The organism is Burkholderia sp. MR1-5-21 (genome assembly GCF_053427715.1).
Genome location: NZ_JBSAXD010000011.1, coordinates 1 through 57,671 on the forward strand (window position 1 = coordinate 1; position 57,671 = coordinate 57,671).

Here is a 57,671-nt window from a genome sequence, read left to right on the forward strand (position 1 = left end):
TGTGACGACGATGCGGCGGGCAGAAGCGGGCCAACGCCCCTGACCCTCGGCCCACGTGCCGGGTCGCCTGTCCTGACCCTCGATGGACAAGCGACCCCGTTTTCACGCCGTGCGGCGGCATTCATGCATCAGCGGCCAATGTACAAGCCGCATGGCGATCCGGTCTTGCAAATCCGGGCGCGTGAGCCGCTTGACGTGTTCCCCGTATCGGGAGATCCGCCATATGACATGTCCGTTTCGGCTTGGGCGGATGCGTTGGCGTTGTCCATCATCTTGAGACCGCTATCCTGCACCGTCTGGTGCGAGTACGACGGAACCGCCCGCACGTCCTTTGCGCTTGCGATGCCCGGCACGAGAAGCAAAGCGCTGACTGCCATCAACATCAAACCTGATTTCATATCGAGACTCCTTCAACGTTGGGCCAGTTGTCTGAGTCTTTTTCTCCGACAGTTCGCCTATCCGGACGCCCGCTTGGAACGCTGCTCCCAGCACCAAAGGCAGATCGGTTCACGTCATCGGGACGAACGGGAGCAATCGGCTGCCACCCGCTGTCGGGCGGGCTGTCCGAACTTGTTCTTCAACTGCTGACGAATAGTGCGCCCGTGATAGGGGCGCCACAGGGCGGGTGCGCTCATGGGCTGAAAGCCCGCGCGCAGAGAAGGCACACACTGCAATTGTGTTATATGCCGCCGGCTCAGGAGTTCAACGGTGTCGTTCGGTGACGATCTCGGCATACGGGGTCGGTGTGGAACGTGGGATCAATGGAGGGAGACTCGGCCGGCTCCAAGAACGGGCGCACTTCCTCGACTTTCTCGAACACGCAGTCTCGCCGCGCGGATGAAATGTCCGTTGATCAGCCGACTGCACCCGCAGTCGGCCGATCGCCACCTGCCGTTCCTGGACCTATCGACGCTCGACCTCAATTCGTTCGTTTTCGTCCGGGTCGAAAACCAGCCGTGCGATCGTCAGACCTTTGACGAAAACGCGCCCACGCAGCGCCATCAGTTCACGCCGACGGCGCTCCACGCACGTGCGACCGTCGCGCTCTCGACCGAATTCGCGCCATACAGGTCATTCGCCGCCTGGATCGACGCGCGCCGCGCGCTCGGGTAGCTGGAATTGGCAGTCAGGTATATGGTCAGCGTCCGGTACCAGATCTTGCCGGCCTTGTCGCGGCCGAGGCCGCCGAAGCTGGCGTCGCCGTTGCAGACGAGCTGACTCTTCGACAGGCCGGTGTCGGTCGCCGGCACCACCGGGCCCTCCGACAGCAGGTAGAAGAAGCGGTTGCCGACGCCCGACGTGAAGTGCGGATCGTGGCGCGGATTCGACCACGAGAAGCCGCCGGACGGATAGCAGCTGTACGACCGGCCGTCGAGATCCTGCTTGTACATCTTGCGCAGGCCGCCGCTCACCACGCGCGCGCCGATCACGTAGTTGCCGGGATCGTTCGGGTTGTTCGCGTAGAACTTCACGAGCGTGCCGAAGATGTCGGACGTCGACTCGTTCAGGCCGCCCGCGTCGCCCGAATAGTTCAGGTTCGCGGTGGCCTCGGTCACGCCGTGGCTCATCTCGTGCCCGGCCACGTCGACCGATACGACGGGCTTCGGCAGGCTCGTGCCCGGATCGCCGTCGCCGTACGCCATCACGTGCGACGGCAGCCATGCCGCGTTCGCGCCGGTCGTGCCGCTGCCGGTGTCGAACACCACGTGGGCGTAACTCTTCACGCCGCGGCCGTCGTTGAAGATGCCCGTGCGGTTGTGCGCAGTCTTGTAGTAGTCCCAAGTCAGCGCGAGGCCGTAGTCGATGTCGGCAGCGACGGTCTGCCGGTCGCTGGTCGTGTTGTTCCCCCAAACGTTCGTGCTGCTCGTGAAAACCGACAGGTCGGTCGCCCGCTCGACGTCGTCCGAGGTCAGGCCGCGGCCGTCGTAGACGGAGCCGCCGCCGCGATTCGGATCGAGCATCCGGTACGCGTTCGTGCCGGTCTGGTCGGTTGTCAGCGGCAGGTTGCCATAGTAGAGCGAACGTCCGGTGCCGGTCGCGGCGGCAGTCTTGATCAGATCCTGCGCGTCGAGCACGTTGCCCGTGCGCGCGTCGACGTAGTAAAGCACGGCTTCGCCGTGCGCGTCGGTCGCCTTGCCATACACGCGCACCGCGTAGGCCAGCGTCGGTGCGGTGTCGCGCGCGAATACGACGAGATCCGGGCCCTCGACGCGGCGCACGTCCGCGCCGAAGCGCGCGGACGCGACGCGGCGGGCCGCGACCGTGCCCACGTCGGGCGCGTTTCGTACCACGAAGCGGTCGCCGACCTTGCCGATCTTGCCGGCGAGATTGATCGGCGCGGGTTGGCTCACGCTCGCCTGCTTCAGCTGCCCCTGGCTCGAGTGGACGACGACGTCGCCGCCGACCACGGGCAGGCCCGCGTAGAAGCGGTCGAAGCGCACGTGCTCAGTGCCATTGGGATCGACGATCACGTCGCGTACCTGGAACTGGTCACCCTCCGCCGGCGCGCTCGCTTGCGCGGCCGCGAACTTCAGTGTGCGGACAGCACTGCCGGTAGCCAGGCTGAAGGCGGCCGGGTTCTGCTGGATCAGTTGCAACGCCCGGTCGACCGCGGCCTGCTGGTCGCCGGCTTGGGCAAATGCGCCGAGACTGGCAACGGAAATCGCAGTGATGGACAGCAGGCGAGACAGTTTCTTCATGTAATCCCCCAGATAATGAACGAATATGTAATTCGCGGAAAATGCATTAGGTAAAGACATTAATCATCAGAGGTGCCGCGAACTGCAGAGCCATGCTAGGAGGTAATTTTGATATTTACAATATATTTACCGAAAAATTAATATTTGTTTGTGGAGATGTTAATCGAGTCAGGCTTTGGTGAGGAATCTGAAACGATCTTGTGTGGCCTGTTGGGGTGCCGGCGACATTGGGCCGGTGGAGCGTGTGGGGGAGATATGCGACAGGTGCGGTGACGCTGCGTCCGGGGCAGTGCGGCAAAAGCGGAGTGCACGACGCACTCGCGAATCGATAGCGGCGGACGTATTTTTTGTTTATTGAATATTCATTTTGATTGTTGGTGGTGTTTATTGAATATCCAGTTAATCCACCATGCGATGTTTTCCAATTCAGACGACCTGCATTTCCGAATGGGCAGCGGATGTCTGGAAAGATGAAAGGGCACAGCGTCCGACAACGCGCTACACGAGGTGGCGCGTTGGTTGTCAATGGTGGATGCCGAGGCTATCCGCAGACACGCGGATTGCGCGCCGGTCTAGCGTGCGGGGGGAAAGGCAGCCGCTGCAGCTGAAGAAGTGTTTATTGCTCGCGCCCGTGCACCGCCATCAACGACGGCGACCCGGGTTCCCGATCGTCACGTTGCCGGTGGGCCGCCACGCGCCGCGTCGGTCGGTCAGGCCTTCGCCCCTTCGAGCACCGCGAGATGCATTTCGCGCCGTTCGACAAAGCCCAGCGTCCGGTAGAGTGCGATGGCGCCGTGGTTCGACGTGAGAACGTGCAGGAATGGTGTCTCGGCGCGCGCGCGGATGCCCGCGATCAGCAGCCGCATCAGCCCGGCCGCGTGACCTTGCCCCCGAAACGCGGCATCCACGCAGACCGCGCTGATTTCGGTATATCCGTCGAGCCGCATGCGCTCGCCCGCCATTGCGGCCAGCCTGCCCTGGCTGCGCACGCCGAGATAGTCGCCGAGTTCGATGGTGCGCGGGCCAAAGGGGCCCGGCTGCGCCGCGGCGGTCAGGGCGACCATCTCCGGCACGTCACCCTCGGCGAGCCTGACGTGTTCCCATGCGCTTGCGGGGTCGAGCGTGCCTTGCCAGGTCATCTGAAGCAGCGTCGCACGCCTGGTGACGGAGAACCCGGCCGGGGGCACGAGCTCGGCCGGCGTGACCAAAGCAACCGGGCCCTGCGCGTCGATCAATCCGCGCAGCGCTTCGAAGGATGCGGGACTGGCATCGGCCATCGCCGCAAAGGGCGCGATGGCCGCCGGAAACCGCAGCGCGCGCTCATCCCCGAGTGCAAACCGGCGCTGCTTGCTGGTGAGCGCGTTCCATACGACTTTGTCGAGGGGATGGTCGGTGCTCGTATCGTTCATTGCTGCTGCTTCAGACATCGATTGCTCCTGCATCGAAGGTTTTCCGTCACGCGCCGTCGGCGTCGCGGCGTTGCACGTCAGCGAATCCGCCTGCGCCGCGCGTTCACTCGCCGATCAGATGCAGCACGATATCGCGTCGATGCGCAGCGCGGCGATGCTCGAACAGATAAATGCCTTGCCAGGTACCGAGCACCATGCGCCCGTGCTCGACGGGAATCGACAACTGCACCTGCGTGAGCGCCGTGCGCAGATGCGCGGGCATGTCGTCGGGGCCCTCGGTGTCGTGCTCGTAGCGCGATGCGTCCTCGGGCGCGAGTTCCGCAAAGTAGCGCTCGAGGTCGCGCTGCACCGACGGATCCGCGTTCTCCTGGATCAGCAGCGAAGCGGATGTGTGCCGGCAGAACACGGTGAGCACGCCGGTGCGGATTGCTTGCTGTTCGACGAACGCGCGCACTTGCGACGTGAACTCGACGAGGCCGCAACCGCGCGTTTCGATGGCGATGTGTTGAATAGCCTGTTTCATGATCATTGCGGGTCGCCGCGCTCATGCGAGCGCAGCGAAGCCTTCGGTTTCGATCTGCGTGGCGTTGGCGGGGCGGACGACGCGCGCGACTTCGACGCCGTCGCGCAGGAACACCAGCGTCGGCCAGAGCTTGATCCGGAACGAGCGACCGAGCGGACGGCCGGGACCGTCTTCGACTTTCAGGTGGCGAACGGCCGGGTGGGCCGAGAATGCGTCCCGAATCGCGGGCTGCGCGCCTGAGCAGATACCGCACCAGTTGGTGCCGAACTCGATGACGGTCGCACCGGCGAGTGCGTCGACTTCCGCTCGGGTGGGCGCGTCGGCGGTGTAGGCTTGCGGAGGTTTCATTGTGACCATATGAGCTTTGAAAAGCAGACTGCGTAGCCGGCTGTGTATTGTGGCCGTATCGAGGCCTGCAGTTTTACTTTAGCGGAAAAGGGCATGCGGCGTCGGATGCCGCCCGGTTCACGCTGCTGCAATACATCAGCCTCGCATGCATCACGAAAACCGTCGAGTAAGCGAATGCGTACTTCACGACTTCGGCCGCCAGATCGAAGCGCAGAGCCGGGTCGTCGACAGCGCCCAACGCCGTACCAATCTTTAGAATCTGCGCTACCGCGCGGGCGTCGAAGGCCGGCTGGAATCGCTGGATTCGCAGCGGCAGCTGTATGCCGCGCGACAGGCGCTGCTGGACCTGCGGCGTGCCGAATTCGGCAACGCCGTCGCGCTCTACAAGGCGCTGGACGGCGGGCTGACGGAGACGGACGTTGCGCCGACGGCAGCGGCGACGCCGCCAAGCGCGCGCGCGACCGGAAAGAGTGCGAACGCGGCTTCGCAGGAGCCGCCCGCAACCTAGTGCGTGCCGGCAGCCGCTCGCGCTGAAAGGCAATCGTCAGGCATCTGAAGACAGGGGAATACCCTGTCTTTTTTTTCGTCCCTCGAGTTGGGTATCGTGACCTATGTTTTGTATCATGTGCTAGTTTAGATCGGCGAGAAAGCCAGCGTGACGACCCGACCCTGAGCAACCGTCCGTCGCGTGCCGCCTCAATCGGTCGCTGACAGCGATTTCTTTCACAGTCCTAACGAAGAAGCTATGGCAAAGAAGTCTTCCCCAGACAGCACGGCCGACATGCAGCGCAGGCAGTGGCTCAAGTACGCCGGTGCGTCGGCTGCCGTGGGCGGTCTTGCGCTGGCCGCCCGGCCGGCAAACGCGAGCGTCGCTGGTGCGGCGGGCATCCCGGGCGATGTGCTCGACGTGGTGATCATCGGAGCGGGGCTGGCCGGATTGACCGCCGCGCGAGACCTGCGCCTGGCCGGCTGCGAATCCTTTCTCGTCCTCGAAGCGCGAGACCGTGTCGGCGGCCGCACGCTCAATTACAACGTGGAGGGCGGGCATGTCACGGAAGTCGGCGGGCAGTGGATCGGCCCCGGGCAGACGGCAGTGGCGGATCTCGCCCGCGAACTCGATGTCGGCACGTTCCCGAGCTACTACGACGGGAAGACGGTTATCCTCGGCGGCGATGGCCGAACGGAGATCGACCTGAAGGGGACCTTTGGCACTGACGAGGTGATCGGGACGAAGCTCAGCGCGCTGTCGCGGAACGTGCCGTCCGGTGCGCCGTGGACCTCGCCACAGGTCGGCGAGCTCGACAGGCTCTCGATGGGCGACTGGTTCGCGAAACAGGACATCAAGCCCGGGGACCGGATGGGCTGGAATACGTCGAGCCTGCTGTCCGGCGGCACGATGCCGGCCAGGATGGGGCTCCTGCATTTCCTGTCGATGGTCAATTCCGCCGATTGCGACTACGCGCAGCTCGATTCCATCAAGCACAGTGCGCAGGAAACACGGTTCATCGGCGGCTCGCAAATTCTCAGCATCAAGATGGCGCTGCAGCTCGGCGACAAGGTGCGTCTGTCGACCCCGGTCCGCAGGATCGCCGACTGGGATCGCGAGATCGTCACGCTGCATACCGACCATGCGGAGATCCGTGCGCGGAAGGTCATCGTGGCCATCCACCCGTCCTTGTGTCATCAGGTGCAGTTCAGCCCGTCGCTGCCGGAGAAACGTGCGGCACTGCAGCGCGCATGGCCCGCGCATTCGCCGGCGCGCAAGACGGCGATGGTTTACCGCCGTCCGTTCTGGCGTGACAAGGGGCTGAACGGGCACATCTTCCAGTTCAGCGGACCGATTCTCTGGGCCTACGACAATTCTCCGCCGGGTGGTGAAATCGGGATCATCAACGCGTTCATTGAGAACGCGATGGTCCCGTCGGAGCCGGATGCGGCGAAGCGCATGCTGACGGAGTTCTACGCGCAGGCGTGGGGCCGCGACGCATTGTCCCCGGTGTCTTACCACGATCACGACTGGGGCCGTGTCGACCCGTGGACGATCACGTGCGTGTCGGCCATCCCGCCGGGCTTCTGGAGCGCGCATGGCGACGCGCTGCACCCGCCGTGCGGCAACCTGATCTGGTCGGGTACCGAGACCGCGACCATCTGGGCCGGCTACATGGATGGCGCCGTACGCTCGGGCCATCAGGGCGCGCTTCAGGCGCTCAACGCACTGCGTCGCGCCTAGGAGAGCAATGATGAAGAAACTCGCAGTGCTCTCCGTCACGGGGATTGCCGTTGTGCTGCTCGTCGTCTTCGGCCCGAGCCTCGTCGATCTCTATCGCCTTCAGCGGTACGTGACGACGTCGGCCGAGGCCTACGAGACCGACGGCGGCGCGTGGCCGCACCTGACCGACGTGTGCATGGGCTGTCATGGCGTCAAGGGCACGTCGCTCCATCAAGGCTATCCGAGCCTGGCCGGGCAGCCGGCCCAATACGTGGCGGCTCAGCTCCACAACTTTGCGACCGGACAACGGGCCAATCCGAACATGGGCCCGCTCGCGATGACGCTGAGCGACGCCGACATCAAGGCCCTGTCCGATTACTACGCGCGGCAGCCGGCCGCCGGGAACCGTTTCTTCAAGCCGGATCCCCGATTGCAGGCACGCGGTGAGGGACTGGTGAAGGGCGGTACCTGCGCCGCGTGTCACGGCGCGCGGCTGATGGGCCAGGGCCAGTTTCCGCGACTCGCCGGGCAGGGGTACGACTACCTCGTGAAGCAGCTTGACGCGTTTGCCGGCGGCACGCGCAGCGAGGCCACCGGCGCAATGAAGAACCTCGCTTCAGCGATGTCGCCGGAAGACCGCAAGGCGATCGCCAGCTATCTGGCGAGTGTCAATCCGGCGAAAGAGTGACGAATCGTATGCAACCAGTTTCAGGAGTCTAGTCATGGATCTCAGATCAGCCAGTCTTTGTTGTTCCGCCGCCTTGTTGGCATTGACCACGGGCATCTATGGTTTGAAGTTCGTCAGGAAGCGAAACTACCTGCTTGGGTTCGAGTGGTGGGTCGTGACGTTTTCGGCCTCGAATGCGTTGGTATTCTTCGTGACCGGCTCGCCGTTTGCCTACGGTATCTCGCATTTCCTGGACGCATTTTCCAGAGGGTTCGGCATGCCGGTTGTCGCTGTTGCCGGCCTGATGGCCGTGACGCACCAATACAAGCCCTCGGTTCGCCAGGACGTGATCCTGTTCGGGATCGCCACCGTCGGCACGATCGTCCTCGTGACCGCCGATTTCCTGGACGGGATCCTGCCGTACTTCTACGTGGCAATGTGGACGGCGTTGGCGATCTATCTCGCCTACTTTGTCAGACGGCTGCTTCGCGCGCGAGAGACATTCCATGCACTGGCCACGATCGTCGCTCTGGCGGGTTCACTGGCCATTGCCTGCATCTACGACTTCTACAAGATACCGGGCGAGGCGACCAACATCGTGTTCAACTTCTACGTGCTTGCGCTGGTCACGTGGTCGTACTTCTGCGCGTCGATCTACTACGCCTATTGCGCGTTGGAGCGCGCGTAATTCGGATCGAGCGTGTCGAAGAGGGGCGAACGTTGCGAAAGCTGAAACCGTCGTATCCTGAAAGAATAGATATCCTAATCATGACGGAAACCGATCGATGCACGGTGGATCGCCGCTGGCGGCAGCGGGGTTCGCGCCCATGAGACCGGCGATCCCGACGAGGGCGCAGCGCAGGAACCAGACGCGCGAGCGTCTGCTGAGTGCCGCGCGCACGATCTTCTCGAAGAACGGATACGTCGCGGCGAGCGTCGAGGATATCGCTGCGGCGGCCGGCTATACGCGCGGCGCGTTCTACTCGAATTTCCGCAGCAAGACGGAACTGTTGCTCGAGCTGCTCAAGCGCGATCACGACGAGGTCGAGACGGCGCTGCGGCGGATCGCCGACGCGGGCGGCACGCGCGACGAGATGGAGAGGGCGTTGCTCGCGTACTACCGGCAGCGCTATCGCCGCCACGAGCCGTTCCTGCTGTGGATGGACGCGAAGCTGCAGGCGGCGCGCGATTCGCAGTTTCGCGCCCATTTCGACGCGTTCCTGCGGGAAAGGCGCGACCCGATGACAGCCGGTGGCCGCGCGTTCGCGGGACGCGCCGGCGTGTCGCTGTCGCTGTTGCTGCCCGCCGAGGTGCTGGCGCTCGGCCTGATGGGACTGTGCGACGGTGCGCAGTCCCGTCGTGCAGACGAACGTGCGTCGGATTCGGGGCGTGTGGCCGACGAACTGATCGACGCGGTGCTGGCCGGCTTCCTCGCGAATGCGGTGTTCAATCGCGCGCCCGATTGTGACGGGCGTGCGGTGTCGTGAAATCGGCTCGCTGGATGGCCGGAGCGTTGGGACGCAAGTAAGCGGCTGAAGCCGTGTCCCGTGTGTCAATCGTCCGACTTGAACGGATGCTTCCGGTCGCCTGCGTGAGCCGGCGTCGATGGTGCCCCCTCCTGTGCAGAGATCCGGGGCGGGACAGGGAAGGGAATACCCTGTCCACATTTCTGTTTTTGCTTTTGTCATCATGACCTAACATTTGCAACATGTTCTACTAATGATCCAGCCGGAAGCGTTCTCGACCCGGTTGCCATTTGACGAATCAGGAGATCTGCAATGGATGAATCCAAACGCAAGGCTTTTGCCGAGGATGGTGCTGTTCTCATCGAAGGCCTTCTCAACGAGGACCAACTGGCGCAGTGCCGGGCGGCATTCGACTGGGGCATCGAAAATCCCGGACCGATGGCCGCCAGTCTCCTCGACGGCACCGAGTACAAATCGCACAACGACAACGCGAACCCGTACGCGAAGGAACGGCTCGACGCGCTGGTCGGAACGCTGCCGTTCGGCGAGTTGTTCGCCGACCTGTGGGGATCGCAGCACATCTGGTATTTCGCCGAGGAACTGTTCCTGAAGAACGGCGGCAAGAGCGCGCGTTCGCCGTGGCACCAGGACACGTCGTACCTGCCGTGGGACGGAATGCACTTCGGCAACGCGTGGATCAGCTTCGAGGCTGTCCCGAAGCGCAATGCGCTGGAGATCGTCCGCGGCTCGCACCGCGGCATCCGCCACGACGGCACGACGTTCCAGAACGCCGAGGACCCCACCGATCCGCTGCACGGCGGCGATGTCTGGCCGCGGCTGCCGAACATCGAAGCCGAGCGTCGCGCCGATCCGGACGCTTACGACATCATTTCGTGGGCGACGAAGCCGGGCGACGTGCTGCTGCTGCACCCGGGCGTGCTGCATGGCGGCGGCGCGGTCGATGCCGAATTCCCTGATCGCCACACGCTCGTGTTGCGCTTCTTCGGCGACGACGCGGTTTTCAGCCCGCTGCCCGAGCAGAGCATGTCGGGCTTCACGCCGGCGGGCATCCTGTTCGTTGAGGAACTGGCGTCGCTGAAGGCCGGCGATCCGTTCCGCGCCCCCTGTTTCCGTCAACTCGTCTGATCAAAGAGGTTCCTGACATGGCATCGACCAACAAACGGCAATCGATCGTTCCGCCCCCGTTCCAGGCGTGGTACGACGCTTACCACTTCTCGCCGGCGACCCGCGTAGGCGACACGATCTGGGTATCCGGCCAGGTCGGCATCGGCGCGGACATGCAGCCCGCCAATGGCGTACAGGCGCAGGCGCGGATCGCGTTCGAGTGCCTGAAGGGCATTCTCGAAGCGGCGGGGGCGAGCCTTGCCGACGTCGTTGAACTGACGACTTTTCACACCAACCTGCAGGGCGAAACCGAGGCGTTCTCGGCAGTCAAGGACGCGTACTTTCCGGACCGCTATCCGTCGTGGACCGCGGTCGGTGTGACGCAGCTGGCGCTGCCCGGCCTGTGCGTCGAGGTTCGGGCTGTGGCCGTGGCCGGGTCCGGCAGCGCCTGAGCCTGCCGCGCACTGCCGCTTTTCGGGCAGCGCGGCCGGCGCGGCATCCGGGGAGGAGACACATCGAGGATGCCGCCGCCAGTCGGTCATTACCCATTGCGCGAACGCCGTTGCATACCGTTGCAATCTCGTGCGGACAGACGGAGCGCCTATGAAGTGAAACACATGTTCGACCAGGGCGCGGTACCCGCCGATAAAAATCGCAGTCCTGAGCATATGGCTTGAAGCGAAGCGAGGGACTCGGTCATTTGCTTCGCGATCCGCCGGGATACGGCAACGGGCAGTCGTCAAGTGGCGTAGTCGGGTAGCCGGCAATCGAAATGAAATGAACGCGTTTCGTCCGTGACCGGCGATTGAACGCGGAATCGGAAGGAGAACCATGATGAGGAAGCACACAATCGGAGCCATGTCCGCGATCGCAGCGGCCTTGTTGGTCGCGGCTGGAGGCGCTGTCGCAGACGACCTCACGCCGGCAGGCGCGGAACGCGGCGCGAGCAAGGACGGCGCCGTGCCGGCTTTTGCCGGGCGGCAGGCGTCGCAGTCCGGCTGGGAGTACGGCAAGTTTCGCGGCGACTTCTGGAAGCACAAGAACGAGAAGCCGCTGTACTCGATCGATGCCGCCAATGTCGACAAGTACGCGAACATGCTGTCGCCGGGGCAGATCGCGCTGATCAAGCAGCAGAAGGGCTACCGGATGGACGTGTACCCGTCGCACCGCGAATGCCAGTTGCCGGACGCCGTCGAACAGAACTCGAAGGCGAACCTGACGGCGGCGAAGCTTGCGTCGAACGGTGAAACGGTGCAGTCGGCGGTTCTGCCGGGCGTGGCGTTTCCGCAGCCGAAGAACGGTGCCGAAGCGATCCTGAACTACGAAAACCGGTATCGGGGCGAAGGCATCGAATGGCCGCTGGATGTCACGACCATCTCGCCGCGCCCGGGCAGCAGCGAGTGGATCGACGCGATCGGTCCGCAGGTCTTCTATTTCCCGTCGGGCAAGCAGGGCAAGAGCTCGCCGCAGGATGTCGACCAGCTCAGCCTCGCCGCGTACTTCACGGCCAATTCGCCGGCCGCATTGGCGGGCCAGGCGTTCGTGCAGCGCCAGTATTTCGACAAGGTATCGGAAACGTACTACTACTTTCCGGGGCAGCGGCGCGTAAGACGCATGCCGGCCTACACGCATGACGCACCGCTGATCGGCTTCGAGAACCAGTACCTGATCGACGAAGCGAACATGTTCAACGGCTCGATCGACCGGTTCAACTGGAAGCTCGCGGGCAAGAAGGACATGATCGTGCCGTACAACGCGTTCGGCATGTACGACTTCGATGCGAAGCTGCACGACGTGGCGACACCGAACGGCATCGCCGCCAAGCATCGCCGCTACGAAGTGCATCGCGTCTGGGTTGTCGAGGCGACGATCAAGCCGTCTGCACGCCACGTCGCGTCGAAGAAGGTGTTCTATCTGGACGAGGACAGCTGGCTCGCGCTCGTCGGCGAGGACTACGACGCGCAGGGCAAGCTGTGGAAGGTGCGCGAGAGCTATCCGATCCCCGTGTATGAACTGGGCGGCACCTGCGACAACGAGCCGTTCGTGCAGTACGACCTGCTCAACGGACGTTACGTGCTCGATTCGTCGCCGATCGGTCAAGACAAGGACATTCGCTGGTACGAGAAGGTCGACGATCCGCGGTTCAAGTCCGACTTCTTCACCGCCGAATCGCTGAGATCGGTCAGCGAACGCTGAATGTCGGTGGACAAATAAAAAATAGAGCCGACGCGCGCGGACGCGCCGTCGGCATCCGGGTCTGGATGAGGTGGGGCGATGAAGGCGAAGACGATAGTTAGATATACTACAGTTTCGATTGCCGTGCTGGGTGCGGCAACCTCGACCGCATATGGGTACGAGTTCACGATGGGAGACGGCGCCGTCCAGGCCTCGTGGGTGACCAACCTGACGGCCGGCGCCGGGATTCGGACCAAGAGCCCGAGCTGCTCGCTCACCGGCGACCCGAACGCGTACGGCTGCGGCGCGGCGGCCAACACGAACCAATGGGGCTTCGCCGACAACGGCGACCTGAACTACCGCAAGGGGCAAGCGTTCAGCACGTACATCAGCGCGACCAGCGAGCTGCTGCTGAAGATGCCGGGCGAAGGGCTCAAGTTCATGGTCCGCGGCACGGGGATGTACGACTTCCTCGCGAAGGACACGGCGAGAACGCCGCTGTCGAGCACCGCGGCCGCGCAGGTCGTCTATAACGCGCAACTGCTCGACCTGTGGGGCGAGAAGGATTTCACGATCGGCGGACGCAACGCGCATGTGCGGCTCGGCAACCAGGTGATCAACTGGGGCGAGAGCATGTTCGCGCAGGGCGGCATCAACGCAACCAACTCGCTCGACGTCCAGAAGCTGCTGATTCCGGGTTCGCAGCTCAAGCAGGCGCTGCTGCCGGCGCCGATGCTGAGCTTTGCCGCGGACCTGTCGCACGGGTTCAGCACCGAGGCCTATTACCAGTTCCAGTGGAACGGCAACCGCTACCCGCCGGTCGGCTCGTTCTGGTCGACGACGAACAGCCTCGGCCGCGGCGCGGAGCCGCTGACGATCAACACGAACAACCTCAACGTGGCCGGCCCGAGCGCGGGCACGATTGCGAACGCGATCGGGCCCGGCGCAGCCGGCAATCAGGATACGCTCAACGCGATCAGGAATGGGCTCGTGAACGGCGCATTCGCGGGGCCGCCGTTCAACGACATCGGTCTGCCGGTCACGACGACCCTGCCCGCGAAGTACCGGCCGCAGTTCGGCGTGAAGTTCAACTACTCGCCGCGTTCATTCGATGCGAACTTCGCGTTCTACTACGAGAACTACACGGACAAGTCTCCGGTGCTGTCGTCGCTGGCCAACGGCACCGAGCAGTGGTCGTATCTCGGCAGCCGCCAGCTGTTCGGCGTCAGCGCGAACTTCGGGCTTGGGCCCTGGGCGATCGGCACCGAGCTGTCGTACCGGCCGCGCGACGCGGTCGCGCTGTCGAGCTGCTACGGCGCGGGCGGGCCGCTGGACCTGAACACGAACGGCGTAGCGGGAATCAACTGCCAGCAATGGGTCGACAAGAAGAAATTCCAGTACGACATCAACGGGCTGCTGGCGCTGACGCGCAGCGAATATCCGTTCCTGAAGCTGCTCGGCGCGGATTCGGCGGCGCTCACGTGGGAGCTGACGTGGATCTACTACCCGGGCCTGAGTTCGAGCGGCGTCACGCGCACGATCAACGGGCAGACGGTCACGCAGGTGCCGCAAGCCGGCTACTTCCCGTGGCTGAACAACAACTCGGGACTCGGCTATCCGATCGCGATGGCGCAGGGCACGTCGAGTTCGGTGGGCGCGACGATCGACTTCAACTGGACCTATGACGGCACGCTGATTCACGGCTGGCAGGTGACGCCCGGCATCACGTTCTCCGACGGGCTCTATGGCTACACGCCGACGCTGACGGCGAATTACCTGCAGGGCGCGAAGTCGGTGAACCTCTACGTGCTGTTCAACCAGAATCCGCCCAAGTGGCAGGCGGGCATCAACTTCACGACGTTCTTCGGCGGGCACAACTCGGTCGGGCAGCCGTACGCCGATCGCAATTTCGTCGGGGTGTTCGTCACCCGGAATTTCTGACGGGTGACCCGGGGATAGACGGCGCACACCGTGCGCCACTGAAAACTTGAAGAGGTAGTGTCGTGCTCAATCGTCTAGTCAGCCGTCTGGAAAGACTCTTCTTCGGTCATCGCGCGATCGTGCTCGCGGTGATCGGCCTGTTCACCGCCGCGATGGCCGTGTTCGCGGTGCAGTTGCGCATGGATGCCGGCTTCGAGAAGCAGATGCCGATCGGTCACGAATACATCCGGACGTTCCAGAAATACCGGAACGACCTGCTCGGTGCGAACCGGATCACGGTTGTCGTGCGGGCGAAGAAGGGTTCCATCTGGACCAAGGAAGGCTTGACGCGCCTGTACAACGTGACCCAGGCCGTCACGTACCTGCCGAACGTCGACCGGATCGGTGTGCGGTCGCTGTGGACGCCGAACGCATTCGTCAACGAAATCACGGACGAGGGGTTCCGCGCGGAGCCGATCATCGCGGGCACGATCACGCCCGACCAGTTGACGCGTCAGAGCGTCGAGCAGATTCGCCGGTCGACGACGCTCGGCGGTTATGTCGGCACGCTCGTGTCGCACAACGAAGACAGCGCGATGATCACGGCCGAGCTGAACGAGCGCGACCGCGCGGGCAAGGTGCTCGACTATGTCGCGTTCAACCATCTGCTCGAACAACAGATCCGCAAGCCGTTCGAAGACGCCGGCTACGACATCCAGATCATCGGCTTCGCTAAGCAGATCGGCGACATCGCCGATGGCGCGACCGCCGTGCTCGGTTTCTGCGGAGTGGCGCTGCTGCTCACCGCGCTCGCCGTCTACTGGTACTGCCATTCGTTGCGCTTCACGGTGCTGCTGATTTTCTGCTCGCTGACGTCGCTGGTGTGGCAGTTCGGCACGCTGAAGCTGCTGGGCTTCGGTCTCGATCCGCTCGCCGTGCTGGTGCCGTTCCTGGTGTTCGCGATCGGCGTGTCGCACGGCGTGCAGCAGGTCAACTTCATCGTGCGCGAGATTGCGCACGGGCATAGCTCGTACGACGCGGCGCGCCACAGTTTCAGCGGCCTGCTGATTCCGGGCGTGCTGGCGCTCATCACCGCATTCGTGTCGTTCATCACGCTGCTGCTGATTCCGATTCCGATGGTGCGGGAGCTTGCGATCACGGCGTCGCTGGGCGTCGCGTACAAGATCGTGACGAACCTCGTGCTGCTGCCGGTTGCAGCGTCCTGCTTCAACTTCAAGAAGGCCTATGCGGACAGCGCGCTGAAGCGCGGCGAACGGCGCGCGGCGTGGCTGCGCGGCCTGGCGCGGGTCGCGCAGCCGAAGTATGCGGGCGTCACCGTCGCGTTGACCCTCGTGGTGTTCGCGCTCGCAGCATGGCAAAGCCGCGACCGCGTGATCGGCACGCTGCAGCCGGGCGCGCCGGAACTGCGTGCGGATGCGCGCTTCAACCGTGACGCGACGTCGATCGCGGGCAACTACGACATGGGCCTCGACTGGCTGACGGTCGCGATCGAGTCGAGCGGCCAGGCGTGCGACAACCCGGCGGTCGGCCTCTATGAAGACGACTTCGCGGCCGCGATGCGGACCGAGCCCGGCGTGGTATCGGTGCAGTCGTATTCGGGGATGCTGCGCACCTACAACCAGGGGTACAACGAGGACTACCCGAAGATGAACGTCGTGCCGATCGACCCCGAGAACTACGGGGCGGTGTCGGTGGACGTCGGTCGCGTGAAGGGCTTCATGAACCGCGATTGCGGGATGACGGCCGTTCATCTGTTCCTGACCGATCACAAGGCCACGACGATCAACCGGATTCTCGATGACGTGAAGCAGTACCGCGCGTCGCACGTGTTCCCCGGCATCAACGTCCGGCTCGCGGCGGGCAACGCGGGCGTGCTCGCGGCGACCAACGAGGAAGTGGCGCGCAGCGAATTGCCGATGATGCTGTACGTGTACGCGGCGATCCTGATTCTCGTGTTCCTCGCGTACCGCGACTGGCGCGCGATGCTCGCGTGCTGCGTGCCGTTGTCGGTGGCGACATTCATCGGCTACTGGTTCATGAAGGAACTGCAGATCGGGCTGACGGTTGCCACGCTGCCGGTGATGGTGCTGGCCGTGGGCATCGGGGTCGATTACGCGTTCTACATCTACAACCGGCTGCAAGTGCATCTCGCGGGCGGCCAGCACATCGTGAAGGCCGTGCAGCACGCGATGCTCGAGGTGGGCGTGGCGACGATCTTCACGGCAATCACGCTGGCGATCGGTGTAGCGACATGGAGCTTTTCTGCGCTGAAGTTCCAGGCCGACATGGGCAAGCTGCTGGCGTTCATGTTCCTCGTCAACCTGCTGATGGCGATGACGGCGTTGCCCGCGCTGGCATCCGTGCTGGAGCGCTGGTTTCCCCGCCGCACGCCGGCACGTGCGCCGGGCCTGTTCAGCCACTGATGCTCACGCACATCCTGAAAGAGACTCCGCCATGATCAAGACGCTTGTCGCCTGTATTGCGCTCTGCGCTGCCGCAACCGTTGCTGCGCAATCCCACGGAACCGTCGCGAACTGGGCCGCGATGCCGGCCCACGCGTGGCCTGCACCGACGCGCATGATGCTGACGGACGCGACGCGCGCCGGCACGCGCATTGTCGCCGTCGGCGAGCACGGCGTCGTGCTGCTGTCGGACGACGACGGGCACACGTACCGGCAAGCCCGTCGGGTGCCGGTCTCGGCGACGCTGTCGGCGGTCGCGTTCGCCGACGCGCAGCACGGCTGGGCGGTCGGCCAGTGGGGCGCGATTCTCGCGACCCGCGACGGCGGCGAAACATGGGAGAAGCAGCGGATCGACACCTCGGCCGATCAGCCATTGTTCTCCGTGAATTTCACGAACGACCGGGACGGGGTCGCGGTGGGCCTGTGGTCGCTGATGTTGCAGACCCATGACGGCGGCAACACGTGGACGCGCACGACGTTGCCGAAGCCGCCGGGCGGCGGGAAGGCGGACCGCAACCTGTACCACGTGTTCGACGATCGTCATGGCGCGATCTACATCGCCGCGGAGCAGGGCACCGTGCTCAGGTCGACCGACGGCGGCGCGAACTGGCGCTATCTGCAGACGGGCGGCAAAGGCTCGCTGTGGGCGGGCGTGGCGATGCCCGACGGCCGGATCGTGGTCGGCGGTCTGCTTGGCAGCCTGTTCCAGAGCAGCGACGGCGGCGCGAACTGGTCGCCGCTAAGCACCGAAACGAAGAGTTCGATCACCGGGCTCGTCGCGACCGGGCGCGGATTGCTTGCAGTCGGGCTTGACGGGCTGGTGCTGAAGCAGCGCGCGGGTGACGCGTCATTCGACATTTCCCAGCGTCCTGACCGCGCAACGCTGACCGCTGCGCTGGCCGATGCGGCCGGCAAGCCGCTGCTGTTTTCACAGGACGGCGTGCTGGATGCGCACTGATCGCGCTCGTCTTCCCGACGCCGATCACTCAGTCATCCTGAAGAGTGAAGAGAAAGTGAAGAACCGATGAAAATTGTTGGAGTAGCAAAGATGGATCGGAAACGCAAACCGGATGCACCGACCCGGCGTCAGCTCCTGCGCCTGGCGGCAGTGGGCGCCGTGTCGCTGGCGGCGGGCGAGGTCCCGCTGGCGGAGGGGGCCGTCACGGCAAACGCGGACCGCGACGTGCTGGACGTCGCGATCATCGGTGCCGGCCTGGCGGGACTGACCGCCGCGCGCGACCTGAGCCGCGCCGGCTGCGATTCGTTCGTCGTGCTGGAGGCGCGCAACCGCGTCGGCGGGCGCACGTACAACCACGATCTCGGGCATGGCGTCGTGTCGGAAGCCGGCGGCCAGTGGATCGGCCCCGGCCAGACGGCCATCGCCGACCTGGCGCGCGAACTCGAGGTCGATACGTTCCCGACCTGGTACGCCGGGAAGACCGTCATTCTGGCGGGGGACACCCGGGTTGCCCAGGATCTTCACGGCGGCACCGGTGGCGACGAAGCAATCGGCGCGAAGCTCGGCGAACTGGCGCGCGGCGTGCCGTCCGCAGCACCGTGGAAAGCGCAACGGGCGGCGGAACTCGACAAGCTCACGTACGGCGAATGGCTCGCACAGCAAGGTGTGAAGTACGAGGACGGGTATTTTCTCGGCCTGGCCGCGAAGCTGTCGCTCGGCGGGGCGCCGGCACAGCTCGGTCTACTTCATTACCTGTCGGTGATCAACAGCGCCGGCTGCCGATACGAACAGCTCGAGTCGATCAAGGGCGGCGCGCAGGAAACGCGCTTCGTCGGCGGCTCGCAAATCCTGTCGATCAGGATGGCAAAGCAGCTCGGCGACAAGGTGCGCCAGTCCTGCCCGGTGCGCAAGATTTCCGGCTGGGATCGCGACATCGTCGAGCTGCAGACCGATCTTGGCGTCGTGCGTGCGCGCCGCGTGATCCTCGCGCTGAATCCGGCCCTGTGCAACCAGATCGTGTTCGATCCGCCGCTGCCCGAAGGGCGCGCGCAGCTGCAGCGGCGCTGGCCCGCGAATGCGCCGATGCGCAAGACGGTGCACGTCTACGGGCGGCCGTTCTGGCGCGATGACGGCTACTGCGGCCAGGTCTTCCAGGTCGGCGGCCCCGTGTTCCTCGCGTACGACAACTCGCCGCCGGACGGTTCGGTCGGCGTGCTGAGTGCGTTCGTCGCGCCGGGCGCGCTGCCCGCCGAGCCCGAGGCCGCCGAGCGGACGTTGTCGGCCATCTACGCGAAGGCGTTCGGCGACAAGGCGCTGCATCCGACGCAGTTCCACGACTTCGACTGGGGCCGCGTCGATCCGTGGACGCTGCAGTGCATCCATCCGTTGCCGCCCGGCTTCTGGACGAAATGGGGCAGGTTCCTGCAGCCCGAGGTGGGCCGGCTGATCTGGTCGGGAACCGAGACTGCCGACATCTGGGCCGGCTCGATGGACGGCGCCGTGCGCTCGGGGCACCGGGCCGCGTTGCAGGCGCTGGGCAATCTGGCGCAACGCCGCGTGGGGGGGTGAATGAAGCGCGCAATGATCATCGGCGCTGTCGTGGCGATCGCGGGATTGGCCGGCGCGGGCGTGCTCTACGGGCAGGACATCCTGGACGGCATGCGTTTCGAGAAGGCGATGGGCCAGATCGGCGCGGCAGACAACGCGAATGCCGGCCCGTGGCCGCAGCCGCAGGAGACCTGCTTCTTCTGTCACGGTGCGCGCGGCCAGTCGCTCAATTCATGGTATCCGGCGCTTTCCGGCCAGCCTGAACCCTATATCGCGGCGCAATTGCGCGCGTTCGCGTCGGAGCGGCGCCGCAACCCGTACATGGGGCCGCTTGCCCGGGACCTCGACGACGGGCAGATCAAGGTGCTGGCTGCCTATTTCGCGCGGCAGACGCCGACCCGGAACGAGGACGTCGCCGTCGACGCTGCGCTCGCGAAACGCGGAATGGCGGTGATCCAGACGCGCAGCTGCCAGGCCTGCCACGGCGAGACGCTGTTGGGCAAGGATCAGGTGCCGCGTCTCGCGGGCCAGGGCGAGGCCTATCTGGCGAGCCAGCTTGCTGCGTTCAAGACCGGCGAGCGCCATGATCCGACCGGCGCGATGAATGGCGTGGCCGCCACGCTGTCGGACGACGATGTCCGGGCAGTGGCCCGCTACCTCGCCAGCGTTTCGCCCGGGCGCACGGATAGCGGCGGTTAGAGGACAACTGGAAGGCGGTCGCGGAGACCTGGCAGAGCAGGGAATACCCCGCCTTTTTCTTCGCTTCCATTATTGTCACTATGACCTATGTTTAGTAATGTGTTCTAAGAGGTGACGTGAGCCGGAAGGCGCACACATCGCAAGTGAAATTGACGACGTTGTTCAGGTTCGCGAAGCGCGTCCGGTCGGCACGGGCCGACCGGCGCGCGACGCGATGCCGACATCGACTGATGTTTGATCGACCCGATTTACAACCACTCGAGTTTCAGGAGACACACCATGGCTAAGCACCCCGTCGTCGTTTATGGCGCAAGCGGCTACACCGGCATGTTGATCATGGACTGGCTGATCGACCAGAACATTCCGTTCACGGCCGTCGCGCGCAACGCTGGCCGCGCGAAGGACATGATGGCGCAGCGCGTCGTGCGCCTCGAATCGGCGGACTACGAAATCATCGAAGCGGAACACGACGTCGATGCGCTCGTCGAGGCATTCCGCGGCGCGAAGGTGGTGTGCAACACCGTCGGGCCGTTCTCCAATTTTGGGCTCGTCGCCGTCGAAGCGGCGCTGAAGGCCGGCTGCCATTATCTCGACACCACCGGCGAGCAGTCCTACATCCGCAACGTGCGCGACCAGTTCGGCGAACTGTATCGGCAGGCCGGTTTGCTGGTGTCGTCGTCGAATGCGTATATGTACACGTTCGCCGAAATCGCCGCCGAGCTGGCGCTCGAGACGCCCGGCGTCGATGCGCTGGAAACGGCGACGCTGACGCGCGGCCCGCGCGGCGCGGCGGGGGTGAGCGTGGGCTCGACGGCGACGATCTTCGACGGCTCGCGCCACGAATCCTGCTACCTGTGGGAGAAGAAGCTCACGCCGCACGCGCCGGATGCGTCGTTCACCGTCGCCGCGCCCGAGTTCATGCAGCCGGTGTTCTGCCTGCCGTGGGGCGGCACGTCGCTGCCCGTCTACTTCGAGCGCGATCCGCGCGTGCGCAGCTGCATCTCGTGCGTGGGCTTCTACGACAACAACGTGATGCAGCTCGTGCACCAGTTCGGGCAGAAATGGGAAGCCGAATACAAGCACCTGCCGCGCGAGCACCAGGACGCGATCCTGAAGCAGGTCGTCGATTCGACCACGCCGACGATGCCGCCGCGCGAACGCACGACGATCCAGCGCAGCGTCGATTTCGCGATCGGCCGCGGCCAGCTTGCATCGGTGCGCGCGACCGTGCACGGGATCACGCCGTACATCTCGACCGGCGCCATTCATGCGGCCGGCGCGATCAAGCTCCTCGACGGCGAAACCGCGAAGGTCGGCTTCGCATCCGGCTCGAAGGCGTTCGGGCATCGCTACCTGCTCGGGTTCCTCGAGCAGCGCGGGCTCGCGCGCGCGACCGTGACGCAACTGTGATGCACGTCGCCGATCCGGCACAGACTCAAAGGACAACGACACATGGCAATCATTGATTTCTTCGACCGCGGGTGGCGCATCAACCCACATGGCGCTGCCTATATCCAGGACGAGCGCAGCTTCTCGTTCCAGGAGATCGGCGAGCTGTCCTGCCGCGTCGCCAACGCGTTGCTGGCCGCCGGATTCGCGAAGGAAGCGAAGGCCGCCGTCTGGTCGGACAACGACGTCACGGGCTGGGGTTGCGCGCTGGGGCTGTGGCGTGCCGGGCTGGCATACATCCCGATCAACGGGCGCAGCACACCCGCCGAGAACCAGTACGTTCTCGATGCGTTCGACTGCGAAGCGCTGTTCTTCCAGCAAGCGTTCGCGCCGGCGATCGACGCGCTGCGTGCCAGTTTGCCGAAAGTGAAGCTGTGGGTGTGCATCGATGCCGACCTGCCGTGGGCGCCGTCGCTGGCCACCTGGAGCGCGGGCCAGCCGTCGACGATGCCGCGTGTCGCTTACGACATGGACGACGTGGTGACACTGTCGGCAACGGGCGGGACGACGGGGTTGCCGAAGGGCGTGATGAACACGCACCGCTCGTTCCAGGCGTACTTCGCGCAATTCATGATGGCGTGCACGTACGGCGCGCAGCGCCCGGTGAACCTCGCCGCTGCGCCGATGACGCATACCGCGGGGATGATGTCGCTGCCGTGCACCGCGCGCGGCGGCACGGTGGTCGTGCTGCCGAAGCCCGATCCCGCGCTGCTGCTCCGCGCGATCGCGACGCACCGCGTGACCGAGTTCTTCCTGCCGCCGACGGTCATCTACCGGCTGCTCGACATCCCCGGCATCGACACGCTGGATTTCTCGTCGCTCAAGTATTTCCTGTACGGCGCCGCGCCGATGTCGGTGGAGAAGCTCAAGCGCGCAATCGAGGTGTTCGGCCCGGTGATGGCCGGCGGCTACGGGCAGACCGAAGCGCCGGCGTCGATCGCCAACCTGACGCCGGCCGAGCATTTCGTCGACGGCAAGCTGGCGTCCGACGAGCGGCTGTCGTCGGTCGGCCGTCCGAATCCGCTGATTCGTGTCGAGATCCTGAACGATCTCGGCGACGTACTGCCGCAGGGCGAGACCGGTGAAATCTGCGTGCGTGGCGACCTCGTGATGAGGGGGTACTACAACGCGCCGGACAAGACTGCAGACACGATCGTCGACGGCTGGCTGCATACCGGCGACATCGGCCATCTCGATGCCGAGGGCTATCTGCACATCACCGACCGCAAGAAGGACATGATCATCAGCGGCGGCTTCAACGTCTACCCGAGCGAAGTCGAGCAGGTGATCTGGGCGCACCCGGCAGTGCAGGACTGCGCGGTGATCGGCGTGCCCGACGACAAGTGGGGCGAGGCGGTGAAGGCGGTCGTCGAGCTCAACGCCGGCCAGAGTGTGAGCGCCGACGAACTCGTCGCGCTGTGCAAGGAGAAGCTCGGCGCCGTCAAGGCGCCGAAGAGCGTGGACTTCGTCGCCGCGCTGCCGCGCAGCACGGTCGGCAAGGTGTTGAAGAAGGACCTGCGCGAGCAGTACTGGCAGGGTCAGCAACGCAGGATCTGAGTCCGCTACCTACGAACGACACACCATGAGCAACATCTATATCGCCGGCATCGCCATGACGGTGTTCGGCCGGCACTTCGAGCGCAGCCTCGACGATCTCGCGGGCGAGGCGCTGCGCGGCGCGCTGCAGGATGCCGGCTGCGGCGCCGACGCGATCGGCGCGGCGTTCTACGCCGGCATCACCAACGGGCAGCTGCAGGGCCAGCTGTCGATTCCGGGCCAGGTCGTGTTCAGCAAGATCGGGATCGAAGGCATTCCGGTGTTCAACGTCGAGAATGCGTGCGCGTCCGGCAGCACGGCCGTGCATCTGGCGGTGCAGCATCTCCGGGCGGGTGCCAGCGACGTCGCGCTGGCGCTCGGCGCGGAAAAGATGAATGTCGAGAACAAGGCGAGATCGCTCGCGTTGTTCGAGTCGGGGTGGGACGTGTCCCGCGTCGACGAGAACTTCGCGATGCTCGCGAAGATGGGCGAAGGCATCGAGCCGCCGCCCGGATCGGAATCCGACAGGCCGTACAGCCGGTTCATGGCGATCTATGCGGCGATGTGCCGATATCACATGAAGACCTACGGCACCACGCAGCGCCAGATCGCCGCCGTATCGTCGAAGAACCATCTGCATTCGGTGTACAACCCGCATTCGCAGTTCCGCAAGCCTTTTACGATCGACGAAGTGCTCGCGGCGCCGCCGATCACCTATCCGATCACGCTGCCGATGTGTGCGCCCGTGACGGACGGGGCGGCCGCCGCGATCCTTTGCACCGACGAAGGACTGCGGCGCATCGGCGCCGATCGCAGCCGCTGCATCCGGATCGCGGCGAGCGTGATCCGCAGCTTCACGCATCGGCGCATCGACGAGCCGGAGAACAACATCGGCCGCCTGGCGGCGCGGCAGGCTTACGAGCAGGCTTCACTTGGGCCGAACGACATGGACGTCGCCGAGGTGCACGATGCGTCGGCGATGGGCGAGATCATCCAGGCCGAAAACCTCGGGCTGGTGCCGCTCGGCCAGGGCGGCCCGGCTGCGGAGCGCGGCGAGTTCACGCTGGGCGGCCGCATCCCGATCAACACGTCGGGCGGCCTCGAATCCAAGGGCCATCCGCTTGGTGCGACGGGCATCGGTCAGCTGTACGAACTGGTGACGCAGCTGCGCGGGGAGGCCGGTGCGCGGCAGGTGCCCGGCGCACGTCATGCGATCCAGGAGAACGGCGGCGGATTGCAGGGCGTCGAAGAGGCGGCGCTTGCGATCCATATCTTGAGCAAGGACTGACGGAGCCAAGCATGGTCGAGGGGTTGGACGAGCAGCGAGGCGGGTCGGCAGATCGTGCCGCGGTGGCGGGATCGACGATCGTCGCGGATGCGGATACGGCCGGTCCCCTTGCCCGCTGGGCAGAGGAGTTCAAAATGAATGCAGCGCTGGAGAAATACCGCCCGCTCGGCGGCTGGATCGAAATGCCGGATGATCCGCAACCACCGCTCGACGGCGACATCGACGCGGACGTGGTGGTCGTCGGCGCGGGCTTCGCGGGCCTGTCCACCGCGCTCGAACTCGCGGCGCACGGCGCGAACGTGGTGGTCCTCGAACGCGAATTCGCGGGCTTCGGCGCGAGCGGGCGCAATGCGGGCTATCTCGCCGGCGGCCAGGGGCTCGAATTCGACCTGTTCGTCAAGCGTGTCGGTCGCGAGCGGGCGAAGCAGATCGTCGGCTTCTACGACGAGGGCGTCGCCTACGTCGAGCGAAAGCTGGCCCAATACGGGATCGACTGCGACTACACCGCGTCGGGGATCATTCGCGCAGGCGTGCATCCGTCCCAGGAGGAGAAGCTGCGCGAGAGCATGCGGACCGGCGTCGAGCTCGGCTCACCCGCGCAGTTCCTGGACCACGCCGCAATGCGCGCACGCGGGATTCCGCCGGCGTTCCTGTTCGGTTGCTACAGTCCGGCGGGCGGCACGCTGGACCCCGGCAAGTACGTGACGGGACTGCGGCGTGCAGCGCTACGGGCGGGCGTGAAGGTTTACGAAAACACGGCTGTGCAGTCCTGGTCCGACGGGCCGGTCGTCAGCGTGCAAACCACGCACGGTCGCGCACGCGCGCCGTTCGTCGTGCTCGCCACCAATGCGTATACGCCGCAGCTCGGCCTGCTCGACGACAAGGTGATGCCGCTGCGCGTATCGGCGATCGAGACCGAACCGCTGTCCGCGGCGCAACTGGCGTCGCTCGGCTGGCCGCGGCGCGAAGGCATCGTGACCTCGCACTTCACGATGGAGAGCCATCGCCTGACGGCGCGTAACACGCTCGTGCTGACGACGAAGCGGCTGCACTACGTGTATCGCGCGCAGACGCCGAACGTGCCGGATGATGCAGCGTATCGCGCGCTGATGAATGCGCTGCGCGACCGCTTCCCGACGTTGAACGGGCTCGCGATCCGGTCGTGCTGGAGCGGCTACATCTCGTTTGCGGGCGACGCGCTGCCTGTTGTCGGCGAAACCGGAACCCACCGGAACATCCTCTACACCGCCGGATGTTCCGGGCACGGTGTCGGCACGCAGTCGCTGATGGGGCATCTGCTCGCGGAGCGGATTCGGGGCGCGGAGCACGCGCTGCTTTCGGCGCTGCGCCACAAGACGCCGTCGACACTGCCCGAGCCGTTGCGATGGTGTGCGATCAATTCCTTGCTGGGCATCGCGAACCTGCTCGACGACCGCGTGAACCGCAAGGCGCGCGCGGCCGACGCGCGAAGGGAATGACGGCGGGCGCACAGCCGGACATCGTCGATGGACACACTCGAGCGGGACCCGCCGGCGGACCGGATCCCGCGTCGTCGCAAAGGAGGAAAGCCGCGCCGGGCCGGACCGGCCGGGTGTAAGCCGCTTGATGGAAAATGAGACTGGCATCGGGTATAGTCATCTGCGCCCGGCGAAACGCGGGCGCGATCACTTCGACGAGGCCGTAACGCCCAACTGACGACGGAAAGCGATGACAGTGCCTATTGAGCAGCGCAGCAGCAGGAAACGGCGCACATCGAGCGCAGCACCCGCAGCAAACGGTACGGAAGGCTTGCGGGCCCAGGGCTTGCGTACACGCAACACCATCGTTCGCGTGGCGAGAAAACTCCTGCTCGAAGGCGGTCCGCTGGATTTCTCGCAGCGCGCGGTCGCGCAGGCCGCAGGGATCAGCGTCAGCAACCTCCAGTATTACTTTCCGACGCGGCTGGCTGTATTGCGGGCGGTCGTCGAGCCCGTCATCGACGCGTACCTGGACGACCTGAAGCGCGCGCTCGACGGCAGCACGTCGCCCGGCGAGACGCTCGAGCTGCTGATGGCGCGTGCGGTTCGCGACGCGAAGGACGCCAAGGGCACCGCGCTGTGGTCGCACTTCGTGTCGTTCGCGTCGGCCGATGCCGAATGCGGCCGGCTGCTCGACGACTGGTACGACACGCTGACGCGCGAGCTCGCGCAGCTCGTGCGTGCCGCCAATCCGGAGTGCAGCGCGGCCGACAGCCGGCACGTCGCCACGCTGCTGATCGCGATGGCCGACGGGCTCGCGCTTCAGTTCGGCACGGGGCGCCATACGCAGGCGCTCGATGCGCGATTCATGGAAACCGCGCATTACCTCGTATACGGAAAGGCGCCGAGCGCCAGAAGCAAGTAGCGGCCGGAACACCGCGGCAGCATCCGGAACAGACAGGGGAATACCCTGTCTTTTTTTTCCTTTGTGTGTTTGTCATCATGACCTATGTTTGGTAGAGAGTCCTATATTTGAGGTGGCCGGATGCACCCGCTGTCCGGTCGGCATGCTTCCAGGAGAGGAGGAGAACCGAAATGATTCGTCTGCATAAATCCGCCGCGTTGCCGTCGGTCGGGCTGACCGGTTTCGAGACGCCGTTGAGCGAGGAGGAAAGTGCGATCCAGGGCACCGTTCATCGCTTTGCGCGTGACGTACTGCGCCCGATCGGCCGGGAACTCGACCGCATGTCGCCGGAGGACGTGATTGCCCCCGGGTCTCCATACTGGGCGGCCGTTGTCGAGAGCGCGAAGCTCGGGCTCGATCCGCAGTTGATCGCGCAGTTTCCGCCGGAGGTCGCGGTGCGCATCGAGTCACTGATCGGCGAGGAGCTCGGCTGGGGCGATTCGGGCCTGGCCGTGTCGATCGGCGCCGCGACGATGCCGCTGATGATGGCCCAGTCGGTCGGCAACCAGGAACTGATCGACATGTGTGCGGGCAAGGTCGGCTGCTGGATGAACACGCAGCCCGACCGCGGCTCCGATGCCGCGATCCTCTATCGTCAGGAACTCAGCGCGGGCGGCAAGCAGCCGACGGGCAACGTCACGGCGAAGGTCGGCGCCGACGAGATCGTCATCAACGGCCAGAGTTCGGCGTGGGTGTCGAACGGCTCGGTCGCACAGGTTGCGCTCGCCTACATGGCGGCGGACTACGGCGACGGATTCTATGGCGACGCGGAGCACGGCGCGTTCACGAACGGCATCGGGATGATCGTTCCGCTCGACCTGCCGGGCATCTCGCGCGGCAAGCCGCTCGACAAGATCGGCCAGCGCGCGCTGCCTCAGGGCGAGATCTATTTCGACAACGTCAAGGTGCCGAAGCGTTTTGCCATCGCGCTGAAGGACGACTATCTCGGCAACCTCGCGTCGACGTGGTCGTACGCCGGCACGCACATGTGCCAGGTGTTCGTCGGCGCGGCCCGCGCCGCGTTCGAGCTCGCGCTGGCCTATTGCCACGAGCGCAAGCAGGGCGGCGCGCTGCTGATCGACCACCAGATGACGCAACTGCGCGTGGGCGAGATGCTGCGCCGGCTGGAGATGGCGCGCGCAATCGCGCGCCGCAGCCTCGCATTCTCGCGGATGTCGCCGCGCAGCCACCCGTACGCGACCGCGCAGGCCAAGGTGAGCGTGACCGAAGAAGCGATGAAGATCACGCACGAGGCGTTCCAGCTGTTCGGCGGCAACGGCACCACTCGCGAATTCCCGATCGAGAAGCTTTTCCGCGACGTGCGTTCCGCATTGATCGAAGACGGCGAGAACTACATCCTCACTTCGCGTCTCGGCGTGCTGGCTGGAAAGCTTTACCAGGAAGGCTGGGCGCGGGATTGAGCGCGCGATGGCGGTGGCAGGGCTCCGGCGCGGCGTGAATCCGGAGTCCCAGGCCGGTTTCGCGGATGGGGCGATAGGTTTGTTCGAGCAAATCAGGAATACTGATCGTCAATCTGGCGAATCGCAGGGACTGGAATTGGGAGAGTCAATGAAAGTGCTGGTGGCGGTAAAGCGTGTCGTGGATGCGAATGTGAAGGTCCGTGTGAAGGCGGACGGGACGGGTGTCGATCTTGCGAACGTGAAGATGAGCATCAATCCGTTCGATGAGATCGCGATCGAAGAAGCGGTGAGGTTGAAGGAAGCGGGCGTGGCGACCGACGTGGTCGCGGTGTCGGTCGGTATTGCGCAGGCGCAGGAAACGCTGCGCACGGCGCTGGCGATCGGTGCGGACCGCGCGATCCTCGTCGAGTCGAACGACAGCGTCGAGCCGCTGGCCGTCGCGAAGATCCTGAAGGCGCTGGTCGACAAGGAACAGCCGCAACTGGTGATCCTCGGCAAGCAGGCGATCGACGACGATTCGAACCAGACCGGCCAGATGCTGGCTGCGCTGGCTAACCTGCCGCAGGCGACGTTCGCGTCGAAGGTCGTTGTAGCCGACGGCAAGGCGACGGTTGCGCGTGAAGTCGACGGCGGCGCGGAAACGCTGTCGCTTCAATTGCCGGCGGTTGTAACCACCGACCTGCGCCTGAACGAGCCGCGCTACGTGACGCTGCCGAACATCATGAAGGCGAAGAAGAAGCCGCTCGAGACCGTGAAGCCGGAAGACCTTGGCGTGGACGTGACGCCGCGCCTGAAGACGCTGAAGGTGGCCGAGCCGCCGAAGCGCGCGGCCGGCGTGAAGGTGCCGGACGTGAAGACGCTGGTCGAGAAGCTGAAGACCGAGGCCAAGGTGCTGTAAAGGAGCGGATAGAGATGACGATTCTGGTTATTGCAGAACACGACAACGCGTCGATCAAGGCGGCGACGCTGAATACGGTGGCGGCCGCGGCCGTCGTGGCGACCTTTCTTGATGCCGAGATCCACGTGCTGGTCGCGGGTCACAACGTGCGGAACGCGGCGGACGAAGCCGCGAAGGTCGCCGGCGTCGCGAAGGTGCTGGTCGCCGACGCACCGCAACTGGCCGAAGGCCTCGCGGAAAACGTCGAGGCAACCGCGCTGAACATCGCGAAGGACTATTCGCACATCCTCGCTCCGGCAACCGCCTACGGCAAGAACATCGCGCCGCGTATCGCCGCGAAGCTGGACGTTGCGCAGATCTCGGACATCACGGCGGTCGATTCGGCCGACACATTCGAGCGTCCGATCTACGCGGGCAACGCGATCGCGACGGTGCGATCTTCCGATCCGATCAAGGTCATTACGGTGCGCGCGACGGGCTTCGATCCGGTTGAGGCGGCAGCCGGCCACGCGGTGGTCGAGACGATCGAAGCGGCGGCGGACGCCGGCATTTCGCAGTGTGTGAGCCGTGAAGTGACGAAGCTGGACCGTCCGGAACTGACGTCGGCGAGCATCATCGTGTCGGGCGGCCGTGGCCTCGGCAGCGGCGAGAACTACACGAAGGTGCTGGAGCCGCTGGCAGACAAGCTTCAGGCTGCACTCGGCGCATCGCGCGCGGCAGTCGACGCGGGCTACGTGCCGAACGACTATCAAGTGGGCCAGACCGGCAAGATCGTCGCGCCGCAGCTGTACATCGCGGTCGGCATCTCGGGCGCGATCCAGCATCTGGCCGGCATGAAGGATTCGAAGGTGATCGTCGCGATCAACAAGGATCCCGAAGCACCGATCTTCAGCCTGGCCGACTACGGACTCGAAGCCGACCTGTTTCAGGCGGTGCCGGAACTGGCCGCCGCGATCTGACCCGATGTCCGGCGGGTGGCCGCCGCCGGCTGTCGGCCACCCGCTCGGGAATTCACGACCTGAATACCGACCGATTCAACAAATAAATTTCAAAAATGAATGCGCGCTCGCTATGCTGGGCCATCTGATCTGGTGAGGGCGCGATGGCTGAACTCTATCTGGTACGGCACGGACAGGCGTCGTTCGGCACGGAGAACTACGACCGGCTCTCCGCCCCCGGCGAACAGCAAGCCGTCTGGCTCGGCGAATACTTCGCGCGGCAGGACATCACGTTCGACCGCGTGATCTGCGGCACGCAGAACCGGCATGCGCAGACGGTCGATGCGATCCTGCGCGGGATGGGCCGGGCGGACGTCCGCTACGACCGGCATCCGGGCCTGAACGAATACGACTTCGATGCGCTGTTCGCCGCGGCCGCCGGCGAGCATCCGGAGGTCGCGCGGCTCGCGGCCGGCACGATGAAGGAGCATTTCCGCGCGCTCAGGCAGGTGTTGCATCTCTGGTCGGAAGACCGGCTGAGCGGCGCCGTCCCCGAGACCTGGGCGCAGTTCCAGCAGCGCGTCGCCGACGCGCGCGCCGCGATCAGGCAAAGCGGCGCGCAGCGCGTGCTCGCGGTGAGCTCGGGCGGCCCGATCGCCGTCACCGTGCAGCAGGTGCTGGCGGCGCCCGCGTCGAGCGCGATCGCGCTGAACCTGCAGATCCGCAACAGCAGCATCTCGCAGTATTTCTTCAACGCCGACGCGTTCCATCTGGCGTCGTTCAACGGAATCCCGCATCTCGAGGATCCGGAACGGCGCGCATTCAGGACCTACGGCTGACCCACGACACGGAACGATCCGGACGATGACGAACACACCACAGCAACTCGATGTCGACAGGCTCACGCGCTATCTGGAAGAACACGTGCCCGGTTTCGAAGGGCCCGTCGATGCGGAGAAGTTTGCCGGCGGCCAGTCGAACCCGACCTTCCTGCTGCACGCGCGCAGTGGCCGCTATGTGCTGAGGCGGCAGCCGCCGGGCGAACTGCTGAAATCCGCGCACGCGGTCGACCGCGAGTTCCGCGTGCTGACCGCGCTGACGGGCAGCGCGGTGCCGGTCGCGCATCCGTATCACCTCTGCGTTGACCGCGACGTGATCGGCAGCCTGTTCTACGTGATGAGCTTCGAGGATGGGCGGATCTTCTGGAATCCTGCATTGCCGGATCTGCCGCAGCCGGATCGCGCGGCCTGCTACGACGCCGTGCTGAAGACGATGGCCGCGCTGCACGACGTCGACGTCGATGCGGTCGGCCTCGCCGACTACGGCCGCCCCGGCAACTATTTCGAGCGGCAGATCGGCGTGTGGACGAAGCAGTACCGCGCGGCGGAAACCGGGCGGCTCGACGCGATGGAAACGCTGATCGACTGGCTGCCGAAGGCTTGCCCGCCCGATGCGGCCCGGCCGGCGCTCGTGCATGGCGACTTCCGGCTCGACAACGTGATGTTCGAGCGCGACGGCTACCGCGTGAAGGCGGTGCTCGACTGGGAGCTGTCGACGCTCGGCAATCCGCTCGCCGATCTCGCCTATTTCTGCATGTGCCTGCGGCTGCCGTCGGACGGCCATATCCCGGGGCTCGCGGGGCAGGATCGCGCCGCGCTCGGCGTGCCGGACGAAGCGCAGATCGTCGCGCGCTATTGCGAGCTGCGCGGCATCGAACCGATCCGCGACTGGCATTTCTATCTCGCGTTCAGCTTTTTCCGGCTCGCGGCGATCGTGCAGGGCGTGAAGGCGCGCGCGCTGCAGGGCAATGCGTCGAGCGCGGCGGCGCTGCGCGTCGGCGATATGGCCGGGCGTCTCGCCGAAGAGGCCGTGCGCGTGATCGACGCGCATCGCTGAAAAACACTGAAGCGGCACGCGCCGCATACACACACATGGAGGAGCGACACATGGCAACGAATCTGTTCGACCTGACGGGGAAGATTGCACTCGTGACCGGCGCGAGCCGCGGCATCGGCGAGGAAATCGCGAAGCTGCTCGCCGAGCAGGGCGCGCACGTGATCGTGTCGAGCCGCAAGCTCGCCGATTGCCAGGCGGTGGCCGACGAGATTGTCGCCGCGGGCGGCCGGGCCGAGGCGCTCGCATGCCACGTCGGTCGGATGGAGGACATCGCCGCCGCGTTCGAGCAGATCCGCGGCAAGCACGGGCGTCTCGACATCCTCGTCAACAACGCGGCCGCGAATCCGTATTTCGGCCACATTCTCGACACCGATCTCGCGGCGTACGACAAGACCGTCGAGGTGAACATCCGCGGCTACTTCTTCATGTCGGTCGAAGCCGGCAAGATGATGCGCACGCAGGGCGGCGGCGTGATCGTCAATACCGCGTCGGTGAATGCGCTGCAGCCGGGCGACCGGCAGGGCATCTACTCGATCACGAAGGCCGCGGTCGTCAACATGACGAAGGCCTTCGCGAAGGAGTGCGGACCGCTCGGCATTCGCGTGAACGCACTGCTGCCGGGTCTCACGAAGACCAAGTTCGCAGGCGCGCTGTTCGCGGACCAGCAGATCTACGAAGCCTGGATGGCGAAGATCCCGCTGCGCCGTCACGCGGAGCCGCGCGAGATGGCCGGCACCGTGCTCTACCTCGTGTCGGATGCGTCGAGCTATACGAACGGCGAATGCATCGTCGTCGATGGCGGCCTGACGATCTGACGCGGCGATGCCGACGTCGTCGGCGCAGGAAAGGATTTATTCGACCGGGTTCGCCGTCGATGTCGACGGCGGTGTCCCGGTTCTCCGATCGAACGGAATCGAGGAAACCGATCATGGATTTTGGCTATACCCCGAAAGTGGAAGAACTGCGCGGCCGCGTGCGTGCGTTCATGGACGAGCGGATCGTGCCGCGCATCCGCCAATGGCACGACGAAGTCCATGCGGGCCGCTATCCGGTGTCGTTCATGGAAGACCTGAAGGCGCAGGCGAGGGAAGCGGGGCTGTGGAACCTGTTCCTGCCGCACCTGAAGGACGACGAGCCCGGCACGCGCCTGACGAACCTCGAATACGCGCCGCTCGCCGAAATCATGGGGCGCGTGTCGTGGGCGTCGGAAGTGTTCAACTGCAACGCGCCGGACACGGGCAACATGGAGCTGCTGCACATGTTCGCGACGCCCGCGCAGCGCGAGCAATGGCTGCAACCGCTGCTGCGCGGCGAGATCCGCTCGGCGTTCGCGATGACGGAGCCGGACGTCGCGTCGTCGGATGCGACGAACATCACGACGCGCATCACGCGCGACGGCGGCGACTACGTGATCAACGGCCGCAAGTGGTTCATCACGAACGCCGCGCATCCCGACTGCCGGATTTTCATCGTGATGGGCAAGACCGACCCGGACGCGGAATCGCACCAGCAGCAGAGCATGATCCTCGTGCCGCGCGACACGCCGGGCGTGACGATCGTGCGCAACATCACGGTGCTCAACCACGTCGCGCCCGAAGGGCACTGCGAGATCACGTTCGACAACGTGCGCGTGCCGGCGAGCAACCTGCTGGGCGAAGAGGGCAGCGGCTTCGCGCTCGCGCAGGCGCGCCTCGGGCCGGGCCGGATCCATCACTGCATGCGTTCGATCGGCGCGGCGGAACTCGCGCTGGAGCTGATGATCGATCGCGCGCAGTCGCGCACGGCGTTCGGCAAGCCGTTGAACCGGCACGGGACGGTCGGCGAGTGGATCGCGCGCTCGCGGATCGAGATCGACCAGGCGCGCCTGCTCGTGCTGAAGGCCGCGTGGATGATCGACAAGGTCGGCGCGAAGGCGGCCCGCAAGGAGATCTCGATGATCAAGGCGCTGGTGCCGACCGTGCACACGAACGTGTGCGACCGCGCGATGCAGGTGTTCGGCGCGATGGGCGTCAGCCCCGACACGCCGCTCGCCGATCACTGGAGCTGGGGCCGCGCGCTGCGCTACGCGGACGGCCCGGACGAGGTGCACCTGCAGGCGATTGCGCGGATGGAGATCAAGGACGGCATCCCCGGATCGACCGCGCCGTACCTGACGGTGCCGGCACGGTCGTGACCACCGCGCGGGCGCAACGGCGAACGCGCGCGTGGCCCTGCCGCGGCATGGACGGATGAGCGTCGCGCGCCTTAAGATGCCGGCAAGGAGGCCGGCGATGCGCTTGTCGAAGATTGATCTGAACCTGTTCGTCGTATTCGAGGCGATCTATGTGAAGCGCAACCTGACGCGCGCGGCCGAGGTGCTGAGCATCACGCAGCCGGCCGTCAGCAACGCGCTCGCACGCCTGCGCAAGACGCTGAACGATCCGCTGTTCGTGAGCACGCCGGCCGGCATGGTGCCGACGCCGATGGCGGAGAACATCATCGGCCGCGTGCGCGAGGCGCTGCAGCTGCTCGATGCCAGCGCGCACGAAGGAGACGTGTTCGATCCCGCGACGTCCGAGCGCGTGTTCCGGCTGAGCATGAGCGACCTGACCGAGGCGCTGGTGCTGCCGGCGCTCGGCGAGCTGCTGCAGCGGCACGCGCCCGGCATGCACGTGCGCAGCTACTACCTGGATCGCGGCGAAGTCCCGACCGCGCTCGCGAACGGTTCCGTCGACATCGCGATCGACTCGCCGCCGATCGGCGATCCGTCGCTGCTCCAGGCGCCGGTGGTCCGCGACCGCTATGCGTGCATGATCCGTCACGACCATCCGTTCAACGGCGACGTGCTGTCGATGGACGACTATCTCGCGATGGGGCACATCCACGTGTCGAGCCGCCGCAAGGGCAGCGGCCACGTCGACACGGAACTGGCGCGCATCGGGCAGCGGCGCAACATCCAGATGCGCGTGCAGCACTACATGGTCGCGCCGCTGATCGCGATGCGCGGCGATCTCGCGCTGACGGCGCCGCTGCGGCTGCTCAGGCGCTATCCGGCGCGCATTCTCGAACTGCCGTTCGAGGTGCCCGACCTCGAGTACTGCTGCTTCTGGCATCGCAGCGCCGATCGGGACCAGGCCAATCAGTGGCTGCGCGAGCAGCTGATGCAGTTGATGCGCGACACGGCCGAGTGATGGCGGGCGGGTGAAATCGCGCATGACACCGGCGGTGTCGGCCGGGCAAGCCTGAATCCCGCAAAAGAGTGTCGAATCCCGGCGGCGCCGAACGCCGCCCCTCCCGATCGGTTCGCGCACGACTAAACTGAAGAGGCGTCCGTGCCCGTTCCGGGGAAAAGATCATGCGAATGCGTCATGCCCGTCCGTCAGCGCGATTTCGTCGTCGCAAGGTCGAAGCGATCGAGGGGGAATGGCGCTTCAGGCTGCTCGCGGATGCGATCCCCCATATCACGTGGACGGCCGATCCGGACGGCTCGGTCGACTATGTGAACCGGCGCGGGCTCGAGTATGGCGGGATCACGCTCGAGCAGGCCCGGGGCGAGAGCTGGGAGGGCTTTCTTCATCCGGACGATCGCCAGCGCGCGGTCGAAGTCTGGACGCACTCGATCGAGAGCGGTGACGAGTTCGAACTCGAATACCGCTTGAGGCGTACGTCGGACGGCGTGTATCGATGGTTCCTCTGTCGCGGCCAGCCGTACCGGGATCGCGCCGGAAAGCTCGTCAAGTGGTTCGGCACCGAGACCGACATCGAAGACCAGAAGCAGGCCCAGGCAGCCGCGGAGCGCGCGAATCGCGCGAAGTCCGAGTTCCTTTCCGGGATGAGCCACGAGTTGCGCAGCCCGCTCAATGCGATCCTCGGTTTCGCGCAACTGATGGCGTCGGAGTCGCCGCCGCCGACGCTGTCGCAGCTGGCGAGCCTCGATCAGATCCTGCGCGCGGGATGGCACCTGCTCGCGCTGATCAACGAAGTGCTCGATCTGGCGAAGATCGAATCCGGACACGTATCGATGTCGCCCGAACCGGTGTCGCTGCGCGACATCCTGCAGGAATGCGCGGCGATGATCGGGCCGCAGGCGCAGCAACGCGGGATTCGCGTGACCTTCCCGCACGTCGATCCGCTCTGCCATGTCCGCGCCGACCGCACGCGCATCAAGCAGGTGCTGATCAACCTGCTGTCGAACGCAATCAAGTACAACCGGGCGTCGGGCACGGTCGACGTCGATTACGACACAGGCGTCGCGCAGCGGGTTCGCGTGAGCGTCCGCGACACCGGCGCGGGCCTGTCGCCGGGGCAGCTCGATCAGCTTTTCCAGCCGTTCAACCGCCTCGGACAGGAAGCCGGTGCGGAGGAAGGCACGGGCATCGGCCTCGTGGTCGCCAAGCGGCTGACGGAGCTGATGGGCGGCGCGATCGGCGTCGAGAGCACGGTCGGGAAGGGGAGCGTGTTCTGGGTCGAGCTCGAATCGGCGCCCGCCCCGGACGTCGCGACGACGACCGGCGCGCGAGCCGAAACACCCGGCGAGCGCGTGACGCAAAGCGGCGCCGTCGAAGCGCCCGCGCATACCGTGCTCTATGTCGAGGACAACCCGGCCAACCTGAAGCTGGTCGAGCAGCTGGTGGCGAGGCGCGCGGACTTGCGCATGCTCAGCGCCGCGACGGGGCAAGGCGGCGTGGAACTGGCGCGCAGCGCGTTGCCGCGGGTGATCGTGATGGACATCAACCTGCCCGACATCAGCGGCATCGAAGCGCTGGACATCCTGCGCAGGAATCCGTCGACGTCGGGCATTCCCGTCGTCGCGCTCAGTGCGAACGCGATGCCGCGCGACATCGAGAAGGGGCTGCAGGCGGGTTTCTTCCGCTATCTGACGAAGCCGATCAGGATCGACGCGTTCATGGATGCGCTTGCCGAAGCGATCGCGTTCGCGGAAGGAAAGCACTAGCGCGCATCTGGCAGCCGGGTGACGGACCATGATCGATTCCAGCGCGATCCTCGACGCCAGCATCCTCGTCGTCGACGATCTCGAAGCCAATGTCCTGCTGCTCGAGCAGCTGCTGCGCCGGGCCGGCTACGCGCGTGTCGCATCGACGACGGATGCGTCCGCGGTGGTCGAGCTGCACCGCCGGAACCGCTACGACCTGATCCTGCTCGACCTGCAGATGCCCGGCACCGACGGCTTTCAGGTGATGGAGGGCCTGAAGGCGCTCGAAGCGGACAGCTATCTTCCGGTCATCGTGATCACCGCGCAGCCGGCGCATAAGCTGCGCGCGCTGCAGGCCGGTGCGAAGGACTTCATCAGCAAGCCGTTCGATCTGGCCGAAGTGCTGATGCGGGTTCACAACATGCTGGACGTGCGCCTGCTGCATCGGGAGCTGCGCAGCTACGGCCAGGCGCTCGAGCAGAAAGTGCGCGAAGTGGAGGCGAGTCGCGAGCTGATCCGCCGGCAGAGCGACGAATTGCAGAGCCTCTATGCGAAGGTCGTCGCCGAGCAGAAGGTGTCGGAGCGGCTGCTGCTCAACATGCTGCCCTATCCGATCGCCGAGCGGTTGAAGGCGCACCTCGACGACATCGCCGGCAGCTTCCCGGACGTGATTGCGGACCGCTTCCCGGAGGTGTCGGTGCTGTTCGCTGACATCGTGGACTTCACCGGCTTTTCGGCCGGCATGCGTCCCGAGCAGCTCGTCGAGATGCTCAACGAGATCTTCACCGGCTTCGACAACATTGCCGACAAGCGCGGCCTCGAGAAGATCAAGACGATCGGCGACGCTTACATGGCGGCCGCGGGCTTGCCGGTTCCGGCCGAGGATCACGCGATGCGCGCGGCGCACATGGCGCTCGACATGATCGACGCGCTGGCCCGCTTCAACGCGCTGCGGCACTGCAGGCTGCAGTTGCGGATCGGCATCAACAGCGGCGAGGTCGTGGCCGGCGTGATCGGCAAGCGCAAGTTCATCTACGACTTGTGGGGGATGGCCGTGAACCTCGCGAGCCGGATGGAATCGCAAGGCGTGGCCGGGCGCGTGCAGGTGACGGAAGCCACGCGCGCAAGGCTCGGCGAATCGTTCGTCTTCGAGGAGCGCGGCATGATCGCGGCGAAAGGGTTGGGCGAGTTCCGCACGTGGTTCCTGGTCGGCAGGCGCGGTGCGCCGGCCGCTTGAAACGTCATTCGCGCGCGAGCGGCGCGACCTGCGTCTCCAGCCTTCCGAGCCGCACGACGGTGACGCCGGGCCGCAACTGCCGCAGCGACGGCATCACGAGCACGCAGTCCGGATACGGCGTCACGACCGGCTCGCCGTTCGACCAGCCGATCACGGTGCCTTCCTCCGCGAAATGTTCGAGGCCCGTGTAGTTGCCCGCGAAGCGGAAATCGGCGCTCGTCGCGACGACGGGCTGTGTCACCTGCACGATGCGCATCGTGTCCGGCAACGGCAGGAACCAGTCGGGCGGCAGATCGGCGGCGTCGAGCACACCCGACGCGACCAGGAACCGCGCCGTGCTGTCGCGCGCGACGTCGACCGCGCGCGCTTCCCAGTGCTGACCGCATTCGACGAGGATCGCGCACTTCGGGCTCGCCGGATCGCCGAAGCCCGCGTAATCGCGCATCCGCGTGCCTTCCGGATGGCCGGCATCGCGGATCACCGTCGCCGGCGCGCCGACGTGGCGCGCGAGCGCGACACCCTTGTCGAGCGGTCCCGCGACGATCAGCGGCGCGCTGCGCTCGTGCATCGAGTGCAGGTCGAGCAGCCAGTCCGCGGCGTCGACGAACGGCCGCAGCGCGCGGGCGCGATCGAGCTCGGCCGAGCGCACCGACAAATCGTCGAGCACCGCGGGCGTCCACACGCGGTTGAAATCCTGGTCGACGAAGCGCGCCGCGTCCGGCTGCGCAGGATCGAAGCGCGCGTAGGCCTCGACGTTTGCGAACGACAGCGTCAGCGTGCCGCGCCGCGGCCGCGCGCCGAGCGCGAGCAGCGCATCGACGACGATCGCGCCGCACACCTCGTTGCCATGCGTGAGCGCGTTGACCATCACGTTCGGGCCCGGCACGCCGGATTCGAAGCGGTACACGTAGTCGACGCCCGTATTGCCCGCGCGGTGCGCGTTCAGGTCGGGAAACGCGACTTCGATCGGATAGGGGACGAAGGCGGAAGCGGATTCGGTCATGATGGTGCGGATCGAAAGGGTGTCGGACGATGTTGGTGCGCGCGGGCTCAGTCGAGCCCGCCCTGGCACAGGTACTTGATCGACAGGTAGTCGTCGAGGCCGTAGCGCGAGCCTTCGCGGCCGTAGCCCGATTCCTTCACGCCGCCGAACGGAGCAGCCTCGCTCGCGAGCGCGCCTTCGTTGATGCCGACGATGCCCGTCTCCAGCCGCGCGGACACGCGCGCGATCCGCCGCACGTCCTGCGTGTAGAAATACGCGGCGAGCCCGAACGGCGTGTCGTTCGCGGCGTCGACCACTTCGTCCTCGGTCGAGAACGGGAACAGCGCGACGACGGGCCCGAACGTCTCTTCGCCGCACAGCGCCATCCCGGGCGCGGCATCGGCAATCACGGTCGGCGCGTAGTAGTTCGGACCGAGCGCGGGCAGGCGCGTGCCGCCCGTCAGCACGCGCGCGCCGCGCGATACCGCGTCGTCGACGTGCCGCGCGATCTTGTCGACCGCGCGTGCATTGATCATCGGGCCGATCTGCGCGGCGGGATCGCTCGCCGGCGCGACCTTCAATGCGCCGACCCGCGCGGCCACGCGCGCGGCGAACGCGTCATACACGCGCTGCTGCACGTACACGCGGTTCGGGCACACGCAGGTCTGGCCGCCGTTGCGGAACTTGGCGGCCATCAGCCCGTCGGCGGCTGCGTCGAGATCGGCGTCGTCGAACACGATGAACGGCGCGTTGCCGCCGAGCTCGAGCGACAGCTTCTTCAGCGTTGCCGCCGATTCGCGCGCGAGCAGCTTGCCGACCGGCGTCGAACCCGTGAACGTGATCTTGCGCACGCGGCCGTCGGCGAGCCAGTCGCCCACCGCTTCGACGCCGCGCTCGCGCGACGCGGCGATCATGTTCAGCACGCCGGGCGGCACGCCCGCTTCCTGCGCGAGGAACGCGAGCGCGAGCGCGGTGAGCGGCGTGTCCTCGGCCGGCTTCGCGACGACCGTGCAGCCTGCGGCGAGCGCCGGCGCGATCTTGCGCGCAATCATCGCGAGCGGGAAATTCCACGGCGTGATCGCCGCGACGATGCCGATCGGCTCCTTCACCGCGCTCATCCGCTTGCCGCGCTGCTGCTGCGGAATCAGGTCGCCGTACGCGCGCGTCGCTTCCTCGGCGAACCACAGCACGTAGGACGCGCCGTACGCGACTTCGCCGCGCGCTTCCGCCAGCGGCTTGCCCTGCTCGCGCGACATCAGCCGCGCGAGATCCTCGGTGTGCGCGACGATCGCCGCATGCCAGTTGCGCAGGATCGTCGCGCGTTCGCGGGCCGTCGTCGCGCGCCACGCGGGCAGCGCGCGGGCCGCCGCGTCGGTCGCTGCGCGCGCGTCGGCGGCGCCGCTGTCGGGCGCGTCCGCGACGCGATCGAGCGTCGCCGGATCGATCACCGCATAGCAGCGGCCGTCGACGGCGTCGCGCCACGCGCCGTCGATCAGGTTCGCGGGTCGAATGAGTTCGGGGCGGGACAAGGTAAGCGGCATCGGAGGTCCTTCGATTCGGTCGGGTGGTCGGACGGCCGTTGCGCGCCGCAGGGCGGCACGCGGACGGGACGCGTCAGGTTGTGCGCACGCGCACGGTGCGTGTCGCGCGGCGGTTGAAGCGGACACGGTCCGCGGCGCTGCTCACGCGCGCCGCGATCGTGTCGTGCATGTCGATATGCTCCTCGTTGCGTGCCGCGGGCGCGTCGCGCCGCGCGGCCTCGGTCAGTGCCGTCCGCCGAACAGCGATTCGAGCGGGTAGTGCCGCTTGACGAACGGCGACTTGATGATCACGTAGCTGAAATATTTCTCGATGCCGATGTTCTGCTCGAGCAGCCCTTCGACGATCGTCTGGTAGTGGCTCACGCTGCGCGTGACGAACTTCAGCAGATAGTCGTAGCCGCCGCTCGCGAGGTGGCATTCGACGATCTCGTCGACGTTGCGGATCGCCGCGACGAAGCGGTCGAAGTCCTCGCGGCGGTGGTCGGCGAGCGTGACCTCGGTGAACACCACCTGCACGTCGCCGAGCTTTTCGAGCTGGATGTGCGCGCCGTAACCGGCGATGTAACCCGCCTTCTCGAGCCGCTTCACGCGGATCAGGCACGGACTCGGCGACAGCCCGACCGCATCGGCGAGTTCGACGTTGGTCATGCGGCCGCGTTTCTGCAGCTGCGAGAGTATGCGCAGGTCGATCCGGTCGAGCTTGCTGTCCGTCATGGTTCGTGTGGAGGCGGCTGGGTTAAATGTTCGGTTACTTTAGAGTCGAAACAATCGCGCCACAAGCCCGGCTTTCCCGATGCACGTTACGCCGGCTGCGCGTGCGCAGCGTCGAGCGCGCGCTGTACGCAGGCGTCCGCGAGCACGTCGTCGAGCGTCTTGCGCACGCGCGCGAACAGCAGGTCGAAGTCGCCGGCCGTGAAGTTCAGCGCCGGTGCGAAGCCGAGGATGCCGTCGCCGAACGCGCGGAACACGACGCCGTTGCGGTACGCGGCGGCCGCGATCCGGTCCGGCAGGTTCAGTGCCGGATCGAAGCGCGTCTTGTGTGCCTTGTCGGCGACGAGCTCGAGCGCGCCGAGCAGGCCGGCGGCACGCGCGTCGCCGACGAGCGGATGGTCGCGCAGCGCGTCGAGGCCGGCCGCGAAGCGGGGCGCCATCGCATGGCCGTTCGCGAGCAGCCCGCCTTCGTGATACAGGCGCAGCACTTCGAGGCCGACCGCGGCGCTGACCGGGTGCGCGGAATAGGTATGGCCGTGGCCGACGACGGCCGTGTCGGCGGGGCTTCCCGCAATCCCTTCGTAGATTTCGTCGGACATCAGCACGGCGCCCATCGGTGCATAGCCGGCGGTCAGGCCCTTCGCGACGGTCATCAGGTCCGGTTCGACGTGCTCGGTCTCGCACGCGAACAGCGGGCCCGTGCGGCCGAAGCCGGTGATCACCTCGTCCGCGACGAACAGGATGCCGAGCCGCCGGCACGCGTCGCGCATCGCCTTCAGCCAGCCGGCGGGCGGCACGATCACGCCGCCGGAACCCTGCACGGGTTCGCAGAAGAACGCGGCGACGTTGTCCGCGCCGAGTTCCGCGACTTTCGCTTCGAGCGCCGCGACGGATGCGGCGATCAGTGCCTGCGGATCATGCCCGAGCGGATGGCGATACGGGTACGGCGACGGAATGTGATGCTGGTCGGCGCGCGGCATGTCGAAATGGCGATGGAATGCCGGCAGCGCGGTGAGACCCGAGCCGATCGACGACGAGCCGTGATAGCCGCGCTCGAGCGCGATCATGTGCTTCTTCGACGGCCGCCCGGTCGAGTTGAAGTAATGCGTGATGAAGCGCACCGCGGAATCGACCGCGTCGGAGCCGCCGAGCGTGAAGTACACGCGCTTGAGCGACGCGGGCGCGAGCGCGGCGAGGCGTTCGGCGAGTTCGATCGCGGGCTGCGACCCGAAATGGAAATACCCGGTCGCGTAAGGCAGCTTCGCCATCTGCTCGGCGGCTGCCTTCACGATGCTGTCATGTCCGTAGCCGACGTTCACGCACCACAGGCCGGAGAACGCGTCGAGCAGCGTATTGCCGTTCGCGTCGCGCAGGAACACGCCGTCGGCGGAGTCGAGCACGGTGACGCCGCGCGCCTCGTGCGCACGGTAGTTGACGACGGGGTGGATCAGGTGTTGACGATCGGCTTCGATCAGCGTGGATTGGGTCATGGCAGGGCGGGACTCTCGTCAGGTGTCAGCGGTCCGTTCATCCTAGCGAGCGAGAAATGCAGGTGCGTCGTCAAATGGCGGCGCGAAACACACGGATGCGGCGTTTGTGCGGGGCGCTTCGGCATTTTCTGCTGCGACCCGTTCTCGCCGGGGCGATGCGCATCGCGTGCGCAGGCGTGTGACTGCGCGCGACGGCACGCGACGGCGCGCGACGGCACGCGACGGCACGCGACGGCACGCGACAGCACGCGACGGCACGCGACAGCACGCGACAGCACGCGACAGCACGCGACAGCACGCGCGATCGGGGTCAGTATCCGCGCGCGCGATCGATGACGCCGATCATCGGCTCGCCCGCGCGATGCCGCGCGAGATTCGCGAGCACTGCGTCGACCGCGGTGTCGGGCCGCGTCGCGCTCGCGATGTGCGGCGTGATGCGGATGCGCGGATGCGTCCAGAACGGATGGCCGGCCGGCAGCGGCTCGGGATCGGTGACGTCGAGGATCGCGCTGTCGAGCCGGCCGCTGTCGAGCGCCGCGAGCAGCGCGGCCGCGTCGAGCTGCGGGCCGCGCCCGACCTGCACGAGCGACGCGCCGGCCGGCAGCGCGTCGAACACGCGCGCGCCGAGCAGCCCGCGCGTGTCGGCCGTCAGCGGCAGCAGGCAGATCAGGATGTCGGTGCGCGCGAGAAACGCGTCGAGCGCGGCATCGCCCGCGTAGCAGTCGACGCCGTCGAGCGTGCGCGGCGTGCGGCTCCAGCCGGCGCACGGAAAGCCGAAGCGCCGCAGCGTGTCGAGCACGGCCTGGCCGAGCATGCCGAGACCGAGCACGCCGACGCGGCGCGACGCGGCCGCGCGCACCGGTTTCTCACGCCACTGCTGCGCGCGCTGCTGCGCCGCATAGTCGAACAGGTCGCGGTGGATCGTCAGCACGGCCTGCGTCACGTACTCGACCATCCCCTCGACGATGCCGGGCTCGATCATCCGCACGACCGGAATATGCGCGGGCACCCGCGACAGATCGAACTGGTCGATGCCGGCGCCGACCGAGAACACGATCTCGAGATTCGGCAGCAGCGCGACCGGATCGTCCGGCGGTTGCCATGCGGCGAGATACCGGACGTCGGCCGGGTCACTGAAGTCGGGCCACAGGCGGAAGTCGATGTCGGGCGCCTTTTCCGCGAACCGGCGCGCCCACTGCTCGCCGCGCACGGGGTCGGCCTTGTAGACGAAGCTCATCGCGCGCGCCCGGTCAGCCGAGCGCCTGGTTGACGATCGCGAACGGTCGCGCGGCCGGGTCGCGCACGGGCGCGTTGCCGCGCACCATCGCGACGACCGTATCGACGCGCGGCAGCCCGAGCCCCTGCAGCCAGTCGCACAGCCCGCCGTCGCCGGGCACGTCGAGGCGCACGAACATGCCCTCGTGCAGCGCGAGCCAGTGACTGATCAGCGCCTGGGCGCGCAGCACGTCCGGTGCGACGACCGGGCCGATCACGTGGCCGCGGCCGAAGCGGCGGAACAGCGCGAAGCCGAGCAACTCGCCGTCGCGGTCGAGCGCGATGCCGTTCGCGACATCCAGCAGCGCGCCAATCACCGCGCCGCGCTCGTAGCCGCACGCGCGCGACGCGAGCGCGGCGAGCCGCGGGCCGTCGTTCGCGCCGATCGGACGCAGCCGCTCGCCCGGCGGCAGCGAGATCAGCGGCGGCTGGAATGCGGCGCCCTGATGCTGGTCGATCGTGCCGATCGGCTTGAAGCCGAATTTCGCATACAGCGGCTCGCCGGCGGGCGTCGCATGCAGGAACGTCGTGCGCGGGCCGAGGCTCTCGACGATGCGCGCGAGCAGTTCGCGGCCGATGCCCTGGCCATGCCGCTCGGGCGACACGATCACCATGCCGAGCGACGCGTGCGAATCGCCGAAGCGCCAGCCGAGCGCGGTGCCGACGATGCCGCTGTCGTCCTCGGCGACGAAGCCGCTGCCGAGATGCATGACGAAGCGCCAGTCCTCGACGCGGTGCGGCCAGTTGAATGCGCTCGACAGCCGGTGCGCGGCGGCGAGATCGTCCTCGGTGAACGGGCGATAGGTGAGCGTGCGGGAAGTGTTGGTATCGGCCACGCCGGACTCCGGATGGGTAGGGAATGACGGGTTCACTCTGCCAGCGGCGAGGCGGCGCGGATAGGACGATTCGCCTGTTTTCCGGTGCGCGCGGGCGGTGCCGCGAGAACGCGCCAAACCGGCTCGATCGGCGCGGAAAAACGCGCACGCCGTGCGGAATCGGCCGGCCATCTCGGCAGTTTCTGCGGCAACGGCGGCCGTACGATGATCGCGTCGTGGGCATGACGGCGTGCAGTTGGCACCGGCCCGGCATCGGCATCGGCACCGGCATCGGCACCGGCATCGGCACCGGCACCGGCACCGGCATCGGCATCGGCATCGGCATCGGCACCGGCACCGGCACTGGCATCGGCACCGGCATCGGCATCGGCATCGGCACCGGCACCGGCACCGGCACTGGCACCGGCGTCGCGTTGGCGTCGGCATCGCGCGCCGATGCGGTGCGCGGCACTCGTTCTCTTGGCCGCCGCGGGCGGCCAGCGATCGGGCGCGGTACCGGTTTGCTCGCCGCAGATTGTGCCGCACGGGCCCGCCAACATGCTGCGATCGTGCGTTTTGACCGGCCACGAACGATGCATTCGCGACTTTTTGCCCTGATTCAATTTCACTGAACCCAGCAACGCCCCGGCGCCTTCCGGGGGCTCACACCGACAGGACGTCACCATGATCCACTTTGAACCGAAGTACATCACGTTCGACTGCTACGGCACGCTGACCCGCTTCCGCATGAGCGAGATGGCGCGCGAGATCTACGCGGACCGGCTGTCGCCGGTCGACCTCGAGGAATTCGTGCGCGTGTTCGCCGCGTACCGCCGCGACGAGGTGCTCGGCGCGTGGAAGCCGTATCGGGACGTGATCGTGAATTCGATCCGGCGCACCTGCGAGAAGCTTGATGTGAAGTTCGACGAGGCCGAGGCGGAGCGGTTCTACCTGGCGGTGCCGACCTGGGGCCCGCATCCGGACGTGCCGGCCGGCCTGTCGCGGCTCGCGAAGAAGTACAAGCTCGTGATCCTGTCGAACGCGTCGGACGACCAGATCATGAGCAATGTCGACAAGCTGGGCGCGCCGTTCCACGCGGTGTTCACCGCGCAGCAGGCGCAGTCGTACAAGCCGCGCATGCAGGGCTTCGAATACATGTTCCGGCAGCTCGGCTGCGAGCCGCAGGACGTGCTGCACGTGTCGTCGAGCATGCGCTACGACCTGATGACGGCCGAGGATCTCGGGATGAAGCACAAGGCGTTCGTGAACCGCGGCCACGAGCCGGGCACGCCGTTCTACAACTACTACGAGGTGTCCGACATCGGCCATCTCGCGACGCTGCTCGACCTGTAAGCGGCCGATGGCGCCCGGCCTGCGCGCTACGCCGCGCGCCGGGTCGACAAGGAATTCTTGCGGCAAGCGCCCGCCGGTCGACGGTGGGCGTTTTCATTCGTGCCTGTGCGGCTCCGCCTGAATCGACTCGGGCCGGCGCGGTACGGCACCGCACGATGCGGGCGCCCGGCGAGCCGCCGTGCACGGCGGCCGCTGCGGACGCGATCGGGAACGGCGGGTCAGAAGATCACGTAGATCTTGCGCATCGTCTCGCGCACCTGCCACAGCCCTTCGGTGTTCGCCGCGAAGAACAGCGTGTCGCCCGCGCGGAATTCGATCGTGTCCTCGCCGTCCGGCGTGAACGCTCCCGCGCCCGCGATGAAATGCATCACTTCCGCCGCCTTCACGACGCGCCGGTAGGTGCCCGGCGTGCATTCGAACACGCCGGTATCGATCGCCTCGCTGCCGGGGATCGCGACCTGGCGGCCCGACACGCGCGCGGGCTCGGTGCCGGGCAGGCCGGCGGTGCCCCAGTCCTCGGGCAGCTCGGCTTCGACGGAACGGGCAATCTTCTGAACTTTCATGCTTGGATGTCCTGATGACGGTGGAAGGAAACGGCCGGCGCGTCGCCGACGTCAACGCGTTTGCGCCGCGCACTGACCGGAAAGAAGGGCGCCCACTGTTGCATGCGTGCCGCCGGGCTGACTAGGACGTTCCTGTCGTGTTCGCCACCACCGCCACCCGCACCGGCCCTCGACGCAAAACATGCGGTTTGCGCGCCGCGAACGCGGCGCGCGTGCTGAAACGGCAATTTTGTCGGTGCAATCTGCCGACCCCGTCGCTTTACGATTTCCCCATGATGCGCGGCCGGCCTGGCCGGCGCGTGCGGCGGCGGTTCAGGCGGGCGCGCAGCAAATCATGCTGCGCAGCCGGCCCAAAACGGTCGAATCGCATCGTCGAGGCCGCCCGAATCGCGATAACCCGCATTTTGGCGATGCTTAAATGGTTTCGAAGCGCGCATCGCCGCATTCGCCACCAGCGGGCGGACGCGGCCGGAACTGTCGATAAAAAAGCAGCTGGATCGCTGGATCAACCTTCCCACAGTCAGGAGTAGTTCGGATGAGCGACGATATCCACAAGGGCGGCTTCACGCGCCGCGACATGATGCGGATCATGGCGGCGGGCGGCATGATGGCCGCTGGGGCAGGCGGGCTGCTGGCGGACGCGCAGGCCGCGTTTGCCGCGCCGGCGCCGAAGCGCGGCGGAAAGATCCGGGTTGCTTACGAAACCAGTTCGACGGCCGACACGCTCGACCCGGCGAAGGGCTCGACGGGCGCCGACTACATCCGCTTCTTCATGTTCTACAGCGGCCTCACGCAGCTCGACGAGAGCCTGACGCCGCAGATGAACCTCGCCGAATCGCTGCAGACGGCTGACGCGAAGACGTGGGTCATCAAGCTGCGCAAGGGCGTGACTTTCCACGACGGCAAGTCCGTCGGGCCGCAGGACGTCGTGTTCTCGCTGATGCGCCACAAGAACGCGGCGACCGCGTCGAAGGTGAAGACGATCGCCGACCAGTTCGCGGACGCGAAGGCGACGGGCCCGAACGAAGTCACGCTGACGCTCGACAGCGCGAACGCGGATCTGCCCGTGATCCTCGCGACGCCGCAGCTCGTGATCGTCAAAGACGGCACGACCGACTTCACGGCCGGCATCGGCAGCGGGCCGTACAAGCTCAAGACGTTCAAGCCCGGCGTGTCGACGGTCGGCGTGCGCAACGACAGCTACTTCAAGCCGGGGATGCCGTATCTCGACGAGATCGAGCTGATCGGCATCAACGACAACGCCGCGCGCCTGAATGCGCTGCTGTCGGGCGACGTGCACCTGATCAACTCGGTCGATCCGCGCTCGACGCAGCGCGTCGCGTCGACGCCCGGCTACGCGATCAAGGAAACCAAGTCGGGCCTCTATACCGACCTGATCATGCGCCGCGACAACGCGATGACGGCGAACCCCGATTTCGTGACGGGGATGAAATACCTGTTCGACCGCGAGCAGATCCGCTCGGCCGTGTTCCGCAACTATGCGGTGATCGGCAACGACCAGCCGATTCCGCCGGGGCACCGCTACTTCAACGCGTCGCTGCCGCAGCGGCCGTACGATCCGGACAAGGCGAAGTTCCACCTGCAGAAGGCCGGCGCGATCGGCGCCGCGTTGCCGCCGATCTACGCGACACCGGACGCGAACGGCTCGGTCGAGATGGCCGTGCTGCTGCAGCAGGCCGCGCAGAAGATCGGCGTGAACCTGCAGGTGAACCGCGTGTCGGCCGACGGCTACTGGTCGAATCACTGGATGAAGCATCCGCTCGGCTTCGGCAACATCAACCCGCGTTCGAGCGCCGACGTGCTGTTCACGCAGTTCTTCAAGTCGGACGCGCCGTGGAACGAGTCGGGCTGGAAGAGCCCGAAGTTCGACCAGCTGCTGCTCGCCGCGCGCTCCGAGACCGACGACGCGAAGCGCAAGCAGATGTACGGCGACATGCAGGCGCTCGTGTCCGAGCAGGGCGGGATCGGCATTCCCGCGTTCATCAGCCTGATCGACGCGTACGACAAGCGCCTCGCGGGCCTCGGCTCGATCCCGACCGGCGGGATGATGGGCTTCTCGTTCGCCGAGCACGTGTGGTGGAACGCCTGACGCGGCGTTTGGGCTGACCGCGCGGGCCGGAGCAGACATCAAGCGCTCGGCCCGCGCGCGCGACATTTCCAGGAGCGCCGCACCATGAATCAAACCCTGCTCGGACTGATCGGCCGGCGCATCGCGATCACGATGCTGACGCTGCTGATCGTGTCGGTGATCATCTTCACGATCACGAACCTGCTGCCCGGCGACGCCGCGCAGGCCGCGCTCGGCCAGTCGGCGACGCCCGAGACGGTCGCCGCGCTGCGTCTGCAGTTCGGCCTCGACGTGCCCGCGCACGAGCGCTATCTGCGCTGGCTCGGTCATCTGCTGCAAGGCGACTTCGGCCGCTCGCTGTCGAGCGACATGCCGGTGTCGCAGATGATCGAGGGCCGGCTGCCGAAATCGCTGACGCTCGCCGCGATCACGACCTGCGTTTCGGTGCCGATCGCGCTGCTGCTCGGGATCCTCGCGGCCGTCAAGCGCGAGTCGATCGTCGACCGCGTGGTGAGCCTCGGCACGCTGTCGCTCGTCGCGACGCCGGAATTCCTGATCGCGACGGTCGCCGTGCTGTTGCTCGCAGTGAAGCTGCACTGGCTGTCCGCGCTGTCGTACAGCGGCCCGATCGAGACGTTCAACCAGTTCCTGCGCGCGTACGCGATGCCGGTGCTGACGCTGTGCGCGGTGGTGATCGCGCAGATGGCGCGCATGACGCGCGCGGCCGTGATCGAGCAGCTCAGCGCGTCGTACGTCGAGATGGCCGTGCTCAAGGGCGCGAGCCCCGCGCGCGTGGTGCTGCGCCATGCGCTGCCGAACGCGATCGGGCCGATCGCCAACGCGATTGCGCTGAGCCTGTCGTACCTGCTCGGCGGCGTGATCGTCGTCGAGACGATCTTCAACTATCCCGGCCTCGCGAGCCTGATGGTCGACGCCGTCAGCAACCGCGACTTCCCGCTGGTCCAGGCATGCACGCTGCTGTTCTGCCTCGGCTATCTGGTGCTCGTGCTGCTCGCCGACGTGTGCTCGATCGTGTCGAACCCGAAGCTGCGGACCTGACCGCCGCGTAACCCTTGCCCCCTTGCCCGAAAGGCGGACCATGCATCCAACCGATCCCGTTCAACGCAGCAGCGCGCTGCCGCCGCACGGCGACCCGCTTCCACCATGGAACGGCGGCGCGCGGCCGCCCGCCGCCCCGTCCCCCGACCAGCCGCGCAAGCGCCGCGCGGTGCGCCTGAGCCTGACGACGGGCGGCAAGGCCGGCCTGTCGATGGTCTGCCTGATGCTGTTCGTCGCGGTGTTTGCGCCGTGGATCGCGCCGCACGACGTCGGCGCGATCGTGACGGCCGACGTGTTCGCGCCGTTCAGCGCGAAGCTGCCGTTCGGCTCGGACTTCCTCGGCCGCGACATGCTGAGCCGGATCCTCTACGGCACGCGGCTGACCGTGCTGCTCGCGCTCGCGGCGGCGCTGCTCGCCGCGGTGACCGGCACGACGCTCGGCCTCGTCGCGACGGTCGCGGGCCGCGCGGTCGACGAGACGATGAGCCGGCTGCTCGACGCGCTGACGTCGATCCCGTCGAAGATGTTCGCGCTGATGATCGTCGCCGCGTTCGGCTCGTCGCTGACGCTGCTGATCCTGACCGCCGCGGTCAGCTATATGCCCGGCTCGTACCGGATCGCGCGCGCGCTCGCGGTGAACATCAGCACGCTCGAATTCGTGCAGGTCGCGCGCGCCCGCGGCGAAAGCGCGCTGTACATCGCGTGCGTCGAGATGCTGCCGAACATGATTCACCCGATGCTCGCGGATACGGGCCTGCGCTTCACGTTCGTCGTGCTGCTGCTGAGTGGCCTGAGCTTCCTCGGGCTCGGCGTGCAGCCGCCGTACGCGGATCTCGGCTCGCTCGTGCGCGAGAACATCGCGAGCCTCGGCGACGGCTCGGCCGTCGCGATCATGCCCGCGATCGCGATCGCGATCCTGACGGTAGGCGTGAACCTGCTGATCGACGGGCTGCCGCATCGCGGCCGCCGCAAGAGCACGGCCGGCGCCGCGGGAGGACACTGATGCGACACGAAGCGAATTCCCTCGTCGAGGTGCGCGGGCTGCGCGTCGTCGGCGGCCGCCCGGGCGAGGCGGAAACCACGATCGTCCACGGCGTCGACTTCGACGTGCGGCGCGGCGAGGTGCTCGCGCTGATCGGCGAATCGGGCTCGGGCAAGACGACGATCGCGCTGTCGCTGATGGGCCATGCGCGCGCGGGCTGCCGGATCGCCGGCGGCTCGGTGAAGCTCGGCGGCGTGGACGTATGCGGGCTGTCCGCGCACGAGCTGACCGCGCTGCGCGGCCGCAAGGTCGCGTACATCGCGCAGAGCGCCGCCGCGGCGTTCAACCCGTCGCGCACGATCCTCGACCAGGTGATCGAGAGCGCGCTGATCCACAAGACGATGACGAAGCGCGCCGCGCAGGCGAAGGCCGTCGAGCTGTTTCGCGCGCTCGCGCTGCCGGAGCCCGACACGATCGGCAGGCGCTATCCGCACCAGGTGTCGGGCGGGCAGCTTCAACGCCTGATGGCCGCGATGGCGCTGATCACCGATCCCGAACTCGTGATCCTCGACGAGCCGACGACGGCGCTCGACGTGACGACGCAGATCGACGTGCTGCAGGCATTCAAGAGCGTGATCGGCCGCTGCGGGATGAGCGCCGTGTACGTGTCACACGATCTCGCGGTCGTCGCGCAGATGGCCGACCGGATCGTCGTGCTGAGCGACGGCGTGATCCGCGAAACCGGCGATACCGAGCAGATCCTCCATGCGCCTGCGCATCCGTATACGCAGAGCCTGATCGCGGCCGTGACGCCGGACGATGCCGCGCGCGATGCGAAGCCGGCGCCGGCCGAAGCGAAGCCGCTGCTCGAAGTGCGCCGCGCGGTAGCCGGCTATGGGAGCCGCGACGCGAAGGGCTGGCCGGCGAAGGTGATCCTGCACGACGTCGATCTGAACATCGGGCGCGGGCAGACGGTCGGCGTGATCGGCGAATCGGGTTCCGGCAAGACGACGCTCGCGAAGGTGATCGCGGGCCTCGTGCCGGCAACGGGCGGCCAGATCCTGCTCGACGGCGAACCGCTCGCGCTCGACATCGGCAAACGCACGAAGGAGCAGCACCGGCGCGTGCAGATCGTGTTCCAGAACGCGGACACCGCGCTCAATCCGGTGCACACGGTCGAGCGCACGCTCGCACGGCCGCTCGCGTTCTATCACGGGATGAAGGGCGAGCGCGCGCGGCGGCGCGTGGCCGAACTGCTCGAGCTCGTGCGGCTGCCGCAGGCCGTCGCCGGGCGGCGCACGGGCGAACTGTCCGGCGGGCAGAAGCAGCGCGTGAACCTCGCGCGCGCGCTCGCGGCCGAGCCCGACCTGATCCTGTGCGACGAGGTGACGTCGGCGCTCGACACGGTCGTGGGCGCGGCGATCATGGAACTGCTGCGCGACCTGCAGGCGAAGCTTGGCGTGTCCTACGTGTTCATCACGCACGACATCGCGAAGGTGCGCGCGATCAGCGACGACATCGTCGTGCTGTATGCGGGCCGCCGTGTCGAGACGGGCAGCCGCGACGCGCTGTGCGCGCCGCCGTATCACCCGTATTCGCACCTGCTCGTGTCGTCGGCACCGGAGCTGCGCGCGGGCTGGCTCGACGGCGCGGCCGAGCGTTGCCACCGTCCGCTCGTGCCGATCGGCGTGAGCGCGGACAACCCCGAGCTGTGCGCGTTCCTGCCGCGCTGCGCGATGCGCGTGGACGGCGTGTGCAACCAGGTCGCGCCGTCGCTGCGCCGGCTCGACAACGGCGCGCAGGTGCTGTGCCATCGCAGCGAACAGGATCTGCAGCAGTTCCAGGCGGAGCCGGTGGTGGTCGCGGCGGCGCCGACGTTGCGTTCATAGCGGAACGCACGCGAAACCAGCGCGTGCCGCGCGGTACGCGATGCGGCCCGCGCGGCCGCGTCGCACGGCACGTCCCTTGTGCGACTTGTCGGGAATAACATAGTGGGCATCAGAATCGGAGTGGATATCGGCGGCTCGTTCGCCGACTTCGCAGTCCTGAACGACGAAACGGGCGAGCTGAAGACGCTGAAGGTGTTCTCGCGTCCGGACAGCCCGGGCAGCGAAGTGCTGCGCGGGATGGACCAGCTGCGCGAGCGTTACGGCATCGATCCGCGCGACGTCGCGTATTTCACGCACGGCACGACGGTCGGCGTCAATGCGGTCGTGCAGCGCAAGGGCCTGCGACTCGGCCTGATCACGACGCGCCACTTCGAGGACGTGCTCGACCTCGCGCGCCTCAAGGGGCCGGACATGTACAACCTGCTGTCGAAGCGGCCCGCGCCGCTCGTGCCGCGCGAACGCGTGTTCGGCGTGGTCGAGCGGCTGTCGGCCGACGGCAGCGTCGAGACGCCCGTCGACGAGGCGAGCGTGCTCGACGCGGTTGCGCGGCTGAAGCGCGCCGGCTGCGAGGGTGTCGTCGTGTCGCTGCTGCATGCGTACCGCAACCCCGAACACGAACGGCAGGTGAAGGCGATCGTCGAGCGCGAGATGCCGGGCTTCTTCGTGTCCTGCGCGAGCGACGTGTGGCCGATCATCCGTGAATACGAGCGCACGTCGACCGCGGTGATCGGCGGCTACGTGCAGCCAAAGGTCGCGCATTACCTCGGCGCGCTGCAGCGTGCGCTGAAGGAAACGGGCGTCGGCTGCGACATGAAGGTCACGAAATCGAACGGCGGCGTGATGAGCGCGGAAGCCGGCAAGACGCAGTGCGTGCAGATGATCCTGTCGGGCACCGCGTCCGGCGTGATCGGCGCCGCGCACGTCGCGCGCCAGAGCGGGCTGCCGCGCTGCATGAGCCTCGACATCGGCGGCACGACGGCCGACGTTGCGCTGATCGTCGACGGCGAGCCGCAATACGCGAGCGGCGAATACATCGGTGACTTCCAGATCCATATCCCGTCGGTATCCGTGTCGTCGATCGGCGACGGCGGCGGCTCGATCGCGTGGGTCGACGATTTCGGCGTGCTCAAGGTCGGGCCCGACAGCGCGGGCTCGAACCCGGGCCCCGTCTGCTACGGACGCGGCGGCACGCGCGCGACGATCACCGACGCGTTTGTCGTGCTCGGCGTGATCGGCAATGCGAACCTCGGCTACGACGCGGTGAAGGTCGATGCCGGCGCCGCGCACCGCGCGATCGGCGCGCTCGCGGACCGGCTCGGCACGAGCGTGCACGCGACGGCCGAGGCGATCGTCGACGTCGCGGTGTCGGGCATGTATGCGGGCGTGAGCCGGATCGTGTCTCGCTTCGGCATCGACCCGCGCGCGTTCGCGCTGCTGCCGTTCGGCGGCGCGGGGCCAATGCTCGCGTGCCATTTCGCGGACGCGATCGGCATCGCCGAGATCGTCGTGCCGCCGGCGCCCGGCGTGCTGAGCGCGCTCGGCGGTCTGATCGCCGACACGCGCAACGACTTCGTGAAGACGACCTACTACACGCTCGACGGCGCGTCGCTCGCGCGGCTCGGCGAGCATGCGCGCGAGCTCGAGCAGGCCGCGCGCGCGTGGCTCGTCGAGCAGAACGGCAGCGACGCGGGCGCGCGGATCGTCGTGTCGGCCGACATGCGCTACAAGGGCCAGTCGTTCGAGATCGACACGCCGCTCGAACTCGCGTGGCTGCACGGCGACGATCCCGCGCCGCTCGCTGACGCGTTCCATCGGGAGCACGAGCGGCTGTACGGCCATCTCGACGCACGGGCGCACGTGCAGGTCGTCGCGTTGCGGCTCGTGATCACGGCCGCGACGCCGAAGCCGGCACCGCGACCGGTTGCGTCGAGCGACGCGCCGCCGACGCGGGCCGGCACGATCCGCGTGTTCCTGAACGGCGCGTTCCGCGACGCGGCGCTGTACCGGCGCCAGGACCTGAAGGCCGGCCAGCTGTTCGACGGGCCGGCCGTGATCGTGCAGGACGACTGCACGACGACCGTGCTGCCCGCGTATCGCGGCCGCGTCGACGCGGTCGGCAACCTGATCCTCGCGCGCGCGCACTGACCGACGGAGACTTACGCGATGCAATTCGACAAGGCAGTGCTGCAGATCTTCGCAAACTACTGCGTGGCCGCGGCCGAGAGCATGGCCTACACGCTCGTGCGCACCGCGCATTCGACGTTCGTGAAGGAAACCGAGGATTTCTCGTGCGCGATCATGACGCCCGACGGGCTCACGTTCGCGTCGCCGAAGACGCTCGGCGCGACCTGGTACGTCGGCCTCGACTACAGCGCGGTGATCGGCATGATCGATGCGTACGAGCCCGGCGACATCTGCATGACGAACGACGCGTACAGCGGCTTCGTCGCGACGCACACGCCCGACATCGTGATCTGGAAGCCGGTTTTCCACGGCGGCGAGATCGTGTGCTTCGTCGGCGGCCACATCCATAACACCGACATGGGCGGCGCAGTGCCCGCGTCGCTGTCGCGCACGCTGACCGAGATCGAGCAGGAGGGTATTCGCTTCCCGCCGTGCAAGATCGTCCGCGCGGGCGTGGTCGACGACGCGCTGCTGCGGATCATGCGCGCGAACGTGCGCGTGCCCGAGCAGAACGCGGGCGACCTGCTCGCGCAGTTCGCGTCGCTGCATACGGGCGAGCGGCGCGTGCTGGAGATCATCGAGCGCTTCGGCATCGACGGCTTCAAGGCCGGGATGGCCGCGCTGCTCGACTATTCGGAGGAGCAGGCGCGCACGATCCTGCGCGGGATTCCGGAAGGCGAGTACCGCTTCGCCGAATACGCGGACGAGGATTCGGCGAACGGCAAGCCGATGCGCGTCGCGCTCGCGGTGCGCATCCGCGACGGCGCGGTCGAACTCGATTACACGGGCAGCGATCCGCAGCTGCAATCGTCGCTGAACATCCCGACGGGCGGCCGCGAGCGGCATGCGCTCGCGCTCGTCGGGCTCGTGTACGTGCTGTACACGCTGAACCCCGACATCCTGCTGAACACCGGGATGCTGCGCGTCGCGCGCTGCATCCTGCCGGAAGGCACGGTCGTCAACGCGGTGAAGCCGGCCGCGGTCGGGATGCGCAGCCTGACCTGCAAGCTGCTGCACCTGCTGACGTTCGGCGCGTTCGCTCAGGCCGTGCCGGAACGGCTCGCCGCGTGCCCGGCCGGCGGCCTGTCGATCCTCAGCGTGAAGACGATGAACCGCGACGGCGACACGGTGATGGCGTCGATCGGGCCGATCGGCGGCGGCGCGGGCGGCAGCGCCGCCGACGATGGCGAGGACGGCTCGGGCGCGAACAATGCGTTCCTGCGCAATACGCCGGTCGAGATCAACGAGGCCGAGGTGCCGATCCGGATCCTGCGCTACGGCGTCGCGCCGGGCTCGGGCGGCGCGGGCGAGTATCGCGGCGGGCAGGGGCTCGTGATGGAGTTCAAGGTGTTCTCGCCGAATACGCTCGTGACCGCGCGCAACCGCGACCGCACGCGGTTCGCGTCATGGGGCATGCGCGGCGGGCGGCCGGGCGCGAACGCGCGCTTCGTGCGCAACCCCGACACGCCGCACGCCGAGCAGCTCGACAACAACGACCTCGTCGTCTGCATGCCGGGCGACGTGATCCGGCTCGTCGGCGCGGGGGCGGGCGGCTACGGCCGGCCCGTCGACCGCGACCCGCGCCGCGTGCGCGACGACGTGCTGCGCGGCTATGTGAGCCCCGATGAAGCGCGCGACGTGTATGGCGTTGCGCTCGCCGATGACGACGTGGACGCGGCCGAAACCGCGCGGCTGCGCGACGCGCTGCGCGGGCGGCAGGCCGCGCCGGCGTTTTCGTTCGGCGCCTATCGCGAGGCGTTCGAAGCGAAATGGACCGGCGCGCGCTACGCGGCGCTGACGCGGATTCTCGCGGGCGTGCCCGTGCAATGGCGCTACTTCATCAAGCACCGGCTGTTCGACGCGCTCGACCGGCGCATCGAAGCCGATCCGCAGGGCTGCGCGGACGGCGGCGGCGAGATCGTCGATGCGCTGTTCGCGGAGCTGTGCCGCGCATATCCGCAGCTCGTGCAAGCGCGGCGCGCATCTGCTGTCTGATCGACCGGCGACGACAAATTCTGCAAGCAAGGACCTCAACGATGAACAGTTTCGATCCGGCCAACGTCGAAGTGCGCGGCGCGCATTTCATCGGCGGCGAATATGTCGACGGCACCGGGGCGATCGACGTCCGCCGTCCGTCCGACGGCCACGTTTACGCGGCGCTGCCGATCGCCGATGCGGCGCTCGTCGACCGCGCGGTCGAGAACGCGTGGCACGCGTTCAGGACGAGCGACTGGGCGCGCCGCGCGCCGCGCGAACGCGCGCGCGCGATGCGGCGCTGGGCCGAGCTGATCGAGGCCGACGTCGCGACGCTCGCGCCGCTCGAAGCGGTCGGCTCGACGCGCCCGATCGCGGACGCGGCGCGCTGGGACGTGCCGTTCACGGCCGAAGGCATCCGCTTCTACGGCGAGTATGCAGACCGGATCGGCGGTGACGTCGCGGCGACGCGCACCGACCATCTCGGGATGACGATCGCGGAGCCGTATGGCGTGATCGCGGCAATTGCGCCGTGGAAC

The 57,671-nt window shown here is 66.8% G+C and carries 49 protein-coding genes and 1 pseudogene (1 of these 50 running past the window's edge); 38 read left to right on the top strand and 12 right to left on the bottom strand.

Annotated features, from left to right (window positions below; all coding sequences use genetic code 11):
* Positions 1-128 precede the first annotated feature (128 nt).
* The 5 genes from ACV229_RS16575 to ACV229_RS16595 form a co-directional block, all read right to left on the bottom strand.
* Positions 129-398, bottom strand: coding sequence for a hypothetical protein (locus ACV229_RS16575; protein WP_448084190.1), 270 nt, complete (start codon positions 396-398; stop codon positions 129-131).
* A 603-nt stretch (positions 399-1,001) separates the two neighbouring features.
* Complete coding sequence (locus ACV229_RS16580; RefSeq protein WP_448084191.1) at positions 1,002-2,699, bottom strand: M4 family metallopeptidase; 1,698 nt, start codon at positions 2,697-2,699, stop codon at positions 1,002-1,004.
* A 710-nt stretch (positions 2,700-3,409) separates the two neighbouring features.
* The gene (locus tag ACV229_RS16585; RefSeq protein ID WP_448084192.1) at positions 3,410-4,126 is read right to left on the bottom strand and encodes a GNAT family N-acetyltransferase; all 717 of its coding nucleotides are present in this window, start codon (positions 4,124-4,126) and stop codon (positions 3,410-3,412) included.
* A gap of 85 nt (positions 4,127-4,211) precedes the next feature.
* A complete protein-coding gene (locus tag ACV229_RS16590) occupies positions 4,212-4,631 on the bottom strand; it encodes a secondary thiamine-phosphate synthase enzyme YjbQ (protein WP_448084193.1) in 420 nt (139 codons plus the stop codon).
* Positions 4,632-4,652: 21 nt separating this feature from the next.
* Positions 4,653-4,979 (bottom strand): thioredoxin family protein, encoded by a 327-nt coding sequence (locus ACV229_RS16595; protein ID WP_448084194.1) that lies wholly within the window; start codon positions 4,977-4,979, stop codon positions 4,653-4,655.
* Between the two features lie 190 nt (positions 4,980-5,169).
* Here ACV229_RS16595 and ACV229_RS16600 point away from each other — a divergent pair.
* From ACV229_RS16600 to ACV229_RS16735, 28 genes and pseudogenes are all read left to right on the top strand, one after another.
* Positions 5,170-5,487 (top strand): annotated as a pseudogene (locus tag ACV229_RS16600) (hypothetical protein); the annotation flags it as partial.
* A 237-nt stretch (positions 5,488-5,724) separates the two neighbouring features.
* Positions 5,725-7,209 carry a flavin monoamine oxidase family protein gene (locus ACV229_RS16605; RefSeq protein WP_448084195.1) on the top strand — a complete coding sequence of 495 codons (1,485 nt, stop codon included), beginning with the start codon at positions 5,725-5,727 and terminating at the stop codon, positions 7,207-7,209.
* A gap of 10 nt (positions 7,210-7,219) precedes the next feature.
* Positions 7,220-7,876 carry a c-type cytochrome gene (locus ACV229_RS16610; protein WP_448084196.1) on the top strand — a complete coding sequence of 219 codons (657 nt, stop codon included), beginning with the start codon at positions 7,220-7,222 and terminating at the stop codon, positions 7,874-7,876.
* Between the two features lie 34 nt (positions 7,877-7,910).
* Positions 7,911-8,543, top strand: a complete 633-nt coding sequence (locus tag ACV229_RS16615; protein WP_448084197.1) for a hypothetical protein — start codon at positions 7,911-7,913, stop codon at positions 8,541-8,543.
* A 139-nt stretch (positions 8,544-8,682) separates the two neighbouring features.
* Positions 8,683-9,342, top strand: coding sequence for a TetR/AcrR family transcriptional regulator (locus ACV229_RS16620; RefSeq protein WP_448084198.1), 660 nt, complete (start codon positions 8,683-8,685; stop codon positions 9,340-9,342).
* Between the two features lie 291 nt (positions 9,343-9,633).
* Positions 9,634-10,467 (top strand): phytanoyl-CoA dioxygenase family protein, encoded by an 834-nt coding sequence (locus ACV229_RS16625; protein WP_448084199.1) that lies wholly within the window; start codon positions 9,634-9,636, stop codon positions 10,465-10,467.
* A 17-nt stretch (positions 10,468-10,484) separates the two neighbouring features.
* On the top strand, positions 10,485-10,898 hold the full coding sequence (locus ACV229_RS16630) for a RidA family protein (RefSeq protein ID WP_448084200.1): 414 nt from the start codon (positions 10,485-10,487) through the stop codon (positions 10,896-10,898).
* Positions 10,899-11,277: 379 nt separating this feature from the next.
* Complete coding sequence (locus ACV229_RS16635; RefSeq protein ID WP_448084201.1) at positions 11,278-12,642, top strand: DUF1329 domain-containing protein; 1,365 nt, start codon at positions 11,278-11,280, stop codon at positions 12,640-12,642.
* A gap of 78 nt (positions 12,643-12,720) precedes the next feature.
* The gene (locus tag ACV229_RS16640; protein WP_448084202.1) at positions 12,721-14,562 is read left to right on the top strand and encodes a DUF1302 domain-containing protein; all 1,842 of its coding nucleotides are present in this window, start codon (positions 12,721-12,723) and stop codon (positions 14,560-14,562) included.
* Positions 14,563-14,624: 62 nt separating this feature from the next.
* Positions 14,625-16,985 carry an efflux RND transporter permease subunit gene (locus ACV229_RS16645; RefSeq protein WP_448084203.1) on the top strand — a complete coding sequence of 787 codons (2,361 nt, stop codon included), beginning with the start codon at positions 14,625-14,627 and terminating at the stop codon, positions 16,983-16,985.
* Between the two features lie 31 nt (positions 16,986-17,016).
* Positions 17,017-17,982: a WD40/YVTN/BNR-like repeat-containing protein gene (locus ACV229_RS16650; protein ID WP_448084204.1), complete on the top strand. Its 966-nt coding sequence runs from the start codon at positions 17,017-17,019 to the stop codon at positions 17,980-17,982.
* Between the two features lie 90 nt (positions 17,983-18,072).
* Positions 18,073-19,551: a flavin monoamine oxidase family protein gene (locus ACV229_RS16655; RefSeq protein ID WP_448084205.1), complete on the top strand. Its 1,479-nt coding sequence runs from the start codon at positions 18,073-18,075 to the stop codon at positions 19,549-19,551.
* Entirely contained in the window at positions 19,552-20,229 is a 678-nt protein-coding gene (locus tag ACV229_RS16660) for a c-type cytochrome (protein WP_448084206.1), read from the top strand.
* Positions 20,230-20,508: 279 nt separating this feature from the next.
* Entirely contained in the window at positions 20,509-21,639 is a 1,131-nt protein-coding gene (locus ACV229_RS16665; protein WP_448084207.1) for a saccharopine dehydrogenase family protein, read from the top strand.
* A 42-nt stretch (positions 21,640-21,681) separates the two neighbouring features.
* Complete coding sequence (locus tag ACV229_RS16670) at positions 21,682-23,235, top strand: class I adenylate-forming enzyme family protein (RefSeq protein ID WP_448084208.1); 1,554 nt, start codon at positions 21,682-21,684, stop codon at positions 23,233-23,235.
* Positions 23,236-23,260: 25 nt separating this feature from the next.
* Positions 23,261-24,502: a thiolase family protein gene (locus ACV229_RS16675; RefSeq protein ID WP_448084209.1), complete on the top strand. Its 1,242-nt coding sequence runs from the start codon at positions 23,261-23,263 to the stop codon at positions 24,500-24,502.
* 134 nt (positions 24,503-24,636) lie between these two features.
* Positions 24,637-25,980, top strand: coding sequence for an NAD(P)/FAD-dependent oxidoreductase (locus ACV229_RS16680; protein WP_448084210.1), 1,344 nt, complete (start codon positions 24,637-24,639; stop codon positions 25,978-25,980).
* A 229-nt stretch (positions 25,981-26,209) separates the two neighbouring features.
* On the top strand, positions 26,210-26,884 hold the full coding sequence (locus ACV229_RS16685) for a TetR/AcrR family transcriptional regulator (RefSeq protein ID WP_448084211.1): 675 nt from the start codon (positions 26,210-26,212) through the stop codon (positions 26,882-26,884).
* Positions 26,885-27,054: 170 nt separating this feature from the next.
* Positions 27,055-28,344 (top strand): acyl-CoA dehydrogenase family protein, encoded by a 1,290-nt coding sequence (locus tag ACV229_RS16690; protein WP_448084212.1) that lies wholly within the window; start codon positions 27,055-27,057, stop codon positions 28,342-28,344.
* Between the two features lie 148 nt (positions 28,345-28,492).
* Positions 28,493-29,242: an electron transfer flavoprotein subunit beta/FixA family protein gene (locus tag ACV229_RS16695; protein ID WP_448084213.1), complete on the top strand. Its 750-nt coding sequence runs from the start codon at positions 28,493-28,495 to the stop codon at positions 29,240-29,242.
* 14 nt (positions 29,243-29,256) lie between these two features.
* Positions 29,257-30,201 carry an electron transfer flavoprotein subunit alpha/FixB family protein gene (locus tag ACV229_RS16700; RefSeq protein ID WP_448084214.1) on the top strand — a complete coding sequence of 315 codons (945 nt, stop codon included), beginning with the start codon at positions 29,257-29,259 and terminating at the stop codon, positions 30,199-30,201.
* 143 nt (positions 30,202-30,344) lie between these two features.
* Positions 30,345-31,019 carry a histidine phosphatase family protein gene (locus ACV229_RS16705; protein ID WP_448084215.1) on the top strand — a complete coding sequence of 225 codons (675 nt, stop codon included), beginning with the start codon at positions 30,345-30,347 and terminating at the stop codon, positions 31,017-31,019.
* Between the two features lie 25 nt (positions 31,020-31,044).
* A complete protein-coding gene (locus ACV229_RS16710) occupies positions 31,045-32,076 on the top strand; it encodes a phosphotransferase (RefSeq protein ID WP_448084216.1) in 1,032 nt (343 codons plus the stop codon).
* A gap of 50 nt (positions 32,077-32,126) precedes the next feature.
* Positions 32,127-32,891 (top strand): SDR family oxidoreductase, encoded by a 765-nt coding sequence (locus ACV229_RS16715; RefSeq protein WP_448084217.1) that lies wholly within the window; start codon positions 32,127-32,129, stop codon positions 32,889-32,891.
* Positions 32,892-33,004: 113 nt separating this feature from the next.
* Complete coding sequence (locus ACV229_RS16720; protein ID WP_448084218.1) at positions 33,005-34,249, top strand: acyl-CoA dehydrogenase family protein; 1,245 nt, start codon at positions 33,005-33,007, stop codon at positions 34,247-34,249.
* 97 nt (positions 34,250-34,346) lie between these two features.
* The gene (locus ACV229_RS16725; RefSeq protein WP_448084219.1) at positions 34,347-35,246 is read left to right on the top strand and encodes a LysR substrate-binding domain-containing protein; all 900 of its coding nucleotides are present in this window, start codon (positions 34,347-34,349) and stop codon (positions 35,244-35,246) included.
* Positions 35,247-35,416: 170 nt separating this feature from the next.
* The gene (locus tag ACV229_RS16730; RefSeq protein WP_448084383.1) at positions 35,417-37,009 is read left to right on the top strand and encodes a hybrid sensor histidine kinase/response regulator; all 1,593 of its coding nucleotides are present in this window, start codon (positions 35,417-35,419) and stop codon (positions 37,007-37,009) included.
* A 28-nt stretch (positions 37,010-37,037) separates the two neighbouring features.
* Positions 37,038-38,225: an adenylate/guanylate cyclase domain-containing protein gene (locus ACV229_RS16735; protein WP_448084220.1), complete on the top strand. Its 1,188-nt coding sequence runs from the start codon at positions 37,038-37,040 to the stop codon at positions 38,223-38,225.
* Positions 38,226-38,229: 4 nt separating this feature from the next.
* On the opposite strand, the gene ACV229_RS16740 is transcribed toward ACV229_RS16735, so the two are convergent.
* From ACV229_RS16740 to ACV229_RS16765, 6 genes are all read right to left on the bottom strand, one after another.
* Positions 38,230-39,228 carry a M14 family metallopeptidase gene (locus ACV229_RS16740; RefSeq protein ID WP_448084221.1) on the bottom strand — a complete coding sequence of 333 codons (999 nt, stop codon included), beginning with the start codon at positions 39,226-39,228 and terminating at the stop codon, positions 38,230-38,232.
* Positions 39,229-39,275: 47 nt separating this feature from the next.
* Positions 39,276-40,748, bottom strand: a complete 1,473-nt coding sequence (locus ACV229_RS16745; protein ID WP_448084222.1) for an NAD-dependent succinate-semialdehyde dehydrogenase — start codon at positions 40,746-40,748, stop codon at positions 39,276-39,278.
* Positions 40,749-40,970: 222 nt separating this feature from the next.
* On the bottom strand, positions 40,971-41,462 hold the full coding sequence (locus tag ACV229_RS16750) for an Lrp/AsnC family transcriptional regulator (RefSeq protein WP_448084223.1): 492 nt from the start codon (positions 41,460-41,462) through the stop codon (positions 40,971-40,973).
* An 86-nt stretch (positions 41,463-41,548) separates the two neighbouring features.
* Entirely contained in the window at positions 41,549-42,949 is a 1,401-nt protein-coding gene (locus ACV229_RS16755; RefSeq protein ID WP_448084224.1) for an aminotransferase class III-fold pyridoxal phosphate-dependent enzyme, read from the bottom strand.
* Positions 42,950-43,259: 310 nt separating this feature from the next.
* Positions 43,260-44,186, bottom strand: a complete 927-nt coding sequence (locus ACV229_RS16760; RefSeq protein WP_448084225.1) for a 2-hydroxyacid dehydrogenase — start codon at positions 44,184-44,186, stop codon at positions 43,260-43,262.
* Positions 44,187-44,199: 13 nt separating this feature from the next.
* Complete coding sequence (locus ACV229_RS16765; protein ID WP_448084226.1) at positions 44,200-45,060, bottom strand: GNAT family N-acetyltransferase; 861 nt, start codon at positions 45,058-45,060, stop codon at positions 44,200-44,202.
* 23 nt (positions 45,061-45,083) lie between these two features.
* Here ACV229_RS16765 and ACV229_RS16770 point away from each other — a divergent pair, with 23 nt between their 5' ends.
* Positions 45,084-45,671: a hypothetical protein gene (locus tag ACV229_RS16770; protein WP_448084227.1), complete on the top strand. Its 588-nt coding sequence runs from the start codon at positions 45,084-45,086 to the stop codon at positions 45,669-45,671.
* 52 nt (positions 45,672-45,723) lie between these two features.
* Positions 45,724-46,392, top strand: a complete 669-nt coding sequence (locus tag ACV229_RS16775) for a haloacid dehalogenase type II (RefSeq protein WP_448084228.1) — start codon at positions 45,724-45,726, stop codon at positions 46,390-46,392.
* 218 nt (positions 46,393-46,610) lie between these two features.
* Here ACV229_RS16775 and ACV229_RS16780 read toward each other — a convergent pair whose 3' ends face one another.
* Positions 46,611-46,955: a cupin domain-containing protein gene (locus ACV229_RS16780; RefSeq protein ID WP_448084229.1), complete on the bottom strand. Its 345-nt coding sequence runs from the start codon at positions 46,953-46,955 to the stop codon at positions 46,611-46,613.
* Between the two features lie 137 nt (positions 46,956-47,092).
* Here ACV229_RS16780 and ACV229_RS16785 point away from each other — a divergent pair, with 137 nt between their 5' ends.
* The 8 genes from ACV229_RS16785 to ACV229_RS16820 all read left to right on the top strand — a co-directional run.
* Positions 47,093-47,485, top strand: a complete 393-nt coding sequence (locus ACV229_RS16785; RefSeq protein ID WP_448084230.1) for a hypothetical protein — start codon at positions 47,093-47,095, stop codon at positions 47,483-47,485.
* Positions 47,486-47,490: 5 nt separating this feature from the next.
* Positions 47,491-49,065: an ABC transporter substrate-binding protein gene (locus ACV229_RS16790; RefSeq protein WP_448084231.1), complete on the top strand. Its 1,575-nt coding sequence runs from the start codon at positions 47,491-47,493 to the stop codon at positions 49,063-49,065.
* An 84-nt stretch (positions 49,066-49,149) separates the two neighbouring features.
* A complete protein-coding gene (locus tag ACV229_RS16795) occupies positions 49,150-50,103 on the top strand; it encodes an ABC transporter permease (RefSeq protein ID WP_448084232.1) in 954 nt (317 codons plus the stop codon).
* 40 nt (positions 50,104-50,143) lie between these two features.
* A complete protein-coding gene (locus tag ACV229_RS16800) occupies positions 50,144-51,106 on the top strand; it encodes an ABC transporter permease (protein ID WP_448084233.1) in 963 nt (320 codons plus the stop codon).
* The gene (locus tag ACV229_RS16805) at positions 51,106-52,974 is read left to right on the top strand and encodes an ABC transporter ATP-binding protein (RefSeq protein WP_448084234.1); all 1,869 of its coding nucleotides are present in this window, start codon (positions 51,106-51,108) and stop codon (positions 52,972-52,974) included. The genes ACV229_RS16800 and ACV229_RS16805 overlap by 1 nt, the downstream gene beginning before the upstream one ends.
* Positions 52,975-53,076: 102 nt before the next feature.
* Positions 53,077-55,119 (top strand): hydantoinase/oxoprolinase family protein, encoded by a 2,043-nt coding sequence (locus ACV229_RS16810; protein ID WP_448084235.1) that lies wholly within the window; start codon positions 53,077-53,079, stop codon positions 55,117-55,119.
* Positions 55,120-55,137: 18 nt separating this feature from the next.
* Positions 55,138-57,153: a hydantoinase B/oxoprolinase family protein gene (locus ACV229_RS16815; protein ID WP_448084236.1), complete on the top strand. Its 2,016-nt coding sequence runs from the start codon at positions 55,138-55,140 to the stop codon at positions 57,151-57,153.
* Between the two features lie 41 nt (positions 57,154-57,194).
* Positions 57,195-57,671, top strand: the beginning of a protein-coding gene (locus ACV229_RS16820) for an aldehyde dehydrogenase family protein (protein WP_448084237.1). The gene runs 1,005 nt beyond the window's last position; 477 of the gene's 1,482 nt are visible here — the first part of the coding sequence; it begins with the start codon at positions 57,195-57,197; its stop codon lies beyond the right edge, outside the window.

Bases quoted from the DNA above. Each gene is read 5' to 3' on its own strand.
- ACV229_RS16575 (WP_448084190.1), bottom strand. From the start codon at position 398: ATGAAATCAGGTTTGATGTTGATGGCAGTCAGCGCTTTGCTTCTCGTG.
- ACV229_RS16580 (WP_448084191.1), bottom strand. From the start codon at position 2,699: ATGAAGAAACTGTCTCGCCTGCTGTCCATCACTGCGATTTCCGTTGCC.
- ACV229_RS16585 (WP_448084192.1), bottom strand. From the start codon at position 4,126: ATGTCTGAAGCAGCAGCAATGAACGATACGAGCACCGACCATCCCCTC.
- ACV229_RS16590 (WP_448084193.1), bottom strand. From the start codon at position 4,631: ATGAAACAGGCTATTCAACACATCGCCATCGAAACGCGCGGTTGCGGC.
- ACV229_RS16595 (WP_448084194.1), bottom strand. From the start codon at position 4,979: ATGAAACCTCCGCAAGCCTACACCGCCGACGCGCCCACCCGAGCGGAA.
- ACV229_RS16605 (WP_448084195.1), top strand. From the start codon at position 5,725: ATGGCAAAGAAGTCTTCCCCAGACAGCACGGCCGACATGCAGCGCAGG.
- ACV229_RS16610 (WP_448084196.1), top strand. From the start codon at position 7,220: ATGAAGAAACTCGCAGTGCTCTCCGTCACGGGGATTGCCGTTGTGCTG.
- ACV229_RS16615 (WP_448084197.1), top strand. From the start codon at position 7,911: ATGGATCTCAGATCAGCCAGTCTTTGTTGTTCCGCCGCCTTGTTGGCA.
- ACV229_RS16620 (WP_448084198.1), top strand. From the start codon at position 8,683: ATGAGACCGGCGATCCCGACGAGGGCGCAGCGCAGGAACCAGACGCGC.
- ACV229_RS16625 (WP_448084199.1), top strand. From the start codon at position 9,634: ATGGATGAATCCAAACGCAAGGCTTTTGCCGAGGATGGTGCTGTTCTC.
- ACV229_RS16630 (WP_448084200.1), top strand. From the start codon at position 10,485: ATGGCATCGACCAACAAACGGCAATCGATCGTTCCGCCCCCGTTCCAG.
- ACV229_RS16635 (WP_448084201.1), top strand. From the start codon at position 11,278: ATGATGAGGAAGCACACAATCGGAGCCATGTCCGCGATCGCAGCGGCC.
- ACV229_RS16640 (WP_448084202.1), top strand. From the start codon at position 12,721: ATGAAGGCGAAGACGATAGTTAGATATACTACAGTTTCGATTGCCGTG.
- ACV229_RS16650 (WP_448084204.1), top strand. From the start codon at position 17,017: ATGATCAAGACGCTTGTCGCCTGTATTGCGCTCTGCGCTGCCGCAACC.
- ACV229_RS16655 (WP_448084205.1), top strand. From the start codon at position 18,073: ATGGATCGGAAACGCAAACCGGATGCACCGACCCGGCGTCAGCTCCTG.
- ACV229_RS16660 (WP_448084206.1), top strand. From the start codon at position 19,552: ATGAAGCGCGCAATGATCATCGGCGCTGTCGTGGCGATCGCGGGATTG.
- ACV229_RS16665 (WP_448084207.1), top strand. From the start codon at position 20,509: ATGGCTAAGCACCCCGTCGTCGTTTATGGCGCAAGCGGCTACACCGGC.
- ACV229_RS16670 (WP_448084208.1), top strand. From the start codon at position 21,682: ATGGCAATCATTGATTTCTTCGACCGCGGGTGGCGCATCAACCCACAT.
- ACV229_RS16675 (WP_448084209.1), top strand. From the start codon at position 23,261: ATGAGCAACATCTATATCGCCGGCATCGCCATGACGGTGTTCGGCCGG.
- ACV229_RS16680 (WP_448084210.1), top strand. From the start codon at position 24,637: ATGAATGCAGCGCTGGAGAAATACCGCCCGCTCGGCGGCTGGATCGAA.
- ACV229_RS16685 (WP_448084211.1), top strand. From the start codon at position 26,210: ATGACAGTGCCTATTGAGCAGCGCAGCAGCAGGAAACGGCGCACATCG.
- ACV229_RS16690 (WP_448084212.1), top strand. From the start codon at position 27,055: ATGATTCGTCTGCATAAATCCGCCGCGTTGCCGTCGGTCGGGCTGACC.
- ACV229_RS16695 (WP_448084213.1), top strand. From the start codon at position 28,493: ATGAAAGTGCTGGTGGCGGTAAAGCGTGTCGTGGATGCGAATGTGAAG.
- ACV229_RS16700 (WP_448084214.1), top strand. From the start codon at position 29,257: ATGACGATTCTGGTTATTGCAGAACACGACAACGCGTCGATCAAGGCG.
- ACV229_RS16705 (WP_448084215.1), top strand. From the start codon at position 30,345: ATGGCTGAACTCTATCTGGTACGGCACGGACAGGCGTCGTTCGGCACG.
- ACV229_RS16710 (WP_448084216.1), top strand. From the start codon at position 31,045: ATGACGAACACACCACAGCAACTCGATGTCGACAGGCTCACGCGCTAT.
- ACV229_RS16715 (WP_448084217.1), top strand. From the start codon at position 32,127: ATGGCAACGAATCTGTTCGACCTGACGGGGAAGATTGCACTCGTGACC.
- ACV229_RS16720 (WP_448084218.1), top strand. From the start codon at position 33,005: ATGGATTTTGGCTATACCCCGAAAGTGGAAGAACTGCGCGGCCGCGTG.
- ACV229_RS16725 (WP_448084219.1), top strand. From the start codon at position 34,347: ATGCGCTTGTCGAAGATTGATCTGAACCTGTTCGTCGTATTCGAGGCG.
- ACV229_RS16730 (WP_448084383.1), top strand. From the start codon at position 35,417: ATGCGTCATGCCCGTCCGTCAGCGCGATTTCGTCGTCGCAAGGTCGAA.
- ACV229_RS16735 (WP_448084220.1), top strand. From the start codon at position 37,038: ATGATCGATTCCAGCGCGATCCTCGACGCCAGCATCCTCGTCGTCGAC.
- ACV229_RS16740 (WP_448084221.1), bottom strand. From the start codon at position 39,228: ATGACCGAATCCGCTTCCGCCTTCGTCCCCTATCCGATCGAAGTCGCG.
- ACV229_RS16745 (WP_448084222.1), bottom strand. From the start codon at position 40,748: ATGCCGCTTACCTTGTCCCGCCCCGAACTCATTCGACCCGCGAACCTG.
- ACV229_RS16750 (WP_448084223.1), bottom strand. From the start codon at position 41,462: ATGACGGACAGCAAGCTCGACCGGATCGACCTGCGCATACTCTCGCAG.
- ACV229_RS16755 (WP_448084224.1), bottom strand. From the start codon at position 42,949: ATGACCCAATCCACGCTGATCGAAGCCGATCGTCAACACCTGATCCAC.
- ACV229_RS16760 (WP_448084225.1), bottom strand. From the start codon at position 44,186: ATGAGCTTCGTCTACAAGGCCGACCCCGTGCGCGGCGAGCAGTGGGCG.
- ACV229_RS16770 (WP_448084227.1), top strand. From the start codon at position 45,084: ATGACGGGTTCACTCTGCCAGCGGCGAGGCGGCGCGGATAGGACGATT.
- ACV229_RS16775 (WP_448084228.1), top strand. From the start codon at position 45,724: ATGATCCACTTTGAACCGAAGTACATCACGTTCGACTGCTACGGCACG.
- ACV229_RS16780 (WP_448084229.1), bottom strand. From the start codon at position 46,955: ATGAAAGTTCAGAAGATTGCCCGTTCCGTCGAAGCCGAGCTGCCCGAG.
- ACV229_RS16790 (WP_448084231.1), top strand. From the start codon at position 47,491: ATGAGCGACGATATCCACAAGGGCGGCTTCACGCGCCGCGACATGATG.
- ACV229_RS16795 (WP_448084232.1), top strand. From the start codon at position 49,150: ATGAATCAAACCCTGCTCGGACTGATCGGCCGGCGCATCGCGATCACG.
- ACV229_RS16800 (WP_448084233.1), top strand. From the start codon at position 50,144: ATGCATCCAACCGATCCCGTTCAACGCAGCAGCGCGCTGCCGCCGCAC.
- ACV229_RS16805 (WP_448084234.1), top strand. From the start codon at position 51,106: ATGCGACACGAAGCGAATTCCCTCGTCGAGGTGCGCGGGCTGCGCGTC.
- ACV229_RS16815 (WP_448084236.1), top strand. From the start codon at position 55,138: ATGCAATTCGACAAGGCAGTGCTGCAGATCTTCGCAAACTACTGCGTG.